The 55788-nt window shown below is 34.3% G+C and carries 64 protein-coding genes (1 of these 64 cut by a window edge); 34 read left to right on the forward strand and 30 right to left on the reverse strand.

Annotated elements, in window-relative coordinates; all coding sequences use genetic code 11:
• The 8 genes from deoC to hisD all read right to left on the reverse strand — a co-directional run.
• Positions 1-162, reverse strand: the 5' portion of a protein-coding gene (gene deoC, locus MVE07_RS04120) for a deoxyribose-phosphate aldolase (protein WP_297454377.1). 498 nt of this gene lie to the left of the window's left edge; the window shows 162 of its 660 coding nt (coding positions 1-162); the start codon lies at positions 160-162; its stop codon lies off the left edge, out of view.
• On the reverse strand, positions 128-967 hold the full coding sequence (locus MVE07_RS04125; RefSeq protein ID WP_297454380.1) for a 50S ribosomal protein L11 methyltransferase: 840 nt from the start codon (positions 965-967) through the stop codon (positions 128-130). Before MVE07_RS04125 ends, deoC begins: the two co-directional genes overlap by 35 nt.
• Positions 964-1389 (reverse strand): hypothetical protein, encoded by a 426-nt coding sequence (locus MVE07_RS04130; RefSeq protein ID WP_297454382.1) that lies wholly within the window; start codon positions 1387-1389, stop codon positions 964-966. The genes MVE07_RS04125 and MVE07_RS04130 overlap by 4 nt, the downstream gene beginning before the upstream one ends.
• 3 nt (positions 1390-1392) lie before the next feature.
• Positions 1393-1824 carry a helix-turn-helix transcriptional regulator gene (locus MVE07_RS04135; RefSeq protein WP_297454385.1) on the reverse strand — a complete coding sequence of 144 codons (432 nt, stop codon included), beginning with the start codon at positions 1822-1824 and terminating at the stop codon, positions 1393-1395.
• Between the two features lie 17 nt (positions 1825-1841).
• Positions 1842-2978 (reverse strand): molecular chaperone DnaJ, encoded by a 1137-nt coding sequence (gene dnaJ, locus MVE07_RS04140; RefSeq protein WP_297454388.1) that lies wholly within the window; start codon positions 2976-2978, stop codon positions 1842-1844.
• Between the two features lie 129 nt (positions 2979-3107).
• Complete coding sequence (locus MVE07_RS04145; protein WP_297454390.1) at positions 3108-3362, reverse strand: hypothetical protein; 255 nt, start codon at positions 3360-3362, stop codon at positions 3108-3110.
• A complete protein-coding gene (locus MVE07_RS04150) occupies positions 3349-3723 on the reverse strand; it encodes a hypothetical protein (RefSeq protein WP_297454393.1) in 375 nt (124 codons plus the stop codon). Before MVE07_RS04150 ends, MVE07_RS04145 begins: the two co-directional genes overlap by 14 nt.
• A gap of 6 nt (positions 3724-3729) precedes the next feature.
• Positions 3730-5022, reverse strand: coding sequence for a histidinol dehydrogenase (gene hisD / locus MVE07_RS04155; RefSeq protein ID WP_297454396.1), 1293 nt, complete (start codon positions 5020-5022; stop codon positions 3730-3732).
• A gap of 50 nt (positions 5023-5072) precedes the next feature.
• Between hisD and MVE07_RS04160 the strand changes: the two genes are divergently transcribed.
• From MVE07_RS04160 to lptB, 7 genes are read left to right on the forward strand one after another with little or no spacing between them, the layout of a single operon-like run.
• Positions 5073-5699, forward strand: a complete 627-nt coding sequence (locus MVE07_RS04160) for a polyphenol oxidase family protein (protein WP_297454397.1) — start codon at positions 5073-5075, stop codon at positions 5697-5699.
• Positions 5700-6536 carry an acetyl-CoA carboxylase, carboxyltransferase subunit beta gene (gene accD, locus MVE07_RS04165; RefSeq protein ID WP_297454400.1) on the forward strand — a complete coding sequence of 279 codons (837 nt, stop codon included), beginning with the start codon at positions 5700-5702 and terminating at the stop codon, positions 6534-6536.
• On the forward strand, positions 6529-7044 hold the full coding sequence (gene mobB, locus MVE07_RS04170; RefSeq protein ID WP_297454403.1) for a molybdopterin-guanine dinucleotide biosynthesis protein B: 516 nt from the start codon (positions 6529-6531) through the stop codon (positions 7042-7044). The genes accD and mobB overlap by 8 nt, the downstream gene beginning before the upstream one ends.
• Positions 7045-7076: 32 nt before the next feature.
• Positions 7077-7346 carry an acylphosphatase gene (locus tag MVE07_RS04175; protein WP_297454406.1) on the forward strand — a complete coding sequence of 90 codons (270 nt, stop codon included), beginning with the start codon at positions 7077-7079 and terminating at the stop codon, positions 7344-7346.
• On the forward strand, positions 7330-8562 hold the full coding sequence (locus MVE07_RS04180) for a LysM peptidoglycan-binding domain-containing protein (RefSeq protein ID WP_297454408.1): 1233 nt from the start codon (positions 7330-7332) through the stop codon (positions 8560-8562). The genes MVE07_RS04175 and MVE07_RS04180 overlap by 17 nt, the downstream gene beginning before the upstream one ends.
• Positions 8563-8609: 47 nt before the next feature.
• Positions 8610-9842, forward strand: coding sequence for an aminotransferase class I/II-fold pyridoxal phosphate-dependent enzyme (locus tag MVE07_RS04185; protein ID WP_297454411.1), 1233 nt, complete (start codon positions 8610-8612; stop codon positions 9840-9842).
• Positions 9839-10573: an LPS export ABC transporter ATP-binding protein gene (gene lptB / locus MVE07_RS04190; protein WP_297454414.1), complete on the forward strand. Its 735-nt coding sequence runs from the start codon at positions 9839-9841 to the stop codon at positions 10571-10573. Before MVE07_RS04185 ends, lptB begins: the two co-directional genes overlap by 4 nt.
• Here lptB and MVE07_RS04195 read toward each other — a convergent pair whose 3' ends face one another.
• Positions 10574-10795 (reverse strand): DUF167 domain-containing protein, encoded by a 222-nt coding sequence (locus tag MVE07_RS04195; protein ID WP_297454417.1) that lies wholly within the window; start codon positions 10793-10795, stop codon positions 10574-10576. It lies immediately after the preceding gene.
• A gap of 18 nt (positions 10796-10813) precedes the next feature.
• Here MVE07_RS04195 and MVE07_RS04200 point away from each other — a divergent pair, with 18 nt between their 5' ends.
• The 7 genes from MVE07_RS04200 to MVE07_RS04230 all read left to right on the forward strand — a co-directional run bounded on the left by MVE07_RS04200 (position 10814) and on the right by MVE07_RS04230 (position 15132).
• Positions 10814-11095: a hypothetical protein gene (locus MVE07_RS04200; RefSeq protein ID WP_297454420.1), complete on the forward strand. Its 282-nt coding sequence runs from the start codon at positions 10814-10816 to the stop codon at positions 11093-11095.
• A 9-nt stretch (positions 11096-11104) separates the two neighbouring features.
• Positions 11105-11614, forward strand: coding sequence for a shikimate kinase (locus tag MVE07_RS04205; protein WP_297454423.1), 510 nt, complete (start codon positions 11105-11107; stop codon positions 11612-11614).
• Positions 11593-11973, forward strand: a complete 381-nt coding sequence (gene acpS, locus MVE07_RS04210) for a holo-ACP synthase (RefSeq protein ID WP_297454426.1) — start codon at positions 11593-11595, stop codon at positions 11971-11973. Before MVE07_RS04205 ends, acpS begins: the two co-directional genes overlap by 22 nt.
• A gap of 113 nt (positions 11974-12086) precedes the next feature.
• Positions 12087-13043 (forward strand): hypothetical protein, encoded by a 957-nt coding sequence (locus tag MVE07_RS04215; RefSeq protein ID WP_297454429.1) that lies wholly within the window; start codon positions 12087-12089, stop codon positions 13041-13043.
• A complete protein-coding gene (locus MVE07_RS04220; RefSeq protein WP_297454432.1) occupies positions 13043-13906 on the forward strand; it encodes a MinD/ParA family protein in 864 nt (287 codons plus the stop codon). Before MVE07_RS04215 ends, MVE07_RS04220 begins: the two co-directional genes overlap by 1 nt.
• A gap of 11 nt (positions 13907-13917) precedes the next feature.
• Complete coding sequence (locus MVE07_RS04225) at positions 13918-14643, forward strand: FliA/WhiG family RNA polymerase sigma factor (RefSeq protein WP_297454435.1); 726 nt, start codon at positions 13918-13920, stop codon at positions 14641-14643.
• Entirely contained in the window at positions 14644-15132 is a 489-nt protein-coding gene (locus MVE07_RS04230; RefSeq protein WP_297454438.1) for a hypothetical protein, read from the forward strand.
• Here MVE07_RS04230 and MVE07_RS04235 read toward each other — a convergent pair.
• Genes MVE07_RS04235 through minC form a run of 9 tightly spaced genes read right to left on the reverse strand, consistent with a single transcriptional unit; the run spans position 15129 to position 21882 of the window.
• Complete coding sequence (locus tag MVE07_RS04235; protein WP_297454441.1) at positions 15129-15914, reverse strand: SDR family oxidoreductase; 786 nt, start codon at positions 15912-15914, stop codon at positions 15129-15131. The genes MVE07_RS04230 and MVE07_RS04235 overlap by 4 nt on opposite strands.
• A 12-nt stretch (positions 15915-15926) precedes the next feature.
• On the reverse strand, positions 15927-16238 hold the full coding sequence (locus MVE07_RS04240) for a hypothetical protein (protein ID WP_297454444.1): 312 nt from the start codon (positions 16236-16238) through the stop codon (positions 15927-15929).
• A 10-nt stretch (positions 16239-16248) separates the two neighbouring features.
• Positions 16249-17259, reverse strand: a complete 1011-nt coding sequence (trpD, locus tag MVE07_RS04245) for an anthranilate phosphoribosyltransferase (RefSeq protein WP_297454446.1) — start codon at positions 17257-17259, stop codon at positions 16249-16251.
• A complete protein-coding gene (locus MVE07_RS04250) occupies positions 17256-18152 on the reverse strand; it encodes a peptidylprolyl isomerase (RefSeq protein WP_297454448.1) in 897 nt (298 codons plus the stop codon). The genes trpD and MVE07_RS04250 overlap by 4 nt, the downstream gene beginning before the upstream one ends.
• Positions 18118-19566, reverse strand: a complete 1449-nt coding sequence (gene glmU, locus MVE07_RS04255; RefSeq protein ID WP_297454450.1) for a bifunctional UDP-N-acetylglucosamine diphosphorylase/glucosamine-1-phosphate N-acetyltransferase GlmU — start codon at positions 19564-19566, stop codon at positions 18118-18120. The genes MVE07_RS04250 and glmU overlap by 35 nt, the downstream gene beginning before the upstream one ends.
• A 3-nt stretch (positions 19567-19569) precedes the next feature.
• Positions 19570-20205: an ATP phosphoribosyltransferase gene (hisG, locus tag MVE07_RS04260; RefSeq protein WP_297454453.1), complete on the reverse strand. Its 636-nt coding sequence runs from the start codon at positions 20203-20205 to the stop codon at positions 19570-19572.
• A 3-nt stretch (positions 20206-20208) separates the two neighbouring features.
• A complete protein-coding gene (gene minE, locus MVE07_RS04265) occupies positions 20209-20460 on the reverse strand; it encodes a cell division topological specificity factor MinE (RefSeq protein WP_297454456.1) in 252 nt (83 codons plus the stop codon).
• A 2-nt stretch (positions 20461-20462) separates the two neighbouring features.
• Positions 20463-21248 (reverse strand): septum site-determining protein MinD, encoded by a 786-nt coding sequence (gene minD, locus MVE07_RS04270; RefSeq protein ID WP_297454459.1) that lies wholly within the window; start codon positions 21246-21248, stop codon positions 20463-20465.
• 22 nt (positions 21249-21270) lie between these two features.
• Positions 21271-21882, reverse strand: a complete 612-nt coding sequence (minC, locus tag MVE07_RS04275) for a septum site-determining protein MinC (RefSeq protein ID WP_297454462.1) — start codon at positions 21880-21882, stop codon at positions 21271-21273.
• 91 nt (positions 21883-21973) lie between these two features.
• Between minC and lysA the strand changes: the two genes are divergently transcribed.
• Together lysA and purD are read left to right on the forward strand one after the other, a co-directional pair.
• Positions 21974-23260, forward strand: coding sequence for a diaminopimelate decarboxylase (gene lysA / locus MVE07_RS04280; protein WP_297454465.1), 1287 nt, complete (start codon positions 21974-21976; stop codon positions 23258-23260).
• Positions 23261-24544, forward strand: coding sequence for a phosphoribosylamine--glycine ligase (purD, locus tag MVE07_RS04285; protein WP_297454468.1), 1284 nt, complete (start codon positions 23261-23263; stop codon positions 24542-24544).
• Positions 24545-24565: 21 nt separating this feature from the next.
• On the opposite strand, the gene MVE07_RS04290 is transcribed toward purD, so the two are convergent.
• The 7 genes from MVE07_RS04290 to recJ form a co-directional block, all read right to left on the reverse strand.
• Entirely contained in the window at positions 24566-24952 is a 387-nt protein-coding gene (locus MVE07_RS04290; protein WP_297454471.1) for a hypothetical protein, read from the reverse strand.
• Entirely contained in the window at positions 24949-25380 is a 432-nt protein-coding gene (locus MVE07_RS04295; RefSeq protein WP_297454473.1) for a CvpA family protein, read from the reverse strand. The genes MVE07_RS04290 and MVE07_RS04295 overlap by 4 nt, the downstream gene beginning before the upstream one ends.
• Complete coding sequence (locus MVE07_RS04300; protein WP_297454476.1) at positions 25380-25829, reverse strand: GatB/YqeY domain-containing protein; 450 nt, start codon at positions 25827-25829, stop codon at positions 25380-25382. Before MVE07_RS04300 ends, MVE07_RS04295 begins: the two co-directional genes overlap by 1 nt.
• A 10-nt stretch (positions 25830-25839) precedes the next feature.
• Positions 25840-26040: a 30S ribosomal protein S21 gene (gene rpsU, locus MVE07_RS04305; protein ID WP_029520262.1), complete on the reverse strand. Its 201-nt coding sequence runs from the start codon at positions 26038-26040 to the stop codon at positions 25840-25842.
• A gap of 63 nt (positions 26041-26103) precedes the next feature.
• Positions 26104-26424 carry a hypothetical protein gene (locus MVE07_RS04310; protein WP_297454480.1) on the reverse strand — a complete coding sequence of 107 codons (321 nt, stop codon included), beginning with the start codon at positions 26422-26424 and terminating at the stop codon, positions 26104-26106.
• 65 nt (positions 26425-26489) lie between these two features.
• Positions 26490-27092, reverse strand: coding sequence for a peroxiredoxin (locus MVE07_RS04315; RefSeq protein ID WP_297454483.1), 603 nt, complete (start codon positions 27090-27092; stop codon positions 26490-26492).
• A gap of 103 nt (positions 27093-27195) precedes the next feature.
• The gene (gene recJ / locus MVE07_RS04320; protein WP_297454486.1) at positions 27196-28902 is read right to left on the reverse strand and encodes a single-stranded-DNA-specific exonuclease RecJ; all 1707 of its coding nucleotides are present in this window, start codon (positions 28900-28902) and stop codon (positions 27196-27198) included.
• Positions 28903-28986: 84 nt separating this feature from the next.
• Between recJ and MVE07_RS04325 the strand changes: the two genes are divergently transcribed.
• Positions 28987-29406: a hypothetical protein gene (locus MVE07_RS04325; protein WP_297454489.1), complete on the forward strand. Its 420-nt coding sequence runs from the start codon at positions 28987-28989 to the stop codon at positions 29404-29406.
• Entirely contained in the window at positions 29406-30515 is a 1110-nt protein-coding gene (locus tag MVE07_RS04330; protein WP_297454492.1) for a nitronate monooxygenase family protein, read from the forward strand. The genes MVE07_RS04325 and MVE07_RS04330 overlap by 1 nt, the downstream gene beginning before the upstream one ends.
• On the opposite strand, the gene MVE07_RS04335 is transcribed toward MVE07_RS04330, so the two are convergent.
• A complete protein-coding gene (locus MVE07_RS04335; protein ID WP_297454495.1) occupies positions 30512-30901 on the reverse strand; it encodes a DUF2914 domain-containing protein in 390 nt (129 codons plus the stop codon). The genes MVE07_RS04330 and MVE07_RS04335 overlap by 4 nt on opposite strands.
• 85 nt (positions 30902-30986) lie before the next feature.
• Here MVE07_RS04335 and purN point away from each other — a divergent pair, with 85 nt between their 5' ends.
• The 8 genes from purN (at position 30987) to MVE07_RS04375 (ending at position 40966) form a co-directional block, all read left to right on the forward strand.
• Complete coding sequence (gene purN / locus MVE07_RS04340; RefSeq protein WP_297454497.1) at positions 30987-31634, forward strand: phosphoribosylglycinamide formyltransferase; 648 nt, start codon at positions 30987-30989, stop codon at positions 31632-31634.
• Between the two features lie 158 nt (positions 31635-31792).
• Positions 31793-33751, forward strand: coding sequence for a copper-translocating P-type ATPase (locus MVE07_RS04345; RefSeq protein WP_297454557.1), 1959 nt, complete (start codon positions 31793-31795; stop codon positions 33749-33751).
• Between the two features lie 75 nt (positions 33752-33826).
• A complete protein-coding gene (locus MVE07_RS04350; RefSeq protein WP_297454500.1) occupies positions 33827-34222 on the forward strand; it encodes a FixH family protein in 396 nt (131 codons plus the stop codon).
• 11 nt (positions 34223-34233) lie between these two features.
• Entirely contained in the window at positions 34234-34653 is a 420-nt protein-coding gene (locus tag MVE07_RS04355) for a BlaI/MecI/CopY family transcriptional regulator (protein ID WP_297454503.1), read from the forward strand.
• Positions 34643-35419: a M48 family metalloprotease gene (locus tag MVE07_RS04360; RefSeq protein WP_297454506.1), complete on the forward strand. Its 777-nt coding sequence runs from the start codon at positions 34643-34645 to the stop codon at positions 35417-35419. Before MVE07_RS04355 ends, MVE07_RS04360 begins: the two co-directional genes overlap by 11 nt.
• Complete coding sequence (locus MVE07_RS04365; RefSeq protein ID WP_297454509.1) at positions 35419-36636, forward strand: TolC family protein; 1218 nt, start codon at positions 35419-35421, stop codon at positions 36634-36636. Before MVE07_RS04360 ends, MVE07_RS04365 begins: the two co-directional genes overlap by 1 nt.
• Positions 36633-37820, forward strand: coding sequence for an efflux RND transporter periplasmic adaptor subunit (locus MVE07_RS04370; protein WP_297454514.1), 1188 nt, complete (start codon positions 36633-36635; stop codon positions 37818-37820). The genes MVE07_RS04365 and MVE07_RS04370 overlap by 4 nt, the downstream gene beginning before the upstream one ends.
• An 11-nt stretch (positions 37821-37831) precedes the next feature.
• On the forward strand, positions 37832-40966 hold the full coding sequence (locus MVE07_RS04375; RefSeq protein WP_297454517.1) for a CusA/CzcA family heavy metal efflux RND transporter: 3135 nt from the start codon (positions 37832-37834) through the stop codon (positions 40964-40966).
• Here MVE07_RS04375 and MVE07_RS04380 read toward each other — a convergent pair.
• Genes MVE07_RS04380 through MVE07_RS04395 form a run of 4 tightly spaced genes read right to left on the reverse strand, consistent with a single transcriptional unit; the run spans position 40955 to position 45491 of the window.
• On the reverse strand, positions 40955-43021 hold the full coding sequence (locus MVE07_RS04380; protein WP_297454519.1) for a DUF547 domain-containing protein: 2067 nt from the start codon (positions 43019-43021) through the stop codon (positions 40955-40957). The two genes, MVE07_RS04375 and MVE07_RS04380, sit on opposite strands and share 12 nt — an antisense overlap.
• A gap of 4 nt (positions 43022-43025) precedes the next feature.
• Positions 43026-44048: a phosphoribosylformylglycinamidine cyclo-ligase gene (gene purM / locus MVE07_RS04385; protein WP_297454524.1), complete on the reverse strand. Its 1023-nt coding sequence runs from the start codon at positions 44046-44048 to the stop codon at positions 43026-43028.
• A 10-nt stretch (positions 44049-44058) separates the two neighbouring features.
• Positions 44059-44955, reverse strand: coding sequence for a L,D-transpeptidase family protein (locus MVE07_RS04390; RefSeq protein WP_297454527.1), 897 nt, complete (start codon positions 44953-44955; stop codon positions 44059-44061).
• Positions 44952-45491 (reverse strand): phosphatidylglycerophosphatase A, encoded by a 540-nt coding sequence (locus MVE07_RS04395; protein ID WP_297454529.1) that lies wholly within the window; start codon positions 45489-45491, stop codon positions 44952-44954. Before MVE07_RS04395 ends, MVE07_RS04390 begins: the two co-directional genes overlap by 4 nt.
• A gap of 125 nt (positions 45492-45616) precedes the next feature.
• Here MVE07_RS04395 and MVE07_RS04400 point away from each other — a divergent pair, with 125 nt between their 5' ends.
• From MVE07_RS04400 to topA, 8 genes are all read left to right on the forward strand, one after another.
• Positions 45617-47353 carry an NADH-quinone oxidoreductase subunit D gene (locus MVE07_RS04400; protein ID WP_297454533.1) on the forward strand — a complete coding sequence of 579 codons (1737 nt, stop codon included), beginning with the start codon at positions 45617-45619 and terminating at the stop codon, positions 47351-47353.
• Between the two features lie 10 nt (positions 47354-47363).
• Positions 47364-48065, forward strand: a complete 702-nt coding sequence (locus MVE07_RS04405) for an NADH-quinone oxidoreductase subunit I (protein ID WP_297454536.1) — start codon at positions 47364-47366, stop codon at positions 48063-48065.
• Positions 48066-48138: 73 nt separating this feature from the next.
• A complete protein-coding gene (locus MVE07_RS04410) occupies positions 48139-49293 on the forward strand; it encodes an SAM-dependent methyltransferase (RefSeq protein WP_297454540.1) in 1155 nt (384 codons plus the stop codon).
• A 24-nt stretch (positions 49294-49317) separates the two neighbouring features.
• Positions 49318-51336 (forward strand): glycosyltransferase, encoded by a 2019-nt coding sequence (locus MVE07_RS04415; RefSeq protein ID WP_297454542.1) that lies wholly within the window; start codon positions 49318-49320, stop codon positions 51334-51336.
• 35 nt (positions 51337-51371) lie between these two features.
• On the forward strand, positions 51372-51749 hold the full coding sequence (locus MVE07_RS04420; RefSeq protein ID WP_297454545.1) for a hypothetical protein: 378 nt from the start codon (positions 51372-51374) through the stop codon (positions 51747-51749).
• A gap of 57 nt (positions 51750-51806) precedes the next feature.
• The gene (prfB, locus tag MVE07_RS04425; protein ID WP_297454548.1) at positions 51807-52922 is read left to right on the forward strand and encodes a peptide chain release factor 2; all 1116 of its coding nucleotides are present in this window, start codon (positions 51807-51809) and stop codon (positions 52920-52922) included.
• 1 nt (position 52923) lies between these two features.
• On the forward strand, positions 52924-53604 hold the full coding sequence (gene queC / locus MVE07_RS04430) for a 7-cyano-7-deazaguanine synthase QueC (protein WP_297454551.1): 681 nt from the start codon (positions 52924-52926) through the stop codon (positions 53602-53604).
• Entirely contained in the window at positions 53605-55641 is a 2037-nt protein-coding gene (gene topA / locus MVE07_RS04435) for a type I DNA topoisomerase (protein ID WP_297454554.1), read from the forward strand.
• Positions 55642-55788 lie beyond the last annotated feature (147 nt).

Genomic DNA, 55788 nt, shown 5'->3' on the forward strand with positions numbered 1-55788 from the left:
AAGGAGTTTTTTTGCAAATTTTATATAAAATGGATTTACGCAAACAGCATAAAATTGGTGTTCTATTGCTTCCTGACAGAGTTTTTCTATATCCGAGTATGTTGCATAGGGTTTTAGATTTGAATGGTCAATATATTTGTTTATTTTCAAAGACGAATCCATACCATAAATCTCCTTCCCTTCCTTGTTCACTCTGGGTTATTTCTTTTATCTTCTTTAGATTATTTTTTTCGGCCATTTCAAGTAATTCATGTTTCTCTTTTTCTTTGTAAATACCTGATATAAGTAGATATTTATTAAATAGTTTTGCTATATGGTCAAAATATTTTCGGAAGATATCTATCTGGAGATTTGCAAGGATTATATCGTATTTGCCCTCTATTTCATCGGCTGAGGCTTTTTTACATTTTATCTGGACTTCATTTTCCCATGCGTTGTCTTTACATTCTTTTACTGCTTCATCCTGTATATCAACAGCAACCACATCTACCCCTAATTTTGCTGCTGCTATTGCTAATATTCCGCTACCTGTGCCTATATCGAGAACAGTATCTCCTTTTTTTACAAATTCAGGAATAAGCTTTAGCATTATCTGGGTTGTTGGATGTAAACCTGTTCCAAAGGCCATTCCTATTTTAAGTTTTATCGGAATTAGAGAACCGGTATAAATCTCCCATTCTGGAACAATAACAAATGGAGGAATTTCTATAGGTTTAAAGTTTTCTTTCCATTTTTCTTCCCAGTTTTCTTCAGGAATATCCTCTTCTAAGATTAAGGTTCCGCTACCTAAATCCTCAAATATTTCCTGAACTGCATTTTTCAACCCTTCCAGTTCCTCATCCTGAACATAAAGGGCAAAAACTACTTCCCTTTCATCTCTGTTTAAAATTTCTATTCCGTATCCATTTAATTCCACAACAAAGACTTCAAATAAAGGTGCCGGTAAGGAATAGATTAACTTTTTCATTTATCACTCTCAAGGTTAAATATTAAATTTCCATATGTATCATACTCTATTTTTATTTTTACTTCCTTGCCGTTTATCTGTCTATAGGTTTTTATATAATTTGATATTTCTACCTTACCGTTGCTTTTAATTTTTATTTTTCTAACCTGCTTAGCTTCATCAACAGTGAGAGAGTAAATGATTTTCAGATGAATTCCATCGTTATGGGGGATTTCTTCAATTTTCTCTATTTCAGGGAGAGGGGCATTTTCTATCTTGTCTATCCAGTCTTCATATAAATCTTCCTGCTCAACAACGATTTTTGCCCCTTCCTCTATCTTTTCAACAGGCAAAGTAGCAAGTTCTTCATCAAGTATAGCTTTTATATAGCTGAAAATTTCTCTAAAATTATTCTCTACTTCTTTCCGAAGACCTTCTTCCAAAATTTACTCCTCTTCTTCTTTTCTGTATCTATTATAAATATAATCATCAACTCTAGTTATCTCTACTTTAGGTATTCTCATAAGGGCGTTTTGCTGTTCTTCTGCACTTTCTGCATATCTTCTCTTTATTTCTTCATGGATAAACTCCAGCAGATATTCTATCTGCTTCTGCATCTGCATCATCTGTTCTCTCATCCTCAAAATTGCATCAACACCTGCAAGATTTACCCCAAGTTCCCTTGTTAGAAATAATATAAACTCAAGTTTTTCAATATCTTCCTGTGAATAGAGCCTTGTTTTACCTTCTGTTCTGGAAGGTGTTAAAAGACCTTCCCTTTCATATAGCCTAAGTGTCTGCGGATGAATGTTAAACATCCTTGAAACTGCACCTATCATATATAAAGGTTCTTTTTTACTTTTTTTGCTTTTTTTCATGGCTTACCACCCCTCTATTATGGTTTTTCAAATCTTGTTGAAGGTTTTGGTAATTCTTTAGCTAAATCCTCAACAAGTTTTTTAGCTTTTCTGGAAAGCTCTTTTTTAGACGGAATAATCACATTAACAACAACTACCAAATCCCCGTATCCTGAAGATTTCAGGCGTGGCATACCTTTTCCATGGATTCTTATCTGCTGTCCGCTTTGTGTTCCTTCAGGTATTTTTATTTTCTCTGTTTTACCGTCTATTGTTGGTATTTCAAGTTCTGTTCCTGTAATTGCTTCGGCAACATTTATATTAACCTTTACATACAGATTGTCTCCTTTTCTTTCAAATAGCCAGTGTGGTTGAACATTAACTATTATCCATAAATCCCCTGGAGGTCCTCCAAATCTGCCTGAGTGTCCTTTGCCTGGAACCCTTAATTTTGTTCCATTATCAACTCCAGGAGGAATTCTGACCTTTACTGTTTCTGTTTTCATTACAAGACCACGGCCATTACATGCATCACAGGGCTCCTGTATGTAGCCTTCTCCCTGACATCTTGGACATGTCTGAGTTATATGCATAAATCCAGAGGAATAAACTATCTGTCCTGTTCCACCACATTCCGGACATGGAATTGGCTGGCTTCCAGGTTTTTTACCTGTTCCGGCACATTTTTCACATATTACATACCTGGGAACTTCTATAGTTAATGTTGTTCCTTTGTATGCATCTTCCAGAGAAATAGTTACTGTTTGATATATATCTTCTCCTCTTTCGCTTCTGTATGCTCTTCTTCTCTCTTCTTGGGTTCTCCTTCTCCTGCTACCACCACCGAAAAAGTCTGTAAAGTTAAACAGGTCTTCAAGTATGTCATCTATATTCATTCCAAAGCCGCCAAAACCGCTGAAGCCTTCTTCTGCTCCAGCTCCAGAAGCGCCTGAAAATGCAGCATGGCCAAACTGGTCATACAGTTTTCTTTTTTCTGGGTCAGAAAGAACCTGATATGCTTCGCTTATCTCTTTAAATTTTTCTTCCGCTTCTTTGTTATTTGGATTAAGGTCCGGGTGATATTTTCTTGCCAGTCTTCTGTATGCCTTTTTTATTTCATCCTGGGTTGCGTTTCTGCTTACCCCGAGTATCTCATAGTAGTCTTTTTTTGCCATTTATTTCTCCCCGGAATGATTTTTATTATCAGTTTAAATATATAACTTTAGTGAGGTATTGTCAAATTTTTGGGAGGATTATTGTTAGATTTTTGAAAAGAGTTTTATAATTTCTGTCAAAGCTGGCAATTATTTATTTTTGTAATCAAACTCCCAGTAAATCGTAGGTAATACACCATATTTATCATAAATTTCCCATTCCAAGTTGTTAATTTCTTCAAGTATTTTATATCTGTCTTTGGGAGTCTTGGGTTTAATTTTTAATCCTATATCAGCCTCTACATCTTCTGGGACTTCGATAATTTCTGCTTTTTCAATTCCACTTATACTATCTATCTTTTTTAAAATCTCTCCGATATATTTTATTTCCCTAACAGCAGCCATTTTTAATCACCTCTTCAAAGTATGAAAAGAGTTCATTTATTTTTAATTTATCTTCTTTATCAAATTCCATATTTAAATAATCAGCCTTTCTTCTTAATTCGTATAATTCCCTATAATTCTTTGAAAAAATTTTCAATTCTTTTTTTGAATATATGTCATTTTCCATACAATAACGAGAGAAATACGAAACTATTCCCAAATGTTTCCATTTACCGTGTGGAGGCTCCTTTAAGATAGACTGCATATAATTAAAAACAGAAAAATACAAATTAGAAGCCAAAGAATATAATAAACCCTCTTTATCTGATAATTTTGCTATATATAATCTCTCTAAAGATTTTTGTTGATATATATTTTCCATAATCGTCTATTTATTTTCCTTTTTTAACCTTACCTCCACCCCAAGTCTATGGGCTTCCAGTCCTTCTGCAGTTGCAAGCTGTCTTGCATATTTTTCAACTCTATTAAAGCCTTCTTCTGTAACATAGATAATGGAGGATTTCTTCACAAAATCATAAACCCCCAGAGGTGAGGAAAATCTGGCAGCCCTTCCTGTTGGTAAAACATGGTTAGGCCCCAGTATGTAATCTCCAAGGGGCTCTGTTGCATACTCGCCGAGGAAGATAGCGCCGGCATGTTTTATTTTATCAAGTAGCTTAAATGGTTCCTGTGTAATAATCTCAAGATGTTCAGGCGCTATATAGTTTGATACTTCTGTTGCTGTTTCAAGGTTATCAACAATAAAAGCATGACCATAATTTTCCAGAGATTTCCTTGCTATAGCCTCCCTTGAAAAGTTCACAAGATATTTATTGTAAATAATATCTTTTACTTCCTGAGCCAGTTTTTCTGATGTTGTAACCAGTATTGCTGCAGCAAGTTCATCATGCTCAGCCTGGGATAAAAGGTCTGCTGCAACCCATTCAGGTTTTGCTGTTTCATCAGCTATAACAAGAATTTCTGAGGGACCTGCTATAGAATCTATATCCACATATCCATAAACATTTTTTTTGGCAAGGGCAACAAATATATTTCCTGGGCCTACAATTTTATCAACTTTTTTTACTGTTTCTGTCCCATAGGCCATTGCACCTATAGCCTGTGCACCGCCAATTCTGTAAACAGTCTCTATTCCGCATATATATGCAGCTGCAAGGGTATAAATATTAGGATTAGGAGAACACATTACAATTTCTTTAACGCCTGCAACAATGGCAGGGGCTGCGTTCATAATCACTGTTGAAGGATAAGCAGCTTTCCCTCCGGGAACATATAGACCTGCCCTCTCCATTGGGATAACTTTCTGGCCAAGAAGCATCCCCTCTTCTTCTACAAAAAATGAGTTCTCCTTCTGGGCTTCGTGGAATTTTCTTACTCTTTCATAAGCCACTTCAAGAGCCCATCTTGTATCCTCATCTATGCTTTCGTAAGCCTTTTCCAGTTCAGAAAAAGGAACAATTAATTCTTCAGGAGTTAGTTTTACACCATCAAATTTTTCTGTATATTCAAGAACGGCTTCATCTCCTCTTTCTTTTACATTTTTTAGTATCTCTTTGACAGAATCTTCAAACTGTTCAACTTCCATCTCACTTCTTTTTATAAGATTATCCAGTTCCTTGCTGTGAAGATAATTTTTCCCTCTTAAATCAACTATTCTCATGGCTACCCTCTATTTACTGAAAGTATTTCAAATATGATAACATTTTTACCATGAAGCATATAAAAGTTAAAAATCTTAATATTGTGTTCACAGAAAAAAACGACGGTAATATGAGAGAACCTTCCAATAGGAAAAAATTAGTTAATAAATTTCCCATTAAAAGTCTGCTAATCCCTAATCAAAAACACACAGCAAATATAGTATTTCCTGAATATATAAACCAGGAAGCTGACGGGGTTGTGATAGATGAAAATAATATAGCCGGAGGTGTTCTTACAGCAGACTGTATGCCTATAGTTTTAACAGATTTTAATAGGCTTGTTGTTATCCATGCAGGCTGGAAAGGGCTTTTATCAGGGATAATCCAAAAGGGTATTGAATTTTTTGAAAAAAAGGAAAATATTTATGCCTTCATAGGAGCCCACGCAAGAAAATGCTGTTATGAAATTCAACAGGATTTCATTGAAAAAAATAGTATTGAAAAAAAATATATTTACAAAGAAAATAATAAACTTACATTTGCCATGGCAGAGCTTGTAGCCGATATATTAAAAAAGTATGGCATAAAGCAAATAGAGGACATATCTATGTGCACCATTTGCAGTGGTAATTTGTTTTCATATAGATTAGGAAATTTTAATGAAAGAATCTTAACATTTGCATGGTTGGAGGAGTAGATGGGATTAAAGGAGCTTATAAACAAATTTACAGGAAAAAGGAAATTACAGATTGAAAAAGGTGAATGGATTAAATGTGATAAATGTAAAACCCTTTTGTATAGCGAAGACCTGAAAAAAAATATGAAAATCTGCCCACATTGTGGATTTAATTTCCGTATGAATTCACGGGAAAGGGTTGAAATGTTTCTTGATGAGATTTATTCCTATGACCTTTTCCCTAAAATAAAACCTGTTGATATTCTGGGTTTCAAAGACACAAAAAGATATAAAGACAGACTAAAAGAAGCACAAAGTAAAACAGGGTTAAATGATGCCATAATAATCGCAAACGGTAAGATATATGACCGAGAAGTAGTCCTTGCTCCTATGGATTTTAGATTTATGGGCGGAAGTATGGGCAGTGTTGTAGGGGCTAAATTTGTCAGAGGAGCCGAATATGCAATTGAGAAAAAAATTCCATTTATCACCATAACAGCTTCCGGCGGTGCCAGAATGCAGGAGAGTATAATTTCCCTTATGCAAATGGCAAAAACATCAATAGCCGTTGATAAGATGAATAAAGCAGGTATTTTGTATATCTCCATCCTAACAGACCCTACAATGGGTGGTGTTTCTGCCAGTTTTGCATTTTTAGGGGATGTGATTATTGCCGAGCCAGAATCTTTAATCGGTTTTGCTGGACCAAGGGTTATTGAACAAACAATAAAACAACAACTTCCTGAAGGCTTTCAAAGGTCAGAATTCCTTCTAGAAAAGGGACAGATAGATATGGTTGTGGACAGGAAAAATCTTAAAAAAACAGTTTATACACTTATAAAGCAGCTTCATGGATAAGAAAATTCCTGTTATCAGCATTGTTGGTGCCCATAACAGCGGTAAAACCACATTTATAACTGCTGTTATTAATATTTTGTCTTCAAAAGGCTATAAAATTGGAGCAATAAAACACGATCCTAAAGGAAAAGCCCAGCATGACACTCCCGGGAAAGATAGCTACAAAATGTTCGAAGCCGGAGCAAGACAGGTAATCCTGGCTTCTCCCAATAGAATCACTTCTTTTATAAGAGACCCTGATTACACGGTAGATGATCTGATAAATATCTATATGCTTCAAGACCTTGATTTAATCATTATAGAAGGATTTAAATCTTACAAAAATACAGATAAATATGAAGTTATCAGAAAAGAAGAAAACAGAGAACTTATTATTTCCGAAAAAGATGGGCTTAAAGGTGTAATAACAGATTACTATCCTTTCAGGAAAACCTTTGATATTAATAATCCTGCTGAATTTGCCGAATATATAGAAATCCATTATCTAAAAAAGCAAAAGGATTTATAATATTTATTCTGGATATCAACGAGAGGTAAATAATGAGACTCTATGCCGTATTTGCAGGCACAGTCCAGGGTGTAGGATTCAGATATTTTGTTAGAAATATTGCAAAGGAAATGGGCGTTAAAGGTTATGTCCGTAATCTGCCTGATGGAACAGTTGAAGTAGTTGCCGAAGGAGATGAACAAACACTAAGGGATTTCCTTAAAGCAATAGAACAGGGTCCACCTCTTGCTGAAGTGACCGATATAAGATACCAGTTTGAAGACAAAGAAGGGGGTTTCACAGACTTTGAAATTCTTTATTAGAGTTTTTGTATTACTTGTTATCATAAATTTAGCTGCCAGTGCTTTAACATACAAAGTAAAACCCGGAGATTCCCTTATAAAAATAGCCCATAAATATGGAGTTCCTGTAAAAGAAATTATCAAGGCAAACCATCTAAAAAAACCTTACAAAATATATATAGGGCAAAAGCTAATAATACCTGTTAAAAAAGAAACCAAACACAAAAAAAATATCAAAATCATAATACACAAAGTAAAACGTGGAGAAAGCCTGATTAAAATAGCAAAAAAATATCATGTTTATACAAAAGACATAATTGAATTAAACAATCTAAAAAAACCCTACCGTCTGTATGTAGGGCAAAAATTAAAAATACCTGTCAAAATAAAACCTAAGAAAGTATCATCAACTACCACAAGGAAGTATAAAACTTACTGCAAGGTAAAACACAAAGTAAAAAAAGGAGAATCCCTATCAATCATAGCAAATAGATACGGAATATCCCTTCGTAGTCTCAAACTGATGAACCACTTGAGAAGCAATTATATCTATCCGGGACAGGTTCTTTGTGTTAGAAAAGGAATAAAAACCACAACTTCAAGACAATCTGTTGCAAAAGCAACAGATATATACATCAAAAAAGAAAGAATAGTCAAAAAGAAAATAATCATACACAGGGTTAGACCGGGAGAAAGTCTCGGCAAAATAGCCAGAAAATACGGAACAACTGTATCTAAGCTTATCAGACTTAATCATCTAAGAAAACCTTACATAATACATCCTGGACAAAAACTAAAAGTTGAAAAAGTTGAGGTAAGCTATATCAAAAAAATAGAGAAAAAAGGGAATTCATCCCTTAGCTTTTTGTGGCCTGTTAAAGGGGAAATTATTAATAAATTTGCAAACACAGCATACAAAAGACATCTTGGTATAGACTTGGCAACTGATTGCGGCGTTCCTGTTAGAGCAGCGGAAAGCGGTGAAGTTATTTATGCAGGAAGCAGTATAAAACCCTATGGAAAACTGGTTATTATCAGACATGCAGGAAAGTTTAACACTGTATATGCACATCTTGGAAAAATAAATGTCAGGGAAGGTCAGATTGTCAGAAAAGGAGATATTGTTGGATATACCGGCAATATGGAAAATATAAACGGATGTGGACTTTACTTTGAGATTAGAAAAAATGCTATACCTGTTGATCCCCTTGCATTTCTAAATAAATCAACTAAATAAACTGTTAGAATATATTATCTAAACAAAATTTCATATTTGAGGTAACAATGGAAGGTAAAAAATATCAAGAATTTCCCAGAATAAAAAGACTTCCTGAATATGTATTTGCAATAGTAAATGACCTGAAAGCAAGGTTAAGGAAAGAGGGAGAAGATATTATAGATTTTGGTATGGGAAATCCTGACCTTAGACCTGCACAACATATAATTGACAAGCTATGCGAGTCTGCAAGGAAAAAAACAACCCACAGATACTCTATGTCACAGGGTATTCCAAGACTAAGAAAAGCTATAGCTGATTTTTATAAAAACAGATACGGTGTAGAATTAGACCCTGAAGAAGAAGCTATTGTTACAATAGGTTCCAAAGAAGGATTATCCCATTTAATGCTTGCGATGTTATCTCCAGGGGATATGGTATTGGTTCCTTCCCCAAGATATCCTATACACTACTATGCACCTGTTATAGCGGGAGCCTCTGTTTTAACGGTTCCACTTCCTCTTGAAGGTTCTGACAGTGAAAAACAGGAACAGTTTTTGAAAAATATATATGAATCCTACAAAGACAGCTATCCTGAACCAAAGGTTTTAATACTTAATTTTCCAAATAACCCAACCACAATGACCGTTGATATAGAGTTTTTTAAAGAGATAGTTAAATTTGCCAGACAAAAAAATATGTGGATTATTCATGATTTCGCTTATGCAGACCTATGTTATGACGGCTATCAGGCACCAAGTATTCTACAGGTTGAAGGGGCAAAAGATATTGCAGTTGAAACCTATTCCTTGACTAAAGGTTTTTCTATGGCAGGATGGAGAGTTGGTTTTGTCCTTGGAAATCCAACTTTAATCTATAACCTGAAAAGACTGAAAAGCTACCTTGATTACGGAACATTTACACCTATTCAGGTAGCGAGTATAATAGCACTGGAAAGTGATTACTCAATTGTCGAGGAAGCAAGGGATACATATAACGAAAGACTTAATATACTTGTTGATGGGCTGAATAAGGCAGGCTGGTCTGTAGAAAAACCAAAAGCAACAATGTTTTTATGGGCAAAAATCCCAGAAGATTTTCAGCACATGGGTTCAATAGAGTTCAGTAAAAAACTTCTAACAGAAGCAAATGTGGCTGTAGCCCCTGGTGTAGGATTTGGCGAACATGGAGAAGGATATGTCAGATTTGCCGTTGTTGAAAATAATAAAAGAATCAGACAGGCAGTCCGGAATATCAAAAAATTCTTTAAAAAATACAGACAGCAGGCACAGATTAAATGAAACAGCTTTCCACCCTTGAGGTAAAACATCTTAAAAAGGTATATAGAGAAAGAACTGTTGTTAATGATGTCTCCCTTTATGTTCAGGAAGGAGAGATAGTAGGGTTACTTGGTCCAAACGGAGCAGGAAAAACAACAACTTTCCGTATGCTTTTAGGTTTTATAAAACCTGACGGTGGAAATATTTTTTTAAATGGAGAAGATATTACAAACCTCCCCGTCTATGAAAGGGCAAGAAAAGGTATATCATTTCTCCCTCAGGAAAGTTCAATATTCAGAGACCTTACAGTCTGGGAAAATATAGTTATGTTCCTTGAATTTCAGACAAACGACAGAGTAGAAATTGAGGAAAGGGCAAAATCTTTACTGGAAGAATTCGGTATATACCGTCTCAAAAACCAGAAGGCCTCAACACTGTCCGGTGGAGAAAGGAGAAGACTGGAAATAGCCCGTTCTTTGATAATAAACCCTTCCTTTTTACTTCTTGATGAACCATTTGCAGGGGTAGACCCTGTATCTGTTCAGGATATAAATGGTTTAATCAAAGATTTAATAAAAAGGGATATAGGGGTTATCCTAACAGACCACAACGTCAGGGAAACATTAAAAATCACAGACAGGGCATACATACTTGCCCACGGAAGAGTAATCGCAGAAGGAACACCTCAGGAAATTATTGAAGACCAGACAGTCCGGAAAATATTCCTTGGTGATGAGTTTACCCTTGCCTGATTAATCCTGTATCTCAAATAGTTTTTCCCGAGATGTTTCTCCTCGGACAAGTTTTATTCTGGATTTAGGCACATTAAGATAATCAGAAAGTAATTCTACTACCTTCTTATTTGCCTTACCTTTTTCTGGAACTACAGTAACTCTAACTTCATAAAAATTTTCTTCTATCTGTTTTATCTCATTCTTTTTAGCATTTGGTTTTACTTTTACTTTGATAATCATTTCCACCCCTGTAAATCAATGTTAAAATTAAATTCTACCATGGAAATTTTTAAGAATATTGTTGTCTTATTATCCGGAGCATTTATATATCTGTCTGTTTCCATTTTATCAGGACAGATAATCCCTGAAGATACCCTAAAAAACATGTATTGGTTTGCTTTTACGGTTATTGCAATAGCAGGATTTGTAATTACCTTTGCCGTAAACAAATTTTTGTTTAGATTATGTGTCATCAGGGCTGGAATATTTGCATTCTTAAGCTTTATTCTCCTTATTTCCGCATTATTTGTGCTTAGATAGGAGGACTTGATGGGAAACCTTTATCTTGTGGGTTTCATGGGAAGCGGTAAATCTACAGTAGGAAAAATAATTGCCCAGAAGACAGGGTATAAATTTGTTGATATAGATAAGTTTATTGAAGAAAGAGAAAATAAAACGATACCCCAGATTTTTGAAGAACATGGAGAAAGCTACTTCAGACAGCTTGAGAAACAGGTTATTCAGGAATTTACAGAAAAGTCAGGATATATAGTCTCAACAGGAGGCGGGCTTGGAGCTGATATTGAGAATATGGAGAAAATGAAAGAAAGCGGCACAGTTGTTTGGCTTGATGTGTCCCTTGAAGAAATATTAAAACGAACAGAAAAAGACAGCACAGAAAGACCATTACTGAAAAATCCAAGAGAAAAGGTAGAAAAGCTATATAAAGACAGAAAAAAAGTATATTCTATGGCCGATATCCATATAAAAGCAGAAAACAAATCCCCGGAAGAAATAGCACAGGAGATTTTAGATAAATGGAGCTCTTTACAGGTATAGATATAGTTGAAAATAACAGAATAGAAAAGGCTTACAAAAAGTATGGTAAAAGATTTTTAGACAAGATATACACAGAAAAAGAGCAAGCATATTGTCTGCAAAAAACAGATCCTATTCCCTGTTTATCTGCAAGATTTGCAGCGAAGGAAGCATTTGTGAAAGCATTTAATCAAGCTTTTGGAAAAAATCTATCATATAAGGATATAGAAATATTAGGTAGATACAACAAACCTGCACAAATTTTGCTGCACCATCAAGGCTCCGGAAGTAGTATCTCTCAAAACCGCTTAAAATATAGCCTTTCCATATCCCATGAGAGAAATTATTCTGTGGCAATAGTTATAATATATATAACCTGATGCAGTAATTTTACTGCACCTTTTCGGCCTCTCTATATAAAAATCCTTTAATATCAATAACTTATATTTTGGCACACTAATTGCTTAATATTTCAAGCAAGAGGGGATTAATCATGAAAATGAAAAAATATTTTGTCAGAAACCTACAGGAAGGGTGGATGCTAATAAGGGAAGAATTAGGGGAAAATGCTATTATTGTTTCCATCAAAGAATCTGATGGACAATTTGAGATAATAGCAGCAAGCCCCGGAAAAAATACCCAGAAGCAAAAAAATCATTTATATGAAAGATTCAAAAAATCATTCAAAGATGAAAAAGATATATCAGGATATGAGAAGCTAATAGACCTGCTCACAAAACTTAAAAGCATAGATTTACCTGACAGTCTTTTAAATGAAATTCAGGACGAGATTTTCAAAATATATATCCCGGTTGTTGAGGGAATTAAAAAAGTAAATATCTCAAGCAGAATAGAAAGAACTCCTCTTAGAAAAAAATATATAAACATTCTTGGAAATATTTCCTCAGGGAAAAGCACAACAATAGCAAAGCTGGCTTCAATTCTAAATTTTGAAAGGGAGAAAAAAATAGCCGTTGCATCCTTTGATTTTTACAAAGTCGGAGGTTCAGAAGGTCTAAAACGCTTTGCAGAAATGATGCATATTCCGTTCTTCTTTATAAAAAATGAAAAGGAGCTAATCCTTTATAAAAATGCATTTGATGAGTATGAACACATTATCTTTGATACACCGGGAAATATTAGAAATCTCCCTGAGATTGAAAAGTTGATGACATTTATAACTTCAAGTCCTGAAGCAGAAAATATTCTCACAATACCTTTAACCAAAAAAGAAACACTGATTGATAAAGACATAAGATATTTCAGCAAATTTAATATAGACCATCTGATATTAACAAAATACGACGAAATAGAAACATTTAATCCGATTTACTTTATACTCGCCCATTACGACTACAAGATTAGCTATATAACAAATGGCCTTGAAGTTCCTCAAGATATTAAAACTGCAGATGAAATCTTATCCAGGATTGCAGAGGTGATAGACTGATGAGAGACCAGGCAGAAAAACTGAGAGATATGGTAAAGAATAGGAAATCCCTTGATTTTCAGGTTATTTCCATAACATCAGGTAAAGGTGGTGTTGGGAAAACAAGCTTTACTGTAAATCTAGCCTATCAACTTCAAAAGACAGGTAAAAGTGTTCTTATACTTGATGCTGACCTTGCTCTTGCAAATGTAGATATTATTTTAGGGGAACGTCCTAAATACAATCTTCTTCACCTTTTATCAGGTGAAAAAAATATAAATGAGATTATCTGGGAATCAAAATACGGAATAAAGTTTATTCCTGCATCTTCAGGATTTGAGGAACTGGCAAATCTTCCACAGGAAAAACAGATACAGATAATAAACTCTTTTCAGGAGATATATTACAACTTTGACATAATGCTGATAGACACATCAGCAGGAATATCTGAAAATGTAATTAATTTCTGCCTTGCATCTGACAGAACCATTGTTATAACAACACCTGACCCAACAGCTCTGGCAGATTCTTATGCAATATCAAGAATTCTCCTTAACTATAAACCGGACAATATGGATTTAGGCCTTGTGGTAAATCTGGTAGAAAGCGAAGAAGAAGCAGAAAAAATGTTCAGGGGAATGAATAACATACTAAAAGAGTTTACAGGTAAAGAAATCACTTACTACGGATTTATAAGAAAAGACAAAAAATTATCTGAATCAGTAAGGGATAGATACGTTTTATCTGCAGTAAATCCCAAGGCAACTTACAGTCAGGATGTTGAGGCAATAGCAAAATATATCATTGAAGGTAAAAGACCTGTTAGAAAAGAAAATTTCTGGAATAGATTTCTTAACAATCTTAAAAACTTAAAACTTGATTAGGAGGAGAGGCCATGAAGATTTCGACAAAAGAGAGAAACCAGATAATAATGGAATTCCTTCCAAAAATTCATTATATAGTCCAGTCTATAAAGCAGGAAAATCTACCTCCTACAATTACAGAAGAAGACCTTATTAACACAGGGGTTCTTGGCCTTATTGATGCAATAAATAAATTTGACCCTGAGAAAGGAGTTAAACTATCTACTTATGCAGAGATAAGAATAAGGGGTCATATAATAGACAGCCTCAGGAAACTTGACTGGGTGCCAAGGAATGTTAGACAAAAGGCAAGACATATTGAAACAGCAATTTTGGAAGTTGAACAAAAACTTGGTAGAGAAGCCTCTCCTGAAGAAATAGCAGAATATTTAGGTATGGATGTTGAAGAATATATGAAATATGCAGAAAAAATATCAAACAGTGGGCTTGTATCAATAGATAGCAAAGTTGGTTCAGATGAAGACGGAACAACAAGCCTGTGGCAGATTATATCCATCAATGATGACACCCCTGATAAGTATGTTGAAGAAGAAGAGTTGAAAAGAATAATAACTGATATAATATCTAAGTTAAAGGAAAGGGAAAGACTTGTTATAACACTTTATTACTATGAAGAACTTTCAATGAAGGAAATAGGTGAAATTTTAGGACTTACAGAATCAAGGATTTCCCAAATACATACAAAAACAATGATGAAAATTAAAAATATGATTAGGAAATACATAGATAAGGATTAGATGGAGAAAAATGTTTACATACATTACTTGATAGGCGAACTGGAGAGTTATGTTATAGATAACAGAAATAAAATAGAGAAGTTGATTAGTAATCAGAAAAAAATAAGTGTGCAGGATAGTGTTTTTATTTTTGATAAATTCTCAAATAGTTTAAGGAAAACCAAAGACCTGATAAAACTATCCCGTGAAATAAACGACAGAGATACCCTTAGAACCATATCAATTATATCCTCAGAAACAGTAGCATGGGTAATGTTCACCCTCCCTTCAATAGAATCCTCAATGCCTGTTTTTCTGGAAAATCTAATAGTTTATGACCGCCATATAATTGATGCTCTGGGGGAGTTATTGCTTGAATTTGATGAGTTTATAGAAACCCCTGAGAAACTAAAAGCGGTAAATCCTGAAGTGTTTAATATGATAAATGAGATATCAATGACGTTCGGTCATTTATCTAAAATGATTGAAAAAGGGGCAGTGGAAAATTAACGCCCCCTGACAAGAGATAATCCACCATCCACTATTATAGTTTGACCCTGTATCCATTTTGCATCTGGTGTGCATAAAAATCCGACAACACCAGCAATATCTTCAGGCATTCCCATTCTTCCAAGGGGTGTAAGTTTTATGGTTCCTTCTTTTACTTCTTCATAATTAGGGAATAACTGGATAGCCTCTGTATCTATTGGCCCTCCGGAAACTGTATTAACGTTTATTCCTTTAGGACCGAACTCAACAGCTGCATATCTAACAAGTGCTTCCAGTGCTGATTTTGCAGCACCGTGTATTGCATAATTAGGCATATAATCTCTGGTTCCTGTGGAAGATATTGCTATGATTTTTCCTTCTCTACCTTCCATAAGTGGAACAGCCCTTTGGGTGCTCCATATAAATCCCATTACTGTAATATCAAAAATTCTTCTTGTTCCTTTTTCCTTGAGTCTTAAAAATGGTGCAAATCCTCCTACAACCTCTCTTCCGGAAGCAACAGCATTACTGACAAAAATATCAAGATATCCAAACTTTTCTTTTATTTCATCAAAAACCCTGTCTATATCCTCTTTTTTCCCAAAATCTCCCTGAATTGCATAACCTTTTACACCTTTACTTTCTATTTCTTTTACAACTTCATCAGCTTTTTCCTTGTTTTTGTAGTAATTAATTATTACATCTGCTCCCATCTCAGCAAGTTTTAGGGCGATTGCTCTGCCTATTCCTCTACTTCCCCCTGTGATAAATGCAAGTTTTCCCTCAAGCTCTCTACAGGCCATTTATTTCCTCCTTTAGTGATGCTGATGTTTTTTAAGTTCTTCTAAGAATTTTTGGAGAAGTGTTTCCCCGTGATAACCTTCTTCCACAAGGCCAAGGAAAATTCTTATTTCATCTTCATTAGGTTCTCTACCTAAAATATCAATTATTTGTTCAAACTCAACAAAAGTATCCTTGTCCCATCCCTCTCCAAACATCTCACCATCTGTTACAGCGAGAGGGTCTTCAACTTTTGTTTTAAGGGCTTCTTTATATCCAAGGATAAACATAATTACCATTAAAACCAAAAAAACAGCTGCAATAATAATTGACAGAATTAATTCCATTTCTACCCTCCTAATTAAAATCTCTCAATTCTTCAAGAACCTGATATGCCTTTTTAGAATAAATTGTTTCCTTTGCAAGTTCAATACCTTCTTGCACAGTATCAACAATTCCAACAACTTTTAATGCAAATGCAGCATTAATCGCAACAAAATCTGTTTTTGGGGAATTATCCTTTCCTTCAAGGATAGAAAGGGCTATTTTCAGATTATAATCAAGATCTCCACCTTGAATATCCTGCAAGGAAGCTGATTTAAGTCCAAAATCTTCCGGTCTTACAGTATAGATATTTATTTCACCTTCATTCACTTCTCCTATAAGGGTTTCTCCTGTAATTGATACCTCATCAAGTCCTTCCATACCGTGAACCACAAATGCCTTCTCTATACCAAGATTTACTAAAACTCTGGATAAAGGTTCAACAAGTTTTTGGTCATAAACCCCCATAAGCTGATATTTAGCCTCAGCTGGATTTGAAAGGGGACCCAGTATATTAAAAATGGTTCTAACTCCTATTTCTCTTCTTTGTCTAATTACATTTTTCATTGCAGGATGGTAGATAGGAGCAAATAAAAATGCCAGTCCGATTTCTTCAAGGGCTTTTGCTGCCTTTTCAGGAGGCATTTCTATATTGATACCAAGGGCTTCCATTATATCTGCACTACCACATTTTGAAGAAACTGACCTGTTTCCATGCTTTGCAACCTTTGCCCCTGCCCCTGCAACAACAAATGCAGTTATTGTGGATACATTAAAGGTGTTTACCTTATCCCCGCCTGTTCCACATGTATCAACCAGCCTTGATTTATCCTTAACAGGAACTTTAACCGCATTCTGCCTCATTATTTTTGCAGCAGAGGATATTTCATCTACTGTCTCACCTTTCATTTTTAGCCCAATAAGGACAGCACCTATCTGGGCATCAGTTAGTTCACCTTGCATAAGAAGGGAAAACAGCTTCTCAGTTTCTTCAGGGGTTAAATCCTTAAACTCTGTAATCTTTTTGATTAGCTCTTTAATCATTTTTTCTCCGGTTTAAGGGATTTATCTAAGTATTCAATTGATGCCTGTTGTCTGAGTTTTTTAAGCTGTATTTCAAACTCTTTTTTAAGCTGTTTTTGAATCTCCTCACCTTTTGGTGGCTCTTGAACCATTTTATTTTCTTCTTTTTCTATATAAACAAAATAAATTCCTTTCTTATCAGGCACTTCAAATATATCTCCCACCTTGTGCTGCCATATTCTTTCATCAAGGGAGGATACAAGGTCACCTTTTTTAACTTCTCCCAGTAAACCTCCTTTTTCTGCTGTTAAAGGGTCATCTGAGTATTTTTTTGCCATTTCTGCAAAATTTTCAGGTGTGAGTTTTTCTTTTAAAAGATTATATTTTTCTTTAAAATCCGATTTCTGGCTGGATAGGAATATAATTCTGATTTTTCTAAGTTTTTCCTCTTTACCTTCTTTGATTCCACCAAACATACTTCTTCTTAAATAAATCTGGATGTATCTTTGAACAAGAAGCTCCCTTTTTACAAGGTCTTTAAACTCGCTGAAAGAAATATTCTGACTTTCAAGTTTTTTCTTAAATTCCTCTACGCTATCTATTCCGTTTACCTTTGCCATTCTAAGTATTGCCTGATTTATTTCTTCCGGAGAAACCTGTATTCCGTATTTTTCAGCTGCCTGTGCCACAAGTATCTGGTCAATTAATTTTTGGGCTGCCTGTTTTTTGTCAGTCACCCCGAACCACTGCATCGCCAGTTCAAGTTCAGACTGCAAAACAGGATAGCCGTTTATTACCATAACTATTCTGTCAAAGAGCTTAATATTGTCCTTTGCTGCGGCAAACCCTATAAAAAGTAATGTAAATAGGATTATTAATCTATTTTTCATATTTCTTTTTCCTTTTCTCAGCATAATTTTCAATTACTTTTTGCTGGTTCCTCTCTATTGCCAGTGCTTTATCCGGAACATCCTTTGTTATAACTGAACCTGAACCTGTTATTGCTTCTTCTCCTATTGTCACAGGAGCAACAAGCATAGTATCACTGCCGATAAAGGCTTTATCCTTTATTACGGTTTTATGTTTTTGGAAACCATCATAATTACAGGTTATTGTTCCTGCTCCGATATTAACATCTTTCCCTATCTCTGCATCACCTAAATAAGCAAGATGTTTTGCCGCCGTGTTTTCACCTACCACAGAATTTTTAACTTCCACAAAATTTCCTATCTGGGCATTTTGTTTTATAACAGAGTTGTTTCTGATTCTTGCATAGGGACCTATAACAGCATTATCTTCTATTACAGAATCTTCAATGATTGAACCTTTCAGAATTTTTACATTTTTACCTATTGTGGAATTTATAATGGTTGCATTTTCCTCTATAACTGTATCCTCTCCTATTGTTGTTCTGCCCTTTAGAGATACTCCCTGATATATCTCAACATCAGGAGACAATTCAACATCAAATTCTATATAAACTGTTTCAGGGTTATGGAATGTGGTTCCGGCATAAGACCAGAACTGGAGGTACTTCATTCTCAGGATATTTTCTGCTTTTGCTAAATCCCACCTGTCGTTGACACCTATAAACTGGGTGTAATCCGGAACAAGAAGGGCATAGACCTCTTTACCCATCTCATTAAGAAGCTGGATAACATCTGTAAGATAATACTCTCCCTGTGCATTATTGTTCTCAAGTTTGTCTATTACCTGTTTTAGATAAGGGGCATAAAATAGATAAATTCCGGTATTTATCTCGTTAATTTGCTGCTCTTCGTGGGTAGCATCCTTTTCTTCAACAATTTTTATTATTCTGTGGTTTTTATCTTTTATGATTCTGCCGTATCCCAGCGGGTTAGGAACCATTGTTGTTATGACAACACCGGCAATATTTTCATTTCTATAGTCGTGGCCACCTTCTGCCGGTGCCCCTTCAAATCTCATCATGGCATCCATATATTTGACTGCATTCTTTAGGGTTTCACCTTCAATAAGTGGAAGGTCACCATTCAGTATCATAACTATCCCATCAAAATCTTCCCAATATGGCTTTGTCTGGGCTACTGCATGTCCTGTCCCAAGCTGCTCTTCCTGCTCAACAAATACACAACCCTGACAATCTATAGCATTTTTAACCTGTTCCTTTTCATGTCCTATCACATATATAAGTTTTTCCGGATTAGCCCATCTGGCTGCAAGGGAAACATAATGAATCATAGGTTTCCCAAGAATTTTATGAATTACCTTTGGTTTTTTAGACCTAAATCTTGTTCCTTTCCCTGCGGCAAGTATCACTGTTATAAGTCTTTCGTGATGACAACCCATTGGCTACCCCTTTACCAGTGTATTTTCAAGTTTTTCTATAATATCCATAACTTTTTGATTTTTTGTTTTATAGGTTGCTCTGTTTACAATTAGCTTTGCTGAAGATGGGGCAATCTCTTCAATAACCACAAGGCCATTTTCCCTTAATGTTCTTCCTGTTTCAACAATATCAACAATAAACTCAGAAAGGCCTACCAGCGGTGCAAGTTCAATTGAACCGTAAAGCTCTATAATTTGAACCTCTATACCTTTTTTGCCAAAAAATTCCCTTGCTATATTGGGATATTTTGTTGAGATTTTTAGAGAAGTTGGATTTGAAAAATATTTTTCCCTATCCTGTGGAAGTCCTGCAACCATTATTGTGCAGGCACCAATTCCTAAATCAACAGGTCTGTAAACATCAGGTTTTAATTCCATCAGCAAATCATCACCGGCTACTCCAAGGTCTGCAACACCATATTCCACATAGGTTGGAACATCTTTTGCCCTGACAAGTAAAAATCTAAAATCTTTGGTTTCCAGAATAAGCTTCCTTGAGTTTTGCTGAACTTCTTCCTTTAAAATATCACTTTCTTTAAAAATCTGTATAGTCTGGTCAAACAATCTTCCCTTTGGTAAAGCAACTGTCAGCTTTTCCATAGATTACTCGCCGCGTTCCTTTGCAAATGGTATGCTTATCCATAGCTGGTCTACAGAACCATCATTTTTTATTTCAACTTCTATTCTATGGGAGTCAAACTGAGGATATTTTGCGAATACCTGAACTAAATCCTGCTGGAGTATTTCCGCAAAATTTGGTGGAAGACCTCTTCTTTCATAAGAAAGGACCATCATTAATCTGTTTTTTGCAACATCTGAAGATTTTTTTCTTTTAAAAAGGTCAAATAACGACATTATTACCTCCCAAATAACCTTGCAAAGAATCCTTTTTTAGTTTCCAGTTCAGTGAACGGAACTTCTTCCCCTTCTAATCTTCTTGCTATATTCATAAGTGCCTTTCCTGCAGCATACTCTTCATGGAGAACAATCGGTTCCCCTTTATTTGTAAAATCAACCATCTTTTCTTCATCAGGCACTATTCCTATTTTGGGAATTTGGAGAATCTCTTCTATATCCTCAACAGAAAGCATTTCTCCTTTTTTAACCTGATGAGGTCTTATTCTATTTATGATTAGTTTTATGTTTTCTTTTTCCATTTTTTCCAACAACCCAATTATCCTGTCTGCATCTCTTACAGAAGATACTTCTGGGTTTGTAACTACAAGTGCCTCATCGGCAGGGGTGGCAGCTGTTTTAAATCCCCCTTCTATACCGGCAGGAGAATCTATAAATATGTAATTAAATTCTTCCCTTAGTTCATCAACAATTTCTTGAAGTTGCTCCGGTTTAACAGCATCTTTATCCTTTGTCTGTGCAGCTGGAAGAAGATAAAGTGGATTTCCCCTTTTGTCCTTAACAAGTGCTTTTTTTGCCGGAACTCGCCCTTCTACAACATCCACAATATCATAAACAATTCTGTTTTCTAATCCCAGTATCATATCCAGATTTCTAAGCCCAATATCTGCATCTATGGTAAGCACCTTTTTCCCCATTTTAGCCAGTGCTGTAGCAATATTTGCTGTTACTGTTGTTTTTCCTACCCCGCCTTTTCCTGAAGTTACAACAAAAACTCTTGCTGTCATAATTAATACCCCTACTTCTTGTTTATTTGATACTTTCTATAACAATACTATTCCCATCAATATATGCCTTTTCTGGATATTCAGGCATTTCTTGTTGTTCAACATTATCAGGTGCCCTTGTATAAAAACTTGCTATTCTTAATTGCTGTGGCATAAGTTTTAGAGCCATTACTGTTGCCGTTTCATCTCCGTTAGCCCCTGCATGGACAACGCCCCTTAAGGCTCCCATCACTATAATATTACCTGAAGCTATTATATATGCATCAGGATTAACATCCCCTATAACAAGAACATCTCCGTCATACTCTATTCTTTGACCACTTCGGAGGGTTTTGTTAATAATCTTAAGTGATTTTTTCTCTGTGATTTCAGGTATCTGTCTCTTTGGCTTTTCCTTTTTTTCGTTTTTGTAGCCTAAAACTTTAGTATTGTATTTTTTTAGTAGTTGTTCAATTTTTTCTATCTCTTCATCAGAGAAGTCAGTATCTGATATATCAAGTATTGAAACGGAGCCTTTAAAAAAAGCAGAGGATAATTTTTCCTCCAATTCTTTTAAATTTTCTTCAAGGGATTTATTTTTGTCTAATTTAATAAGTAAAGCTGGAACAGTGACACCTTTAATCTCTAATCCCAAAGTTATCTCTCTTGAGTAATTTTTGTATATAAACTATCATAATATACCTTAGAGTAAGATTTCAATTTATAAGGAGGAATTCCAAAAAAATATGGAGGAATCTTTTAGTTCTTATTTCAGATACAAAGGAAATCAGCTTTTTTGTGAAGATATTCCTGTAAAAGATATTGCCTTTGAATATGGAACACCTGTTTATATATACAGTAAAAAAGCCATAGAAGATAAGATAAATCAATACAAAGAGGCTTTTACCGGTTATCCAACCCAGATATGCTATGCAGCAAAGGCAAATTCAAATCTGTCTATTCTAAAAATATTTAATAAACACGGACTTGGTCTTGATATTGTTTCAGGTGGGGAACTTTATAGAGGTCTAAAAGCAGGTTTTCCTGCAGAAAAAATCGTTTATGCAGGAGTTGGTAAAACTGACAATGAACTGATTCAGGCAATTGAAGCAGGAATCCTTTCTTTTAACGTTGAGAGTTTAATGGAACTTGATGTTTTAAATGAACTTGCAGGAAAACTGGGTAAAAAAGCAAATGTATCTATCAGAATAAACCCTGATGTTGACCCGAAAACACATCCTTACATCTCAACAGGAATGAAAAAAAGTAAGTTTGGCATAGATATGGAAGATGCTGAAGAAGCATTTTTAAAAGCAGATAAACTGCCAAATCTCAACCTTGTTGGTATCCACTGTCATATTGGTTCGCAAATTATGGATGTTTCTCCATATAAAGAAGCTGTTGAAAAAACTGTAGAACTGGTGCTGAAACTACAGAAAAAAGGGATAAAACTTAAGCACATAGATATTGGCGGTGGACTTGGGATCAAATACAAACCTGAAGACAATCCACCTCACCCAAAACAGCTTGCCGATATTGTTATTCCGGTTGTCAAAGAAACAGGACTTAAATTACTTATTGAACCGGGAAGGTCTTTAATAGGGGAAGCTGGCATACTTGTATCACGAGTATTATTCCTAAAGGATAAAGGAGACAAGCACTTTATTATCATAGATGCCGGTATGAATGACCTTCTTAGACCTGCTATGTATAATGCCTATCATCATATTGTTTCTGTGAAAAAGAAAAAAGAAAAAGTAGTGGCTGATATTGTAGGCCCAATCTGTGAAACAGGAGATTTCTTTGCTCTTGATAGAGAGATAGATAATGTTCAGAGGGGGAACTTTATTGCCGTTATGAGTGCAGGTGCTTACGGATTTTCAATGGCTTCAAACTACAATACAAGACCACGGGCAGCAGAAGTTCTGGTTGATGGAAATAAAACATATCTTATAAGAGAAAGAGAAACCTACGACTATATCATTCAGCCTGAATTAAATGCTTTAAATAATATAGATGGAGAGGTGAAATAGATGAAAGTTCTTGTCGTTGGCAACGGTGGTAGAGAACATGCACTTGCCTGGAAAATAAAACAAAGTCCCCTTGTATCTAAACTGTATGTTGCAAGAGGAAATGCAGGAATATGGCAGATAGCAGAGAAAGTAGATATATCTCCAACTGATGTTGAAAAGCTCGTCGAATTTGCATTAAAGGAAAAAATAGACCTGACTGTTGTTGGACCAGAACAACCTCTTTCTGAAGGAATTGTTGACGCATTTGAGGAAGCAGGACTGAAAATATTTGGCCATAGAAAAAATGCGGCTATCTTAGAAGCCAGTAAAGTATTTGCCAAAAATTTTATGAAAAAATACAATGTTCCAACGGCATTTTATGAAACATTTGACAACGAAGATGACGCAATAGATTTTATCAAAAAAATGGGAACCCCTATTGTTATAAAGGCTGACGGTCTTGCCGCAGGAAAAGGAGTTGTAATTGCAAAAACAGAAGAAGAGGCAATCCAAACAGTAAAAGATATGTTCGGCGGTCTATTTGGAGAAGCAAGCAAAAGAATTGTTATAGAAGAGTTTCTTGAAGGTGAAGAGGCTTCATATATAGCCATGGTAGATGGAGATAAACTTGTCCCAATGGCAACATCTCAAGACCACAAACAGATATTTGATGGAGATAAAGGCCCAAATACAGGAGGAATGGGGGCATATTCCCCTGCACCAGTGATAACTCCGGAGTTAGAGCAGGAAATACTTGAAAAAATTATGTATCCAACTCTAAAAGGTATGCAGGCCGAAGGCCGCAGAATGAGAGGATTTCTGTATGCAGGACTTATGATTGGGCCAAAAGGGGTAAATGTTCTTGAGTTCAATGTAAGAATGGGAGACCCTGAAACACAGCCAATTATGAGAAGACTGGAAAGCGACCTTGTTCAACATATTCTTGATATTCTTGATGGAAAGATAGATTCTGTTCAGCCTGTATGGAGTGAAAAATGGGCTATAGGTGTTGTTATGGCCTCAAAAGGTTATCCCGGAAAGTATGAAAAAGGCTTTGAAATAACAGGAATAGAAGAAGCAGAAAAAGACCCTGATATTGTGGTATTCCATTCAGGAACAGATATCAAAAATGGTAAACTGGTAACAGCAGGAGGAAGAGTCCTGACTGTCACAGCAGTTGGAAACACATTAAAAGAAGCAAAAGAAAAAGCATATAAAGCTATTGAAAAAATACATTTTGAAGGTGCCCATTATAGAAAGGATATTGGAGACAAAGGTATTAAAAGATTACAACAACTTTCATAAGCAGGGGGTTTCTCCCCTGTTTTATAAATAATCTTTAAGTAAAATTGATAAAATCATAAAAAAACCACCAAATCCTGCCAGTATTATTCCTATTGTTCCATTACGGGAAAGCTGATTAATAACAATACTGTTGATATCTGTTTTATCAATAAATCTTATTTTTTCAACAGGAATTTCCTGACCGTCAACAATCAAAACGACTTTCCCATCCTCTTTTTTTACTGCTTTTATTTTACCGCTGAAATGTTTACCATCATATAGCACAATGCTAACAGTCTTATCTTTAGGAATAAGTTTTTTATATAAATAAATCTGATCAATATTCAGAAAATAATAACCTGTTACAACAGATATAAATCCACCTAAGAAAAGGGTATAAAGGAAAATAGAAATAAAAATTCTTTTCATCTTCTCATCAATTCCAGAATTTTTGAGTCGGCGGTAAGCTGACCGATAAAGTTATTGGTTATAGAAAAGTAGTAGATTGTAGAGAGGATAATCAAAAATATCAAAAATCCACCTGCAGCCCCGAGGGTTCTATCTGCAATAGAAAATTTTTTCTTTCTATAAATATGTCTTCTTAGATACCTATAAATAAAAAAAGAAAAACCAAAAATAGTAATCAAAATCAGAAAAAAGGAAAAGAAAGAAAGTATCAATTGTGATGTTTTGAAATAATTTGACAAAAAGCTGGCAAATGGTTTTTCATAATAAAGGGCAACAAAAAAACCTGCCCCTATTCCTATGCTTTTTATAAATAGTTCGGTAAATCCTCTATATGCACCTAAAAGAAGAAGATAAAGAAGCAAAACAGACAAAATTAAATCAAGCACCATTATCCAGAAAGTTTATTTTTAACTATGGCACTGACAGTTGCACCGTCAGCCCGGCCTTTCACTTTTTCAAGAACAGCTTTCATAACTCTGCCCATATCCTTCATAGAGGAAGCACCCAGCTCCGCTATAGTTTCATCAATGATTTTTTCCAGCTCTTCCTGAGAAAGAGGCTGGGGCAGGAACTCCTGAACCACACCAAGCTCAAATTCTTCCTTTTGGGCAAGATCTTCCCTACCTGCTTCTCTGTATTGTTTTATAGATTCTTTTCTTTGTTTTGCGTATCTTTGTAAAACTTCTATGATTTCTTCATCTGATAATTCTTTTTTCTTATCTATTTGAACTTTTTTAATCTCAGATATAAGCATACGGATAACAGATAATCTGTCCTTTTGGCCGCTTTTCATTGCGGCTTTCATCTCATCCTGTAGCTTCTTGAGAAGCTCAGCCATTATAAACTCCTTATAAGAGACCTTTTTTCTTGAGTGCCTTAATTAATCTTTTTCTTGCTGCTCTTTGTTTTCTTTTTCTTTTTACAGAAGGTTTTTCATAAAATTCCCTTCTTTTCATTTCTGTGATGATACCTTCTTTTTCGCATATTTTCTTGAATCTTTTTAAAGCTTTTTCAAAGCTTTCTCCTTCCTGAACTCTAACTACTGCCATCTAATATCAGTCCTCCTTTTTAAATTTTGATTTTTATAGGATAAAACAGTTTTAATATATATGTCAAAGTTTGGTCACTTTATATATATCCTCTTTGTCTTCATAGTATAGAACAATTTCAAAACCATCTAAATTCTGAAGGATTTCCAGCATTTTTGAGTCTTTTGCTTTCAGATATTTTTTTGTTGTTGTTAGGTCTTCTACATCTTCTGATGGAAGTGTATCCACAGAAAATATTTTATCTTCTGATTTCCATATACGGGATATTAATCCCATTGTAGGATGTTCCTGAACTTCTATTGGGAACATAGAGATTAGTTGTTGAGGGGTTATAGTTATCTCTAATTTTGTTGGGTAAAATCTTTCAAGCCTGAAATGGCTCAAATAAACTCACATCCTTTCTTTTTTTAATTATTATAACATAAAGCCCCCATATGGGGGCAAGTTTATTATTCGTTAAGTGCTTCGTAAACGTGTCCAACAAGCTCTTCAGAAGGTTTAAGTGTTTTCTTACCAGGCTCCCATTTAGCTGGACAAGCTTCTTCTGGGTGTCCAATAAGGTAAGCATTAGCTTCCATTTTTCTCAGAAGTTCATCAGCATTTCTTCCAACATTGTAGAAGTTAACTTCTGAACCTACAAGTTTTCCTTCTGGGGATATGATAAATGTTCCTCTAAGGGCAAGTCCTGTAGATTCATCATAAACACCAAACATTCTTGAAACTTTTCCTGTTGGGTCAGCACCCATTGGGTATTTTACATTCTGGAGAAGTTTTTCGTCCCTGTGCCATGCAAGGTGAACAAATTTTGTATCTGTAGAAACTGAAACAACTTCAGCTCCCAATTCCTTGAGTTTTGGGTAAACTTCTGCAAGGTCAGCTAATTCTGTTGGACATACGAATGTAAAGTCAGCAGGATAGAAAAAGAGTATTGTCCATTTTCCTTCTTCTTTAGCTTTTTTTAATGAGAATGTTCCAAATTTTCCTGTTTCAGGCTCGTAAGTTTCCATTTCAAAATCTGGAACTTCCTGACCTACTAAAATAATTTCTGACATTTTCCTTACCTCCTTAATTTGTATGATTTAATTAATTTTAGCTTATTTTTATAAAGCTTACATTAATGATAATGATTCCTGATTAACCCTGTAATGATATTTCTCATATCTGAGATGGTTTCATATCTTTGATTATAAAATCTACCGTTGTTTTACCATTCCAGTTTGAGATTTTCGGTGTATAGACAATATCAATATACATTCCAACGGATAAACTTTTTATATGCTCTGCAAAATTCCACCAAAGCCCCTGGAATGCATTTTTCTGCTTATCCACAAGCCAAAATTTAAGATGCTGATTTGTTGGGCCTACCGTTATAAAATCACTTATTCTCAGATTTTTTGCCATAAAAACAGGATAAGGATTTCCTTCTCCAAATGGCTCTAAAATTGAAAGCTGACGAACCTTTTCAGGAGTCCAGTAAGAAAGAGGGACTTCCATATCTATTTCTATAACCGGTAACTGTTCTTCAGAAGATAGTTCTTTGAGACTGTCTGATATGGCCTGTTTTAATTTTGGTATATTTTGGGTTTTTATCGTTAATCCTGCTGCGAGGGCATGCCCTCCAAATCTTTCAAACAAATATGAGTGTTGCTGCATTATTTCGTATATATTTAATCCTGGAATACTTCTTGCAGAACCAACAGCTTTACCGTTTTTCTTTGCAAGGACAATTGCCGGGACTTTATACTTTTCAACAAGTCTTCCTGCTACAATTCCAACTATCCCCGGATGCCATTTCTGATCTGCAACTACTATGCTGTTTAATTCTTTTTCTTTTCTTATTTTATGTTCAACTTCTTTAAAGGCATGTTCTGTAAATTTCTGTCTTTTTTTGTTCAAAAATTCAAGTTCATTTGATATCTGTTTTCCTGTGGATTCTTTTGCTGTTATCAGCAATTTAACTGCCTTTTTGGCATCATCAAGTCTTCCTGCAGCATTTAAACGGGGTGCTATATTAAAGCCTATTTCAAATGAGGAAACCTTTTCTACTGATATACTTTCCAGTAATGCTTTTATACCTGGTCTTTTCCTTTTATTTATTTCTTCTATTCCTTTTTTTACAAAAATTCTGTTTATAAGGGATAAAGGAACAACATCGGCAACGGTGCCTATGGCAACAATATCAAGATATGGTTTCAGTTTTACATCAAGGCCTAACAATTTTCTCAGCATTATAAGTAAATAAAAAGATATGCCGACAGATGCCAGATGCTTAAATAACGGATTTATATCTGAGTGTAATTTTGGATTTAGAATTAATATTTTTTCTTCCTGCCAGTCTGGGTTTTCAGGTTCGTGGTGGTCTAATACAAAAACCTCAAGACCAAGTTTTTTCGCCAGTAAGAGTTCTTCATAGGCATTTGTTCCGCTATCTACAACAATAAGAACATCTGCAAGCTGACTTATTTTATGAATGGCTTTTGTATTAAGGCCATAGCCTTCATCAAATCTACTTGGAATATAGTATCTTACGTCTGCTTCTATATCCTTAAAGAAATTAACCAGTAGAGCTGTGCTGGTTATGCCATCGGCATCATAATCTCCATATATAACAAATTTCTTTTTCTGTTTTATAAGACTTGCAATTCTATGGGCTACTTTATCAAGATCAAAGAAAAGCTGGGGGTCTAAAAGTTTCTGCAGTGAAGGATATATATTATCCTCATCAAGATTGTTATTAAAAAGTTCCCTTCTGTTGTATATAAGCTGTCCTAAAACATGGCCGTAGTTCTGGACTACTTCCTGTGGTGCCTTGTTTTTCTCTGATATTATTATCCATTTTCTTCCTGATAGTCCTGTGGCCATGTTTAATCCTATTTTTATTTTTGTGTCATATATTATAACAATCTATGTATAATAAAATGAAATAACAGAGAAAGAGGTCTGAAATTGGGTAAAATCATCAGATTTAACAGAACACAGGAAGAAAAAAAACAACCTGAGGAAACAGAAAAACAACCAAATATTAAAAATATTTTCTCTGTGGAAACATTTACAGACAAAATAAGAAAAGGCGTTGAGGGATATATACTCTATAACTTTGCAGTAAAAGAAATCCTCGGGATGGATATAATATTCAGAGAAAATGACAAAAAAGAAGTCGGTGTTTTAGGAGCAATCGCATATGAACATAAACGAAAACCTGGTACATTTATTGCTGATTTTATAGGGAAGGGACATATAGATAATAAAGGTAATGTTATTATAGATGAACTTGCTTTCAGAGCCGGTGAACCTGAATATTACAACACAATATCAAAAATCTTAAAAGCAAAAAAAATATTACCTGAAATAAAGGAGAAGGAATAATGGCACTGCCACCACTTAGAATAGGTAAATATGAAATACAATATCCAATAGTCCAGGGGGGAATGGGAGTTGGTATATCGTGGGAAAACCTCGCTGGAAATGTCAGTAAGCATGGAGGCCTTGGTATAGTATCTTCCGTTGGGACAGGATACAGACACCCCAACTATGTTCGTTTAAAAGATGGAAGGCCTGTTGGAAGTAAATACATACACAGCAAGGAAGCTCTGCAGCGTATCATCCGCGATGCTAAAGAAATAGCCGGCGGAGAAAAAGCTGTAATCGGGGTTAATATCCTGTATGCAATTACAGATTTCGGTAGAGTTGTCCGTGATGCCATTGAGGCTGGAGCAAATATGCTTTTTGTAGGAGCAGGGCTACCTCTTACACTACCGAAATATGCACCTGAGGAAGATGTTGCACTTGTTCCTATAGTTTCATCTGCAAGGGCATTAAGGGTTATCTGCAAACACTGGAAGAAAAAATACAACAGACTACCTGATGCTGTAGTTGTTGAAGGCCCAAAATCCGGCGGTCATCAGGGAATACCCTATGAGGACTGCTTTAAACCTGAGTTCCAGCTGGAAAATCTTGTTCCTGAGGTAATTAAGGAAAGGGATAAATGGGGAGATTTTCCTGTAATAGCGGCCGGAGGAATATGGGATAAAAAGGATATAGAGTTTTACCTAAGCCTTGGAGCCGCAGGCGTTCAGATGGGAACAAGATTTGTTGGAACCTATGAATGCGATGCTTCAGACGAATTTAAGCAGGTTATTATAAATGCAAAAAAAGAAGATATTATCCTTCTGAAATCTCCTGTTGGATATCCGGCAAGGGGAATAGTAACCCAGCTTATAAAGGATATAGAAGAAGGCAAAGCACCTGAGGTTAAATGTGTTTCAAATTGCGTTGTGCCCTGTAATCATGGAGAAGAAGCCAAAAAAGTTGGATACTGTATAGCAGACAGACTGGGTGATGCATATCTGGGAAGAAAAGAAACAGGGCTGTTCTTCAGCGGTTCAAACGGATACAGAATAAAAAAACTGGTTCATGTAAAAGACCTGATTAGAGAGCTGGTAGAAGGAATACCTTCTGGGCAGGAGGAGCCTTAAGGCTCCTTCCAATTTTCCGTTATCTCAAATGATTTCTGTGCAATTTTATTGCCTTCTTCATCTTCTACAATAACAGTCCATTTACCTGTCTGGGTTGGAAGTATTTTTTTAGAGCTCCATGTTCTAAATGTCGGATATGTAATTCCTAATTCAACCCTTGCCATTTCGTTTCCTTTATAGACCCACACATGATAAATCTTTGTTGGAACCTTAGTTGCGATGATTTTTGTCCAGCAGTAAACCTTTCCTATATCCGGAGGGAACTTATTGGATATCCCAATAGGCTCCCTATCCTGAATAGCCACTGCAAATTCCATATCTTCAACCTGAACATTTTGGGCAAAAGAGAAAGAAAATACCAATAGGAAAACCATTAACCAGCGCATAATAAACCCTCCAGCTTATTAATATTCTGATATTAATATAAAGCGGGTGTTATAATTGTTTCAAACTAAAATTAGAAGGGTTTAAATGGATATAGTTGTTTTAATTTCCGGAAGAGGCTCAAATTTAGAAGCTATAGCAAAAGCATATAAGACCGGCAAGATACAGGGAAAAATAAAATTAGTTATATCAAATAAAAAAGATGCAAGGGGATTAGAAATAGCAAGGGAATACGGCATCCCTGCAGAGTTTCATAACCCTTCTAAATTTGATAGCAGGCTTGAGTATGACAGGCACTTAATAAATAGAATTAAAAAAGAAAATCCACAGCTTGTTGTTTTGGCAGGTTATATGAGGATACTATCGGATGAATTTATTGATGCATTTGAAGGAAAACTTATAAATATCCATCCATCTCTAACTCCGGCTTTTACAGGACTCAAAGCACAAAAACAGGCAATAGAATACGGAGCTAAGTTTTCCGGTTGCACTGTCCATTTTGTATCTAAAGAACTGGATACAGGGCCGGTTATAGTTCAGGCAGTTGTCCCAATAACTCCAGAAGATACAGAAGAAACTCTTTCTGAAAAAATTCTTAAGTTTGAACACAGAATCTATCCACAGGCAATTAAATGGATTTCTGAAGGAAGGGTGAAAATAGAAGGAAGAAAGGTTATTGTTAAAGATGCCAAATACGGCACAATTCCTGTAAATCCAGCTTTAGAGGATTTTTAAACCCTTTCCTATTTTTCTACTACATAAAGTAGTTGACTTTTGTATTTAAACATCATAACTTACAAATATCCATATTAAAAATAATTTCAATAAGAGGATTAGTTATGGAAACCGCACATGATAAACATCTAAAAAATAAACATATCTCAAGGCACAACATGCATAATACTCATACAGGTCATACCCATCATATAAAAGATTTCAAAAGAAGATTCTTTATTTCAACCATATTAACAATTCCTGTTCTGCTGCTTTCAGAAATGATTCAAAAATGGTTTGGATTTGAAATATCTATTCCTTATCAAAAATGGATACTGTTAGGATTGTCTTCATTTATATATTTTTACGGTGGATATCCTTTTTTAAAAGGACTTGTTAATGAGCTAAAAAATAAACAGCCAGGAATGATGACGCTTATAGGAACTGCTATTTCTGTGGCATTCTTTTATTCTGCATTTACAGTAGTATCAGGCTTTGGAAAGGACTTTTTCTGGGAGCTTGCCACACTTATTGATGTAATGATTCTTGGACACTGGATAGAAGCCAAAAGCGTTTTAGGAGCTTCAAGAGCTTTAGAAGAACTTGTAAAAATAATGCCAACAACAGCCCATTTAATAAAAGACGGGGATATAGTTGATATTCCAGTTTCACAATTAAAGAAAGGGGATATAGTTCTTGTAAAACCTGGAGAGAAAATACCATCTGATGGGATTGTTGTTGAAGGTGAAAGTTATGTAAATGAATCTCTTTTAACAGGCGAATCAAAACCGGTTTTAAAGAAAAAAGGTAATAAAGTTATAGGAGGTTCAATTAATACAGATAGCATTTTAAAAATGAAAGTAGAAAAAACAGGAGAAGAAACATATCTTTCTCAGGTTATCAAACTTGTAAAACAGGCACAAGAAAGCAAATCTAAGACTCAAGATTTAGCAAATAAAGCAGCAGCACTTTTGTTTTATGTGGCTATCATTACAGGAACAATCACCTATATTATATGGCTGTTTTACGGTAAACCTGATTTTGCGATAGAAAGGGCAGTAACCGTTTTAGTAATTGCCTGTCCTCACGCTTTAGGCTTGGCTGTTCCACTTGTGGTAGCTTTATCAACTTCTATTACTGCAAAAAATGGAATTCTAATCAGAGATAGAAAGGCATTTGAACAATCTAAAGATTTAGCAGCCGTTATCTTTGATAAAACAGGGACTTTAACAGAAGGAAAATTCGGTGTTACAGATGTTGTTTCTTACATTGATGAAAATGAACTTTTGAGATTAACTGGGGCAGTTGAAAAAAATTCTGAACATATTATTGCTAAAGCTATTGTGGAATATGGAAAGGAAAAAGGAATAAACTTTCCTGAAGTGGAAACATACAAAACTATCCCAGGAAAAGGGGCTTTTGCAGTAATAGAAGGAAAAGAAATTTATGTTGGAAGTCCAAAACTTATGGAAGAACTAAAAATAAACACAGAAGATGAAAAAATAAAACAACTTCAAAAAGAAGGAAAAACGGTAATTTTTGTGGTTATAGATGGGAAACTTGCTGGAGTTTTTGCCCTTGCAGACAAAATAAAACCTGAAAGTTACGAAGCAGTTAAAAAGCTAAAAGAAATGGGGATAAAAGTTTTTATGCTGACAGGAGATGCTGAAGAAGTTGCAAAAGCTGTATCAAGACAGATAGGAATTGATGAATATTTTGCACAGGTTCTACCCCACCAGAAAGCGGAAAAAGTAAAAAGCTTACAGGAAAAAGGTTATAAAGTGGCAATGGTTGGTGACGGAATAAATGACGCACCTGCCCTTGTTACTGCAGATGTTGGAATAGCAATTGGAGCTGGAACTGATGTTGCAATAGAAAGTGCAGATATTATACTTGTGAAAAGTAATCCTTTAGATGTTTCAAAAATTATTAAACTTTCAAAAATCACATATTCAAAAATGGTTCAAAATCTGTGGTGGGCTGCGGGATACAACATAGTAGCTATCCCATTGGCAGCAGGAATTTTATACAGTTATGGAATCGTTATTCAACCAGCAGTTGGAGCACTTCTTATGTCAATAAGCACTGTTATCGTAGCACTAAACAGCCAAACTCTCAGAAGATACAGCAAAATTTAAACTTGCAATTCTAATTTTTACTTATTACTATAATAGATAGTAATACTATAAAAGATAGTAAAAGAGGTTAAAGAAATGAAGAAATTAATCTATTTGCCGATTTTATCAATTATATTCTCTATTCTGGTATTTTCTTGTCAGAAAAAAGAGGCATTTAAGGAAGAACTCTCTTCAGGAGGATACAAGGCAGTAATAATATCTGACCAGCCTCCTCATGTTGGGATTAATATATGGAGAATAGAGATTTACACCCCTGATGGAAAACCTTTGACAGGTGCAAAAGTTTCAGTAAACGGATATATGCCTCCAATGCCTGGAATGCCTGAAATGAGTTTTGATTATCCTGTAGAAGAAAAAGGTTCTTACTATGAATCAAATGTAAATCTTTCTATGGGAGGGACATGGCAGATAACAATAAAAGCGGAAAAGGGAAAAGAAAAAGTAGAGTTTAAGTTTGGATTTAATCTATAGGAGGTGAAAAAATGGAGTTTTTTAAAAAAGGATTTAAGGCTTTAAAATTCAAAAGAAACAAACCTTCTCCCTTTGGAGACTTAGAAGAAAAAGTAATGGATGTTTTGTGGAAAAAAGGAAACGCTACAGTTTCAGAAGTAAAAAAAGCCCTGAAAGACAAATTTGCACACACAACCATAATGACTATACTTGACAGACTTTACAAAAAAGGCATTCTTAAAAGAGAGAAAGAAGGAAAAGGTTACAGATACTACCCTGTTATAACAAAAGAAGAGTTTGAAAAAATGATAGCGAAAAAAGTTGTGAAAGACCTTACCAAAACAAATCCTTCACTTGCCATTGCAGCTTTTGAAGGTATTGTGGAAAACCTTTCTAAAGAAGAGATTGAAAAGCTAAAAAAACTGATTGAAGAGAAAGAAAATGAGAGATAAATACACATTGTTCATATTACTTATAGGGACAATTTATTTAAGCATTTATTTGTTTTTATTAAAAAATGTCCAGTTATGGTTAATAGATGCTGTTCATTGCTTTAAGGTAATGAATCTAAAGGAATATCTAATAAATCATATCCATATATTCGTTTTTATAGTTTTGTTCCTATTAATGTCTGCATTTATAACCAAAACTTTATACGTCGGACTTCATGAAACTTTAAGATTTCACGAGCTAAAAAAATATATAAACCTACTAAAAATTAAAGAATACAAAAATATTGTTATTATTGATACTCAACAGGATATTGCTTTCAACTATTTAAATAAGATTGTCATATCGCATACAATTCTTAAAAACTTATCAAAAGAAGATAAAAAAAGTATTTTCCTACATGAAAAAGGACATTTAATTAATAAAGATAGCTATAAAATGTTGTTATCCAGTTTAATGCTTTCTCTTTTTCCCAACTTTATAAAAAATAGATTAACAAAAAGTTACATTCTCAATCTTGAAACTAAAGCTGATAAGTATGCCTTGAATTTTATAAATAATCTACAGCTGGCAAAATCTTTACTTAAAATAAAAACATCAAATTCTTATCAACCAATGATGAGCAATTTTACGGAAGAAAGACTGAAGGTCCTCCTTGAAAATAAAAAAATAGGTATCCCTATAATAGCCAATTTGTTAATTATAACCTTGCTTTGTATTTTATTTTTCTCATTTATTTATAAAACTTGTTTCTGCGGGATAATGTGATGAAGAAATATATTTTTTGGATATTACTACTATATAATGTAGTTTTTGCAAAAAATATTGATGAAATAATAAGTAAGGCATTACAACAAAATCCAAAACTAAAAGCTATTCAAAATGAACTTAAAGCTTATAAAGAAAGAGAGATTTTTGTCTCAAGTTTAGATGACCCTATAATAAGCTTTTCAATAAATGATATACAGTTCTCTTACAAACCATTTATAAGAGATTTAGAACCTATGCAAACTATAAATATAGGAATATCCCAGGAAATCCCATGGCTTAAAAAATTAAACTTAAGAAAAGAAGTAATAAGTAAAATCTACAACAAAAAATATTTTTATTTAAAAAACCTAAAACTGGAAATGATTTATAGCATTTACAAAAATGCCTTTAAATATTGGGAAATTGAAGAAAAACTAAAAATTATTAAGGAATATGAGAAAGTAGCAAAACATCTCATAGAATTTTCCAATACTTTATATAGTGTTGGTAAAGTATCTCAGGCAGATGCTTTAAATGCACAGGTATTTTACACAAAGCTAAAAGAAAGAGAAGAAAAACTTATTAAAGAAAAACAAGCGATTCTTTCTAAACTTAGCTATTACACATCTTTTAATGTAAAAAATATCACTATATATCCCATAAAGCCATATGAATTAAAAGACCTTGAAAACTTGAAAAAATTAGTTCTTCAAAAAAATCCTCAAATAAAAATATTTAAAGCAAGAATAGACAAAAGGAACAAAGAACTTAAACTTGCAAAATCTGAGTATAAACCCGACTTCAAATTTTTTGCAAATTATTCATATAGACAGGGATTTAAAGATTATGTATCTCTTGGAGTCAGTTTTAATCTTCCTGTATGGAAAAAATATAGGCAGAATAAAAAAGTTCTTGAAATGGCCTATTTTAAATCTAAAGAAGAAAGATTATATAAAGATGTTAAAAATAAAATCATCTCTCAATTAGAAGAGAGTTTCTATAATGCAAACTCTTATTATGACAGCTATAAGATTTTTGATGGATATTTGCTGTTCCAATCCCAGAAAGTTTATGAAAGTGTTATCTCAGAATATCAGGTTGGAAAGAAAAATATTTTTGATGTGGTAAAAGCGTTAAATCAAATACTTGATGTAAAAATCAAACTAGTGGAGCTTATCGCAAATTTTAATATCTCCTATAAAAATATAGAAAAATTAACCGGAGAAATAAAATGAAAAGGAAAATTCTAATAGCTTTATTGATTACTATCTCAATAACCATAGGAGTTATCATAGGCTTTACTTTTAAAATTTCTGACAAAATTAACATTGAAAGAATCTTGTATAAAGAAAATAAAACTATAAAGTCTGCTCAATTACCTAAACCCAGACCTAATCCAATTTCCAACCTAACAGTTGAACAACTTTTAAATACAGATACAACCACTGTAAAAAGAATGGAACTTATCAAAAAAATAGAAACTTATGCAGATTTAACCCATCCGGAAACAGATATAAAGGATATAACTTTTAAAATTGATGGCTATGTTGAAAAACTTTATGCAGACTTCACAGGAAAATATGTTCAAAAAGGTCAACCATTAGTAAGAATATACAGTCCTCAATTAGTGTCTGCACAGGAAGAATTTTTGAGGGCATGGGACTACTATATAAAAATGAAAAACTCAAATGACCCAGTATTAAAGAAATCCGCAAAAGATTTTTATAAAGCAACTTACAAAAGGCTTAAATACTGGGATATAACCGACAGACAAATAGAAAAATTAAAGAAAACGAGAAAAGTATTTAAAACTATGACTTTATACTCGCCTTATGACGGATGGATAATGGAAAAATTTATTTACTTAGGTTCACAGGTTAAAGCAGGACAACCACTTTTCAGAATAGCAAAACATAAAGATCTATGGCTTATTGCCAAAATTTATGAAAAAGACCTTCCTTACATAAAAGAAGGACAAATTGTAGATATATATTTTGATGCGTATCCACAAAAAGTATATAAAGGGAAAATAGATTATTTATACCCAATGATGGATTTTCAAAACAGAACCAGAGATGTTCGCATAGTTATCAACAATAAAGACTATAAATTTTTACCAGGAATGTATTCTAAAGTAAAAATAAACATTCCCCTTGGAAAAGTTCTTGCATTACCAGATACAGCAGTTTTAGATACAGGGACAAGGCATATTGTTTTCTGGCAAAAAGAAAAAGGAGTATTTGAACCTATTTTTGTAAAAGTTGGAAGATATGTAGATGGTTATTACGAAATTTTAGAAGGTGTTCATGAAGGTATGGTCGTTGCTAATTCTGCACTTTTCCTTCTTGATGCAGATGCACAGCTAAAAGGCAAATACAAAAAAGACAATAAATCTATGCCTATGATGCATCACCATTAAAGAGGTAAAAAATGATTGAAAAAATAATAGAATGGTCAGTAAAAAACAAATTAATTGTTCTTTCCTTAGTTCTGATAATCACTGGAGCTTCAATATGGGCTTTAAAAAAAACACCTGTAGATGCAATTCCAGATTTATCTCCTCCACAGGTAATCATATTTACAAAATGGGCTGGTCAATCTCCATCTGTAATAGAGGATCAGATAACATACCCTATAGTTTCAACCCTTTTATCAGCACCAAATATAGAAACTGTCAGAGGTATATCGTCTTTTGAAACTTCAGCTGTTTATGTGATTTTCAAGGAAGGAACAGACATCTATTGGGCAAGGAGCAGAGTTTTAGAATATTTATCCCAGATTAAAGACAAACTTCCCAAAACTGCCCAGATTACTTTAGGACCAGATGCAACCGGTGTAGGCTGGGTATTTGAGTATGCACTTTACTCAGATAAAAGAAATTTATGGCAGCTTAGAACTCTTCAGGACTGGTATTTAAGATATACCCTCTTAGGTGTTGATGGAGTAGCAGAAGTTGCATCTATCGGAGGATTTGTAAAAGGATACCAGATAACTATAGACCCCCAAAAACTTAGAATATACAATCTCTCCCTTAGAGATATTTTAAGAGCCATAAAACAAAATAACAACGATACCGGTGGAAGAATAATAGAACACAACGGTTTTGAATATATAATTCAAGGATCTGGATATATAAAAAGTCTTAATGAAATAAAAAATATAACAATCAGAACTGATAAAAACGGTATTCCAATAAGAATAGGGGACATTGCAAAGGTTGAACTTGTTCCAATGCAAAGGAGAGGCTTAGCAGATTTAAATGGATTAGGCGAAGTTGTCGGTGGAATTGTTATTATGCGCTTTGGAGAAAATGCATATGATGTTATACAGAGAATTAAGAAAAAAATAGAAGAAATAAAAAATAGTATTCCTAAAGATATTAATATAATCACCACATATGACCGTTCTGAACTTATTGAGAAAGCAATATCTACATTAAAGAGGGCATTATTTGAAGAAAGTTTAATTGTCCTTGTCATTGTAGGTTTATTCCTGTTTCATTTTAGAAGTGCCCTTGTCATCATAATAACTCTACCACTTGGTGTTTTAATATCTTTTTTACTTATGAAATTCCTTGGAATTACCTCAAATATTATGTCCCTTGGAGGAATAGCCATAGCTATCGGAGCAATGGTTGATGGTGCAATAGTTATGGTAGAAAATGCCCATAAACATATAGAAAAGACAAAAGAAGAAAAAGGAAAGATAACAGAAAAAGATAGAATAGAAGCTATAATAAATTCCTCAAAACAAGTTGGTAAACCTATATTTTTTGCACTTTTAATTATAGTTGTTTCTTTCTTGCCAGTTTTTGCACTTACAGGACAGGAAGGTCTTTTATTTAAACCTCTCGCCTATACAAAAACATTTGCTATGCTTGCAGCTTCATTTTTAGCAATTACGTTGGTTCCTATCCTTATGGTCTGGTTCATTAAAGGGAATATAATTCCAGAAAACAAAAACCCTTTAAACTGGATATTAATAAAAATTTACACTCCGTTTATTAAATTAGCTTTAAAAATAAAATACCTGATTGTTTTTCTAACAATTATTGCCATAGGAACTACATATCCTCTATACAAAAAGCTTTCCTGGGAATTTATGCCAATGTTAAACGAACAAACATTTATGTATATGCCTGTGACTCCTCCCGGTATTTCTGCAGATGAAGCGAGGAAAATAACACAATTAACCGACAAAATAATAGCTTCCTTCCCTGAAGTTGATACTGTTTTTGGAAAGGCAGGAAGAGCAGAAACAGCAACAGACCCGGCACCCTTATCAATGATAGAAACAATAATCACTTTTAAACCAAGGGAATATTGGCGTTCCGGTATGACCTATGAAAGACTAATGAATGAAATGGAGGAAAAATTAAAAGTTCTAGGACTCACAAATAGCTGGACGTATCCAATCAGAGGAAGGATTGATATGCTTTTAACAGGAATAAGAACTCCTCTTGGAATAAAACTTTATGGAGATAATCTGTCCAAATTACAGGAAGTTGCTACCGAAATAGAAAAAGAACTACAAAAAATGCCAGAAAGTCTGTCTGTTTTCGCCGATAGGGTGGCACAGGGATATTATTTAATAATAGATATTAAAAAAGACAAATTGGCAAGATATGGCCTTACCACTGAAGATGTAGAAACAGTTATACAAACTGCTATAGGAGGAATACCTATTTCTACATTTTACAAAGGACTTGAAAGATATCCTATTCTTCTAAGATTTCCGTATGATTACAGAAAAAATATTGAAACCATTAAAAATATAGTCATTACAACCCCTTTAAATAAAGGTATCCTACTCAAGGATATAGCAGATGTATATTACACAGAAGCCCCATCTGTAATAAAATCAGAAAAAGGAATGGAAGTAGTTTTCATATATATAACTCCTCAGCCTAATGTTAGTCCCGAAGATTATGTCCAAAAGGCAAAGAAAGTTCTTAACAAAATAAATATACCTCCAGGATACTTTATTGAATGGTCAGGACAAAGTCAATATTTAGAACATGCAAAAGAAAAGCTTAGATTTATAATTCCTCTTACCATTCTGATTATATTCCTTCTCGTTTACATAACCTTTAAAGAAATAAAGAATACTTTAATAGTAATGCTTTCACTTCCTTTTGCAGCTTTAGGTGGACTGTGGTATATAGATTATCTGAACTTCAATATGAGTATAGCTGTTGTAATTGGATTTTTAGCTTTACTTGGTGTAGCAGCGGAAACAGCAATTGTTATGATTATCTATCTTGAAGAAGCGGTAAAAAAATATATCTATATATATGGGAAAATAGATAATAAACAATTTAAACAAGCCATTTACGAAGGAGCTGTCTTAAGAGTCAGACCAAAAATGATGACCGTTTTTGCTATTTTAGCAGGCTTAATTCCTTTAATGTATATTTCCGGAGTTGGCTCTGAAGTTATGCAAAGAATAGCTGCGCCAATGATAGGAGGTGTCGTTTCTTCTGCTGTTCTTACCTTGATAATAATTCCATCTATATACGGGATTACAAAAAAATTAGAACTAAAGAAGAAAAAATTACTTGTTTAAATTCCAGTCGTAAGATATATATCTAATATTGATATTTTGATTATTCTGGAGGAATTCTCTTTTTTTATCGTCTGAGATATACGCTGCAATAAAATCAAATATATCCTTATTTGATGGGAAATATTCATTATTCCATTTGAAAAACTCTGATATCAGAACTTTCTGTTTTTCAGGAACAACTATAACCTCTGGGCTATTTACAAAATCAGATGCTATCTGGTCAAGGATTTTTTCTATCTGTTTGCTATCAACAAACCTAAGTGCCGAGGAAGATGCAGTTCCTTTAACAAGGGCAAACGGCACCCTTTTATCCCCAAACTCAAACAGCTTCGCTTTTATGTCATCCAGAGAATACTCTTTACTTCCTATTTTGTATTTTAGTTTTGTAAAAAACCCATCAATCTCCTTAACCGAGTTTTGTATTTTCATTTTTATTACAAAATCAATAACCATAAAGTTATACAGATTTATCAAAAATGCCTTCTGGAAGTTTCCATTTGTGTGGTTAACTACATCTTTATGGTTAAATTTTGAAACAACTGCCTGAAGAATTTTGTATTCAGGGGAAAGCTGTATTTTTCTATAATCAACAGAGCCTTTTCTGGCATATTGACTTATGATTTTTTTGAAAAAGTCCGAAAAATCCTGTATAAGTTGTGGTGTATCTTCAACCAAAACGGTATTTCCATTGGTATTCATTAAAAGGGTCTGGTTTAATTTCCTTTTACTTTTAGGTTTCTCTTTAAATGAATCATAAATCAGGTCTATAAATAACGCTGCACTCCACGAGAAATCCTTTGTTCCGTATCCTGTTCCTTTAAAGCAGTCAAAATACTCATAAAACCCAAATCTTATAGGCAGTTCCAGAATTGTTTTTTCAAGGTGTTCTGCCTTTTGCTTAAAACCGTATCTCTTAAGGCCATGATATATCAACCAGTTTATATTTATCCAGATTGGACCCCGCCAATAGTTATTACTTTTAAAATCTTTTTTCGTTTTGTCATAGTTTGGAATTGCAAAGCAGTTCTTTTCTCCAATCTGGCAGAAATTAAGAGAGTTAAGATGATGGAAAAGTTTTAAAGCCTGCTGGGTTGAAGCAACTCCACCAAAAAGCGGAACAAATCCTGCAGCAGTTTCAACCTCAATTAGTCTTTTGTCTATATAATCATAAGCAAAGAAAATATTTTTTTCACTGCTAAAAAGATTATCTCTTACTGCTTTTGTGGTCATGTAATACCACTCTTCCGGCTTTTTATAGTCTTCTCCAATAATATCTGCGATTTTTACCAGAGCCTCATTTGAAGCTGCCAGTATAGAGTTAAACATAGGGTCAAAAACTATAAATGGGCATTCTTTGAATATTTTTTCTTCCTGATAGTTGTTTTTTCTAAACAGGTCAACCAGATATATGTATCTGTAGTAATCCTCATCCCTTGGCCTATGTTTAGGGTCTATTATTTTGTTATCTTTTCTTTCAAAATAGGGAACTTTTACTTTGGACAGGTCTATCTTTTCCAGAACACTGTCCCACATTGGAGAATTATCCATTCCAGATTCCCAAGGATGCCTTATATAAATAAGCCCGTTGTCATCTGGATTTCTCTCAAGATAAAAATACATATGGAGCTTTATAAGTTTTGGATAAATCCACTGAAGGAATTCCTTTGCTTTTTCCTTATCAGGTGCATTTTCATATATTTTCAGTACTGCATATCCATGGATTGGGGGCTGTGTTATTCCTGAGGTCATAAATCCATCTGGAACAAGTCCTGATTTTTCAGCCTGCCAGAAATCAGGTTCAGGAAAATATCTGCCCAGATTATTCTGGTTAAAAACAATATGTGGAAGCATACCGTTTTTCCACTGGGCGTTAAACAGAGAGGTTAATTCCTTTACAGCCCTTTCAAAGTTATATCTGGAATATCCAATGGCTATAAAGCCACTATCCCAGTTCCACTGATGAGGGTATAGATGGACGGATGGAACGGTGTATTTGCCGGTCCAGTTTTTATCTAAAATCTGTTTTGCTTTATCTATATATTCTTTTAGAGGCATGGCTTTACACTATATCAACGGATTTTTCACCCTTCGCCAGCTCCCCTATCACAAAGAACTTTTCTCCCAGTTCCTCCAATATTTCTACTGTTTTATCCTTTTCCTTTGCTGGAACCACAAGTATTAAGCCTATGCCCATATTAAATGTCCTGAACATCTCTTCTTCAGGAACATTTCCTTCTTTTTGTATCCATTTAAACACAGGTAATATTTCCCAGCTTCCCTTCTGGACAACAGCTTTTAGACCATCATTTATAACCCTTATTAGATTACCTGGAATTCCGCCTCCTGTAATATGAGCTATAGCATGTATATCAACTTTTTCGGCAAGGGACAGAACAGTTTTTACATATATCTTTGTCGGTGTTAAAAGTTCTTCACCAAGTTTTTTACCAAACTCTTTTATATACATATCGTAAGAATAGCCTTTCATTTCTATCAGTTTTCGGACAAGGGAATATCCGTTACTGTGAACTCCTGAAGAAGCAATGCCAATCAGGATATCCCCTTCTTCTGTTTTTGAACCATCAAGCATTTTTTCCCTTTCAACAACACCAACAGCAAATCCTGCAAGGTCATATTCTCCTTCATCATACATCCCTGGCATTTCGGCAGTTTCTCCACCTATCAGTGCACATTCTGCCTGTTTGCAACCCTCTGCTATTCCTTTCACAACATCAACGGCAACTTCTGGCTTTAACTTACCTGTGGCAAAATAATCAAGGAAAAATAAAGGTTTTGAAGTGGTAGTTACAAGGTCATTAACACACATTGCAACAAGGTCTATACCGATTGTATCGTGTTTATCAAGTATCTGGGCTATTTTCAGCTTTGTTCCGACACCATCTGTTGAAGAGGTTATCACAGGTTCTTTATATTTTGCGATTTCCAGCAGATATGCCCCTGCAAATCCACCTATTGGGGTAATAACATTTTTGTTAAATGTTTCTTTTACAAATCCTTTTATCTGCTGGACAAATTTATCTGCCTTTTCTATATCAACCCCTGCATCCTTATAACTGAGCATCTTTCTTCTCCTATAAATTTTCTTCTGTAATAATTTTTAGCTGTCCTTTATCACGGATTAAATATAATACTTTGTTTACTGACTTTATTTCATCCCCTGAAAGATAAGCAAGCTTAAAGGCAATTACATAATAAGTCTGGTTTCTCCTTCTATCTAAAAATGCCTTTTTGTTTAGTATATGCACAAAAGGTTCATTATTGTTTATTGAGTAAAACTCCTTTTTAAACTGTTTCTTCAGGTTAAAAATATCCCCACCTGCAAATTTGAAATAAGGGGAATAAACGGAAAATATTCCATCTGTTTTGCCTTTATAAATATCTAGCAAGGTTTTCTTCCATCTATTTAAAAAATTATCTATATCCTTCCTTAGCTGTTTGTATTTTTTTTCGTCAAGCAATACAAAATTTTCTTGGATAACAACAGGAGTTTTCCCAATCCTTATATAATCTGATATTTTTGCAAAATCTTTATTTGTAAGAATTACACATCCCTTTGAGCTGAAGAATAAAGGATTTTCCTTATCTGTTGCATGTATCCAGATACCATCCCCATTCCTATGGATAATATATTTATCAAGGGCATTAGGATAATTTAATGGATAAGCACCTATTCCATAAGCAGCCGGAAGTTGACTTTTTGATTTATAGGACTTTGGAAAATAAACACCCTCAGGAGTTTTCATATCTCCAAGTTCCCTTTTGTCCCCAAATTTAAAGCCTGTAATTGCAATAGAACTATCCACTACCTCCGGAACTCCATTTTTTAATTGAACTACAATTAATTTTTGTTTTGATTTGCTTACAACTATAGCCCTTTCCATAGGTGGAAGATAAATAACGTTTCCGTATAAAAGCTCTTTAGCTGAAGTCAGTGATATCAGAAGTAAAAATGCTAATAAATACCTCATATCCCGAAAAACTTAACCAGAATAAACATAATTATCCAGGTATAAATCCCTGCAATAATATCATCGGCCATAACTCCTAAACCTGAAGGAAGTTTTTCAAACATTTTGATTGGCGGAGGTTTGAGGATATCAAAAATTCTAAAAAGAACAAAAGCTATTAAAAGATGCTGCCATGAAGGATAAAAACCTATCATTGAGACCATATAACCTGCTATCTCATCAATAACAACATACTCAGGGTCTTTGTCCTTGAATGTTTCAACAACAACTGTAGAAGCCCATATACCAATAAGAAAAACTGCAAGAGTTATAAAAATCTCATTCCACAGCTGATACTGTCCACCTCTTGTCCAGTAAATAAGAATTGGGAATATACCTACCAGCGTTCCAATAGTCCCAGGGGCAATAGGAATTTTACCAACAAACAGCCCTGTGGCAAGCATGAAAGCAACCATAGTTTTAAAATCTTCTGGAGCCTGTTCCTGAGGAGTTTGATTTTGTGTGTTTTCCTGCTGCTGAACTTCCTGTTTTTCCACTTTTCCTCTCCTGAAAACCAGTTTTGAACTAAGTAATTATAACCATAAAGTTGATAAAAAATTTTTTAAGATTTAAAATTTATAACACTGTTTGAAAAAAATTCTGGAAAGGATGGAGAGGCGATATGTCCTGGATAAGTCTTGATAAATTAAACAAGTTAAAGGAAAAATTTGATTACCTCCAGATAAATGAAAACGACAAAGGTTTTCACTCTGTAAATGTCCCAAAAGAAAATCTAAAAGATTTTTTAAAATTCCTCAAATCTGATCCTGAATATAGCTTCAAAATGTTCATAGATTGGACAATTATAGACCACGGGGTAAAAGCAGACCCAAGATTTGAGGGTGTATTAATCCTATTTTCCCCTGAGCACAAAGAAAGAATAATCGTAAAATCCTGGGCTATAGATGAAACTCTCCCAACATTGACAGATATCTGGCCAGGTGCCAAATGGGCAGAAAGGGAAGCCTGGGATATGTTCGGTATAAAATTTGAAGGCCATGAAAATCTGGTAAGAATGTTTATGTGGGAAACTTACCCATATCACCCCCTTAGAAAAGATTTCCCATTAAGGGGACATGAAGAGGTTGAACTACCATCTCTTAACGAAAAAGAGAGAATGGACCAGCTTGAAGGCCTCCAAAACTACTCCAGAATGCATACAGCCCTGCCGACACTTGAAGACCTTGAAATAACCCAGAAAAAAAGAATGCCAAACAAAAAATCCCAGGTTGTTTTAAACTGGGGTCCTCTCCATCCAGGGACACACGGAACAATCTGGTTTTTATTCGATATGGAAGGTGAGTATGTTCAGGAGTGCGACATCATCATCGGGCAGCTCCACAGAGGTGTTGAAAAACTGGCAGAAAATATGAATGTTCAACAGATAATTCCTTATACAGACAGAATGGACTATATCGCCTCAATGAATGAAAACCATTCTGTATGTGTTGCAGCAGAAAAACTCCTCGGTATCCACGAGAAGATTCCTGAAAAAGCAAAATATATCAGAACTATGCTTGCCGAGCTTTCCAGAATAAACTCACACCTTCTCTGGCTTGGAACTTATGCCCTTGACCTGGGTGCCCTGACAATGTTCCTCTATACATTCAGGGAAAGGGAAAAAATAATGGATATATTTGAGGGTATCTCAGGTGCAAGGTTTACTATAAACTACTTTAGGGTAGGCGGTGTTTACGCAGACCTACCTTACGGTGCTTTAGACGCTATTGAGCATTTTATAAAAGATTTCCCAGCCAGATTAGGTGATTATGAAACACTTCTCACAAGAAATAGAATATGGCTCAAAAGAAATATAGACGTCGGAATCATTACAGAAAAAGATGTTTATGATTACGGTCTTACAGGTGCAGTGGCAAGAGCTTCCGGTGTTCCTTATGATCTTAGAATTATAGACAAATATGATGCTTACGGTGAAGTTGAGTTTGATGTGCCTGTTGGAGAAAAAGGAGATTCTTACGACAGATATCTGGTCAGAATTGAGGAAATGAAACAGTCTGCAAGGATTGTTGAACAGTGTATTGAAAAACTGAGAAAGATGTCAAAGAATGACCCATTCTTCTATGAACCGGAAGATAAAAAGATGAAAATAACAATAGATGGTAGAGGAACAAAACTGTTCAAAGGTGAAGTTTACGCAGGAGCAGATAATCCAAGGGGTGAACTTGGGGTATATATATACATGCCCAAAGATGGTATAAAACCACACAGATTTAGACTTAGATCCGGTGCTTTTTATAACCTGCAGATATTCCCAAAACTTATGATAGGAAGACCTATTGCAGATGCTATAACAATCCTTTCAACAATTGACCCGGTTGTTGGGGAAACAGACAGATAGGAGGCTAAAGATGGGGATCAAAAAAGTTGGATTAAATAGAAACGTTCAGCCTCAAACCATAGCTGAGAAAATATTTTTCCTTGATTTTATGAAGGGGCTGAAAACAACCATAAAACACCTGTTTAGAAAAGTAATTACAGTGGATTTTCCTTTTGAACTGGTTGAACCTGCACCAAGATTTAGAGGTGTTCACGGTCTTAGAAATGTTGACGGAACAGAAAAGGATGATTTCCAGGCATGGGTCAAAAAGCTGAAAATCAAGCCTCCTGAAATGGGAGAAACCAGATGTATTGCATGTAAATTCTGTCAGGCTGCATGTCCTGTTCCTGAAATTTTCATAATCAAAGCAGAAAAACTTGATGTTCCTGAAGACCATCCACATCATGGCCTAAAGGTTCTAAGCCAGTTTGATATGGATTTATCAAAATGTATGTTCTGTGGACTATGCACACTGGCATGCCCAACAGTATGTATCATCCACACAGATATATATGACCTGTCATCTTATACAAGAAGAGGATGGGTATTAAATAAAGAAACCCTTTCAAAAATTGCTGATGATTTTATAGCAAGAAGAGGAAAAGAAAAATACGACGATAAATCAGAGTGGCCAGACTGGCAGAAAATCTGGGATGAAGCTGACGCTGCAAGAGCGAAAGCATGGGATAATAACCCACCAAAACTTGGACCAAACTACGCAGACCAGCAATAAAAAACAGGGGATTTTCTATCCCCTTTCTTTGCTTTATAATATTTCACCTTAATTTCTAATTGGTGGTTCTTTTATGAAACTCACAGGAAAAGAAGAGCTTATATCAATAATCAAAGATAGAATAAAATCTGAAGGGAAAATCTCATTTAGGGATTTTATGGATATAGCCCTTTATTATCCGGAACTGGGATATTACACATCACCTGAGGAAAAAATAGGTGGTTTTGGAGACTTTTTTACAGCTTCTGAGCTTGATAGAGCCTTCGGAGAGCTACTTGCAAAACAGTTTGTAGAAATATACAACAAACTCAAAACAGACAAATTCCAGCTTGTTGAACTTGGGGCAGGTAAAGGATATCTGGCCTATGATATTCTGAACTACCTAAAATCCTATCATCCGGATATCCACCAAAAAACCGAATATATAATCATTGAAAAATCTCCATACCACATCCAGACCCAGAAGAAATTACTCTCAGAATTTGAAAATGTAAAATGGGTTCAGGACATAATAGATTTTGAAGATGAAAGTATCACAGGTGTTATTTTTTCCAATGAACTGTTTGATGCCTTTCCTGTTCATCTAATTAGAAAAATAAAAAGTAAAATCTATGAAGTATTTATAACCCTTGATGAAAATGATGAAGTTAAGGAAGTTCTGGAAGAAGCAAACGAAGATATTCTCAGATATCTAAAGGAGTTAAATATTAATCTTCCAGAAGGCATGCAGACAGAAATAAATCTGGATGCTGTAGATTACATCAAAAAAATAGGCAGAAAACTAAAAAAAGGATATGTAATTACCATAGATTATGGATATCCTTCTGCAGAGCTTTATAAACCATACAGGATGAGGGGAACACTCCTATGTTATTACAGGCATAGATACTCTGAAAACTTCTATGAAAATGTAGGAATGCAGGATATAACATCCCACGTTAACTTTTCCGCATTAAAGTATTACGGACATGTTGCAGGCTTAGATTTTACAGGTTTTACCGACCAGGCACACTTTTTAACAAATCTGGGGTTAATGGATATATTCGCACAACTGCAGGAACAAAATGATATAGAATCTTATGAGCGATTAAACAGACTAAAAACCCTTGTTCTTCCAAAAGGAATGGGAGAAAAATTTAAGGTTTTAGTCCAGCATAAAAATGTAGAAAATCCACAAATTCAAGGACTTGAAATGCTCCCTTACGCCAGCGATAGATATAAACTCTGATTTACAATAACCGAATATTAATTTATGGTTTTATTAAAAACAGTTTTAAAAAACTTGGTTCCAAAAGATATAGAAATTAAAAAAATAACAGATGAAAATATATCTGAGGATATAAAGGTCGCATATATATCAAAATCTGTTACTTTGCAGCAAATAGACAGAATATTCCAAAAAGCAAAAATTATTGGAATTTCCACACAGGACAAAAATCTTGAAAACTATATCAAGCAAAATTTTAATTTACTTTTGACCATCAACACAGATAAAGAGAATATTATTGTTTTTTCAAAATTCCATAAAACAACTAACTTTATAAAACCAATAATTTCTATATGTATTCCCTCTTATAACAGAAAAGAAGTTGTTTTAAAAGCTGTTTCTCTCTGGAATACTCAAAAAAATATCTCACCTGATATATATGAAATAATAATAGTTGAAAATGGCTCAGATTTATTATCTGAAGAGGACTTTAAAGAATACAAGAATATAAAACTACTTAAAATCCCCGAAGGGAATATAGGACTTGCCAGGAAAATAAGTGTTGAAAAAGCTTCCGGGGAATTTTTACTTCTTGTTAATGATGATACTTACCCCTCCGAAGACTTACTTATAAAGCACCTTACATATCAGCTTCTATTTTCAAAAGAAAAAATAGCCATTTTAGGTAAATTTTTACTTCATCCTGATTTTATAAAAGACAAAAAAAGCCAAGTTATAGTTGAAAACTGTCTTGATTTTTCGCAAAACTGTCTAAAAGATGGAACAATTATAAACGATATAGCTTTTTTCGTAACAAATAACTTATCAATTAGAAAAAAATATGTATTAAAAGCTGGAAATTTTTCAGAAGAACTTAAAAGAGGCGGTGAGGATAGCGAATTAGGTTATAAATTTTTCCAAAAAGGAGGAATAGTTTTATTTAAAGAAGACTTAATTGCATACCATTACCACAATTACATAAAAAACCTTGATAAAATTATGTTTAACAGAGGAATAACATCTGCACATATGATTTCAAAAAATGAAAAATTTTATAAAGATTTTTATGAAAAAAACATACAGCATATAAACCTAATGTTTAAAACCATTAATACAATCAATTTAAAAAGATTTGAGGAAGCCTTTTCTAAAAAATTTCTTCACTATCTATACTATAGATACAAACATCAATACTACAGAGGGTTACTTAAAGGATTTTTTAAGTATATAAACCCTGTTAAATTCCGCAGATTTTTTTCTATATATAAAAATCCCCCGATTATATCTATTTTTGTAAGCATAGATAAAAATAACTACAAAAATTTGAAAGTATTTGTAAAATCCCTATTAAAACAAACTTATTCTAACTGGGAACTAATAGTAATAACAAAAAACAATATAGAAAAAATAGATAAATTACTAAATAAATTAGTTCCACAGAATAAATACATACTAATAAATAATGGCTCAAACATGAGTAAATCTGACATAAAAGGCAAGTATGTGGCACTTTTAAAACCAGATAATGTTTTAATGCCCTATTACATTGAATCAATAACTAAATTTTATTCCATATCAGATACACCCATTATTTATGGTGATTATATTGATGGGCAAAATGTAAAAGTAAATCCAATTTTTGAAAATATAGAAGATTACCTGAAGTTTTATTCAGAAGGAAATATTTTAATACCTGAAACTTTTGTATTTAAGAGAAAAATTTTATTAAAAAATAATGTGGAATTAAGTAATATATCCCAAATGATACCATCACTATTTATCAAATATTTACCGGAGAAAATAGATTTACCTCTTATTATACTTTCTAAACCAATAATTCAAGACTGGTATGAAATTTATTCTAATATAAATCATTTAATATTTTTAGAAACAGAAAAAATAAAATATTTATTGAAACTCTTACAGGCCATCCTTAATAGTAATTCAGGAATTTTCCGTGAAAAAGCTTTAAAAGCAATTATCAATGATATTAAAAACATATCCTCTGACAAAGAACTAATTCATTTTTTAAAACAGATTGAATCAAAACTAAGTAATGTATAATTATTAATTCCTAAATTCTTCAAAATGGAGAAAGTATGTTAGAAACCCTTCTTATGTCCATTGTTATTTTGGGAATAGGTAGTTTTTCTCTGTGGTATGCAGGCAGACTTGCACTTATAAGAAGTATTACGCTGAAAAAAGCATTCATAATAACATTAATTGGATATGTTGGTATCGGAGCAGCAAGGGCTGTTTTGATATATGCAGGATACTATAAGCCGGGAATGTTATGGCTTCCTATATTAATAGGACTTCTAATTGAGGGTATTCTTGTCCATCTATTTTTCAGGGAAAATTTATTAAAAACGGTTATAGCAGTTGTTGCAGGATTTATAATAACAGTTGTTTTGATATTACCTGTTTTTGTTATAGCAGGCGGCTTATGGACTTATTTCAATATGCCCAGAGGTTGACAGCTTTATAATTTTCCATATTATATTGGCAAAATACCATTAAAATAAAAAAGAGCCATGATAATAGAACTAAAAGAAAAATTAGAAGAGCTTACAAATAGGTTTGAAAATATAAAAGAAATACTTAAACCTGAAGAGTTAGAAGGGGAACTCAGCAAGCTTGATAACCTGATGGGGCAGTCTGATTTCTGGGAAGACCAGAAAAAAGCACAGGAAATAGCAAGTAAGAGGAACTCAATTGCAAACAAATTAGAAGAAATTAGATCTGTAGATAAAAAACTTTCAGATATTGATGAGTATATCCAGCTTCTTGAAATGGAATATGATGAGGATACAGAAAAAGAAATAGAAAAAGAACTTGAAGCTCTTGAAAAAGAAATAGACAGACTGGAAACAGCCAGCTTGTTATCTGGAGAGTATGACTTTAAAAATGCAATCCTTACCCTTCAGGCTGGTTCAGGCGGTGTAGAAGCTTGCGACTGGACAGAAATGCTTCTAAGGATGTATCTCAGATGGGCAGAAAAAAATGGCTTTGAAATAGAAATGGTAGATTATCAGCCTGATGATGTTGCAGGTATAAAAAGTGCAACCCTTATAATAAAAGGTCCTTATGCTTATGGATATCTGAAAGGAGAGCAGGGGGTCCACAGACTTGTAAGAATTTCCCCATTTGACTCAAACAAAAGAAGACATACATCTTTCTCTGCCGTTTCTGTAATACCAGAAATTGGGGAAGATGTTAAAGTTGAGATTAAAGAGGAAGACCTGAGAATAGATACATTCAGAGCCTCAGGAGCAGGTGGACAGCACGTTAACACAACAGACTCAGCTGTTAGAATAGTCCATATCCCAACAGGAATAACGGTATCCTGCCAGAGCGAAAGGTCTCAGATACAAAACAGGGCAAAAGCAATGCAGATGCTAAAAGCCAAGCTCTATCAATATGAACTTGAAAAACAAAAGGAAAAACAAAAAGAGCTGGAAGGTGAGAAAAAGGATATAACATGGGGTAGTCAGATTAGATCTTATGTTTTCCATCCATACCAGATGGTAAAAGACCTGAGAACAGGCCATGAAACAGGAAATATTCAGGCTGTTATGGATGGTGAACTTGATGAATTTATTGAAAGCTATCTAAAATGGAATGCAAATCAACAAAATCATAAGGAATAGTATGGAAAAAGCAATAATCCTTGTATCAGGTGGAATGGACAGTGCCACACTTCTGTGGCTTGCAAAAGAAAAATTTAAAGAAGTATATGCAATCTCTTTTGATTACGGTCAAAAGCACAGAGTAGAACTTGATTTTGCAAAAGAGTTAGCCAAAGAAGCAGGAGTTAAAAAACATTTTATAGTAGAAGTTCCACACCTAAAAGGAATAGAAGGTTCAGCCTTAACAGACCAAAATATAGAAATCCCATCAGAAAGCTATCCAGATGAACCTCCAATAACAACAGTTCCGATGAGAAATCTAAACTTTCTTGCAATAGCTGCCTCATTTGCAGATGTATACGAAATAGAAACAATAGGTATAGGAATACACTCTGTTGATAGCCCGTATCCAGATTGCAGAGCAGAATTTGCATCGGCAGCGGAAGCAGCGATAAATGCCTCATCAATAATGGTTGCAAAGAAAAAGAACAGAATAACCGTCTGGACACCATTTTTAGGAATGACAAAAGCCGATGTCCTGAAAACAGGCATAGAGTTAAGCGTTCCATATGAAAAAACCTACTCCTGTTATAAAGGCACTATTCCACCGTGTGGCGAATGTGCAACCTGTCAGCAAAGGGAAGAAGCATTTGAAGAACTGGGATTAACAGACCCATGGAAAATAAAAAGAGAAGGTAAATAAATGGCAAAATCAAAAAAAATTGTAATTGTAGAATCTCCAAAAAAGGCAAGGGAGATACAAAAATTTTTAGGTAAGGAGTATTCTGTAAAGGCAACAATAGGTCACTTTAAAGACTTACCAGAGAAAGAAATGGGCGTTGACCTTAAAACATTTAAACCAAAATTTGTAATAAAATCAAAAAATCATAAAAAAATACTCTCCGAACTTAAAAAATTAGCAGAAAATGCAGAGGTTTATATAGCAACTGACCCGGATAGAGAAGGATATGCCATCGGATACTTTATGTATGACGAGCTTAAGAAAAAAGCAAAAGAGATTAAAAGGGCAGAATTCCATGAAATCACTCCAAAACATATAAAAGAAGTAATTAAAAAAGCCCCTAAATTTGAAGAAACTAATTTTGGCCTGTTTGATGCCTTTTTAGGCAGAAGGGTGGGAGACAGAATAGTCGGTTATATATTATCACCTGTCGCCTCAAAGGAAATAGGCGGAAGGTTTAGTGTAGGAAGAGTCCAATCCCCTGCTGTCAGACTGGTTGTTGAGAGGGAAAGGGAAATTCAGGCATTTAAACCAACCCCTTATTATGTCCTATCTGCAATTTTAGAAAAAAACAACATAAACTTTACAGCATTTTATGAAAAACAAAGAATTGAAGATAAAAAATTAGCAGAGAAAATATTCAATGATATAAAAACAGAAGATACCGCAGCAGTAGTTGATATAACAAAAAAGCAAGTAAAACAATCTCCAAAACCACCATTTACGACTTCTGTCTTACAGCAAACAGCAAACTCACAGCTGAGATTTTCCCCTGAAAAAACAATGATGCTGGCACAGGATTTATTTGAAAACGGTCTCATTACATACCACAGAACAGATAGCGTCAGAATATCAGATGAAGCAATTAAAAATATCAGGAAGTTTATAAAAGAGCAGTTCGGGGAGGAATATCTACCTCCAAGAGCCAAAAAATACAAATCAAAAAACACACAGGCAGATGCCCATGAGGCAATAAGAATAACTAACTTTGTTCCTCTGGAAAAACAAAAACAACTTGTTCAGGAAAAAGGTCTAACAGAAGACCATTTCAAATTGCTTAAGCTAATATACCAGAGAACAATAGCTTCCCAGATGAAAGAGGCCATTTATGAAAGGACAACAGCCTTATTTGATATCAAAGGATACAGATTTAAAACAACCGGTTCTGTTTTAAAATTTGACGGATACAAAAAGCTTTATAACATAGAAGACAAAGAGGAAACCCAGCAACTTCCACCACTAAAAAAAGGAGAAAAAATCAAAAAAGTTGACCAGAAACTTGAGGAAAAATGGACAAAACCCCCTCCAAGATACACAGAGGGTTCACTGGTTAAAAAGCTTGAGGAACTGGGAATAGGAAGACCTTCCACCTATGCAACAATTATGAAAACAATCAAAGACAGAGGCTATGTTGTAAAAGAAGGAAATGCTCTTAAGCCTACACAGGCAGCCTATGAGCTTATAGACTATCTGGACAAAAAATACCACTGGGTTGTGGATTATGATTTTACAAAAAAAATGGAAGAATTCCTTGATTACGTGGAGCAAAGGAAAAAAGACTGGAAAGAGTTTGTAAAACAGCTATACGACAAAACCCAGTCCTCCCAGAAGGCAGTAATATCCAAAAAGATGCTTGATTATGCCCTTGACCTCGCCAAAAAACACGGAAAAGACATATCTGATATACTGGACAACCCAGAGGAGCTGAAAAAATTCATAGATCAGCACAAAGAAACAAAACCAACAGAAAAACAGATTGCTTACGCAAAATCCCTTGCAGAAAAAACGGGAATTCCACTGCCGGAAGATGTTTTAGAGGATAAAGAGAAAATCAAAAAATGGATAAACAAAGCAAAAAAAGAAGCTATGAAAACCTACCAGCTTTCTGAAAAACAAAAGGCCATACTAATTAAAAACGGAAAAGAAGACCTGATTGATAAACCGGAAAAAGCATTAAAATGGCTTGATAGTTATTTCAAAAAAATGAGAAAAAAATAAAAAAGGCGGGTCTGTTGCAGACCCGCAGGAAATGGAGGGGAGGGAGGGGGATGCTAACTTAGGGTGATATTAATATATAAATATATTCACTTAGTAGGAAGGATTTTTATCATAATAACCGATAAAAGATAATAAGAAACATAAAAT

The organism is Persephonella sp., from assembly GCF_027023985.1.
GTDB lineage: Bacteria > Aquificota > Aquificia > Aquificales > Hydrogenothermaceae > Persephonella_A.

Bases quoted from the DNA above. Each gene is read 5' to 3' on its own strand.
- hisD (WP_297454396.1), bottom strand. From the start codon at position 5,022: ATGAGAATAGTTGATTTAAGAGGGAAAAATTATCTTCACAGCAAGGAA.
- MVE07_RS04415 (WP_297454542.1), top strand. From the start codon at position 49,318: ATGGTTTTATTAAAAACAGTTTTAAAAAACTTGGTTCCAAAAGATATA.
- MVE07_RS04335 (WP_297454495.1), bottom strand. From the start codon at position 30,901: ATGCGCTGGTTAATGGTTTTCCTATTGGTATTTTCTTTCTCTTTTGCC.
- hisG (WP_297454453.1), bottom strand. From the start codon at position 20,205: ATGGAAAAGCTGACAGTTGCTTTACCAAAGGGAAGATTGTTTGACCAG.
- MVE07_RS04290 (WP_297454471.1), bottom strand. From the start codon at position 24,952: ATGAAAAGAATTTTTATTTCTATTTTCCTTTATACCCTTTTCTTAGGT.
- purD (WP_297454468.1), top strand. From the start codon at position 23,261: ATGAAAGTTCTTGTCGTTGGCAACGGTGGTAGAGAACATGCACTTGCC.
- accD (WP_297454400.1), top strand. From the start codon at position 5,700: ATGGGATTAAAGGAGCTTATAAACAAATTTACAGGAAAAAGGAAATTA.
- MVE07_RS04410 (WP_297454540.1), top strand. From the start codon at position 48,139: ATGAAACTCACAGGAAAAGAAGAGCTTATATCAATAATCAAAGATAGA.
- purM (WP_297454524.1), bottom strand. From the start codon at position 44,048: ATGCTCAGTTATAAGGATGCAGGGGTTGATATAGAAAAGGCAGATAAA.
- MVE07_RS04215 (WP_297454429.1), top strand. From the start codon at position 12,087: ATGAAAATGAAAAAATATTTTGTCAGAAACCTACAGGAAGGGTGGATG.
- MVE07_RS04235 (WP_297454441.1), bottom strand. From the start codon at position 15,914: ATGGCCTGTAGAGAGCTTGAGGGAAAACTTGCATTTATCACAGGGGGA.
- MVE07_RS04405 (WP_297454536.1), top strand. From the start codon at position 47,364: ATGGGGATCAAAAAAGTTGGATTAAATAGAAACGTTCAGCCTCAAACC.
- MVE07_RS04400 (WP_297454533.1), top strand. From the start codon at position 45,617: ATGTCCTGGATAAGTCTTGATAAATTAAACAAGTTAAAGGAAAAATTT.
- MVE07_RS04315 (WP_297454483.1), bottom strand. From the start codon at position 27,092: ATGTCAGAAATTATTTTAGTAGGTCAGGAAGTTCCAGATTTTGAAATG.
- lptB (WP_297454414.1), top strand. From the start codon at position 9,839: ATGAAACAGCTTTCCACCCTTGAGGTAAAACATCTTAAAAAGGTATAT.
- MVE07_RS04380 (WP_297454519.1), bottom strand. From the start codon at position 43,021: ATGCCTCTAAAAGAATATATAGATAAAGCAAAACAGATTTTAGATAAA.
- MVE07_RS04370 (WP_297454514.1), top strand. From the start codon at position 36,633: ATGAAAAGGAAAATTCTAATAGCTTTATTGATTACTATCTCAATAACC.
- MVE07_RS04230 (WP_297454438.1), top strand. From the start codon at position 14,644: ATGGAGAAAAATGTTTACATACATTACTTGATAGGCGAACTGGAGAGT.
- MVE07_RS04225 (WP_297454435.1), top strand. From the start codon at position 13,918: ATGAAGATTTCGACAAAAGAGAGAAACCAGATAATAATGGAATTCCTT.
- MVE07_RS04240 (WP_297454444.1), bottom strand. From the start codon at position 16,238: ATGGAATTAATTCTGTCAATTATTATTGCAGCTGTTTTTTTGGTTTTA.
- minE (WP_297454456.1), bottom strand. From the start codon at position 20,460: ATGTCGTTATTTGACCTTTTTAAAAGAAAAAAATCTTCAGATGTTGCA.
- dnaJ (WP_297454388.1), bottom strand. From the start codon at position 2,978: ATGGCAAAAAAAGACTACTATGAGATACTCGGGGTAAGCAGAAACGCA.
- recJ (WP_297454486.1), bottom strand. From the start codon at position 28,902: ATGGCCACAGGACTATCAGGAAGAAAATGGATAATAATATCAGAGAAA.
- MVE07_RS04125 (WP_297454380.1), bottom strand. From the start codon at position 967: ATGAAAAAGTTAATCTATTCCTTACCGGCACCTTTATTTGAAGTCTTT.
- MVE07_RS04205 (WP_297454423.1), top strand. From the start codon at position 11,105: ATGGGAAACCTTTATCTTGTGGGTTTCATGGGAAGCGGTAAATCTACA.
- MVE07_RS04360 (WP_297454506.1), top strand. From the start codon at position 34,643: ATGAGAGATAAATACACATTGTTCATATTACTTATAGGGACAATTTAT.
- MVE07_RS04185 (WP_297454411.1), top strand. From the start codon at position 8,610: ATGGAAGGTAAAAAATATCAAGAATTTCCCAGAATAAAAAGACTTCCT.
- MVE07_RS04220 (WP_297454432.1), top strand. From the start codon at position 13,043: ATGAGAGACCAGGCAGAAAAACTGAGAGATATGGTAAAGAATAGGAAA.
- MVE07_RS04345 (WP_297454557.1), top strand. From the start codon at position 31,793: ATGCATAATACTCATACAGGTCATACCCATCATATAAAAGATTTCAAA.
- purN (WP_297454497.1), top strand. From the start codon at position 30,987: ATGGATATAGTTGTTTTAATTTCCGGAAGAGGCTCAAATTTAGAAGCT.
- lysA (WP_297454465.1), top strand. From the start codon at position 21,974: ATGGAGGAATCTTTTAGTTCTTATTTCAGATACAAAGGAAATCAGCTT.
- acpS (WP_297454426.1), top strand. From the start codon at position 11,593: ATGGAGCTCTTTACAGGTATAGATATAGTTGAAAATAACAGAATAGAA.
- prfB (WP_297454548.1), top strand. From the start codon at position 51,807: ATGATAATAGAACTAAAAGAAAAATTAGAAGAGCTTACAAATAGGTTT.
- MVE07_RS04250 (WP_297454448.1), bottom strand. From the start codon at position 18,152: ATGCTGAGAAAAGGAAAAAGAAATATGAAAAATAGATTAATAATCCTA.
- glmU (WP_297454450.1), bottom strand. From the start codon at position 19,566: ATGGGTTGTCATCACGAAAGACTTATAACAGTGATACTTGCCGCAGGG.
- minD (WP_297454459.1), bottom strand. From the start codon at position 21,248: ATGACAGCAAGAGTTTTTGTTGTAACTTCAGGAAAAGGCGGGGTAGGA.
- MVE07_RS04365 (WP_297454509.1), top strand. From the start codon at position 35,419: ATGAAGAAATATATTTTTTGGATATTACTACTATATAATGTAGTTTTT.
- rpsU (WP_029520262.1), bottom strand. From the start codon at position 26,040: ATGGCAGTAGTTAGAGTTCAGGAAGGAGAAAGCTTTGAAAAAGCTTTA.
- MVE07_RS04175 (WP_297454406.1), top strand. From the start codon at position 7,077: ATGAGACTCTATGCCGTATTTGCAGGCACAGTCCAGGGTGTAGGATTC.
- MVE07_RS04350 (WP_297454500.1), top strand. From the start codon at position 33,827: ATGAAGAAATTAATCTATTTGCCGATTTTATCAATTATATTCTCTATT.
- MVE07_RS04160 (WP_297454397.1), top strand. From the start codon at position 5,073: ATGAAGCATATAAAAGTTAAAAATCTTAATATTGTGTTCACAGAAAAA.
- MVE07_RS04390 (WP_297454527.1), bottom strand. From the start codon at position 44,955: ATGAGGTATTTATTAGCATTTTTACTTCTGATATCACTGACTTCAGCT.
- MVE07_RS04355 (WP_297454503.1), top strand. From the start codon at position 34,234: ATGGAGTTTTTTAAAAAAGGATTTAAGGCTTTAAAATTCAAAAGAAAC.
- MVE07_RS04200 (WP_297454420.1), top strand. From the start codon at position 10,814: ATGTTAAAATTAAATTCTACCATGGAAATTTTTAAGAATATTGTTGTC.
- MVE07_RS04300 (WP_297454476.1), bottom strand. From the start codon at position 25,829: ATGGCTGAGCTTCTCAAGAAGCTACAGGATGAGATGAAAGCCGCAATG.
- MVE07_RS04145 (WP_297454390.1), bottom strand. From the start codon at position 3,362: ATGGCTGCTGTTAGGGAAATAAAATATATCGGAGAGATTTTAAAAAAG.
- MVE07_RS04150 (WP_297454393.1), bottom strand. From the start codon at position 3,723: ATGGAAAATATATATCAACAAAAATCTTTAGAGAGATTATATATAGCA.
- topA (WP_297454554.1), top strand. From the start codon at position 53,605: ATGGCAAAATCAAAAAAAATTGTAATTGTAGAATCTCCAAAAAAGGCA.
- mobB (WP_297454403.1), top strand. From the start codon at position 6,529: ATGGATAAGAAAATTCCTGTTATCAGCATTGTTGGTGCCCATAACAGC.
- MVE07_RS04295 (WP_297454473.1), bottom strand. From the start codon at position 25,380: ATGGTGCTTGATTTAATTTTGTCTGTTTTGCTTCTTTATCTTCTTCTT.
- MVE07_RS04135 (WP_297454385.1), bottom strand. From the start codon at position 1,824: ATGAAAAAAAGCAAAAAAAGTAAAAAAGAACCTTTATATATGATAGGT.
- queC (WP_297454551.1), top strand. From the start codon at position 52,924: ATGGAAAAAGCAATAATCCTTGTATCAGGTGGAATGGACAGTGCCACA.
- MVE07_RS04330 (WP_297454492.1), top strand. From the start codon at position 29,406: ATGGCACTGCCACCACTTAGAATAGGTAAATATGAAATACAATATCCA.
- MVE07_RS04375 (WP_297454517.1), top strand. From the start codon at position 37,832: ATGATTGAAAAAATAATAGAATGGTCAGTAAAAAACAAATTAATTGTT.
- MVE07_RS04420 (WP_297454545.1), top strand. From the start codon at position 51,372: ATGTTAGAAACCCTTCTTATGTCCATTGTTATTTTGGGAATAGGTAGT.
- trpD (WP_297454446.1), bottom strand. From the start codon at position 17,259: ATGATTAAAGAGCTAATCAAAAAGATTACAGAGTTTAAGGATTTAACC.
- MVE07_RS04195 (WP_297454417.1), bottom strand. From the start codon at position 10,795: ATGATTATCAAAGTAAAAGTAAAACCAAATGCTAAAAAGAATGAGATA.